52 protein-coding genes and 2 pseudogenes (1 of these 54 only partly in view) are annotated in these 56,598 nt (G+C 58.2%); 24 read left to right on the forward strand and 30 right to left on the reverse strand.

Features of this window, described 5'->3' with window-relative positions; all coding sequences use genetic code 11:
• The 3 genes and pseudogenes from murJ to MHK04_RS09380 all read right to left on the reverse strand — a co-directional run.
• Positions 1 to 1,350, reverse strand: a 1,350-nt coding sequence (gene murJ, locus MHK04_RS09370) for a murein biosynthesis integral membrane protein MurJ (RefSeq protein WP_275439027.1), incomplete at its 3' end; no start/stop codon positions are given.
• Between the two features lie 18 nt (positions 1,351 to 1,368).
• A complete protein-coding gene (locus MHK04_RS09375; protein WP_239207709.1) occupies positions 1,369 to 3,564 on the reverse strand; it encodes a DUF6049 family protein in 2,196 nt (731 codons plus the stop codon).
• A pseudogene (locus tag MHK04_RS09380) lies at positions 3,564 to 4,157 on the reverse strand (NUDIX hydrolase); the annotation flags it as partial. The pseudogene MHK04_RS09380 and the gene MHK04_RS09375, both read right to left, overlap by 1 nt.
• An 88-nt stretch (positions 4,158 to 4,245) precedes the next feature.
• Between MHK04_RS09380 and MHK04_RS09385 the strand changes: the two are divergent.
• Genes MHK04_RS09385 through MHK04_RS09400 form a run of 4 tightly spaced genes read left to right on the forward strand, consistent with a single transcriptional unit; the run spans position 4,246 to position 7,378 of the window.
• Complete coding sequence (locus tag MHK04_RS09385; RefSeq protein ID WP_239207708.1) at positions 4,246 to 5,682, forward strand: CCA tRNA nucleotidyltransferase; 1,437 nt, start codon at positions 4,246 to 4,248, stop codon at positions 5,680 to 5,682.
• Positions 5,682 to 6,278, forward strand: a complete 597-nt coding sequence (locus MHK04_RS09390; RefSeq protein WP_238801577.1) for a YqgE/AlgH family protein — start codon at positions 5,682 to 5,684, stop codon at positions 6,276 to 6,278. Before MHK04_RS09385 ends, MHK04_RS09390 begins: the two co-directional genes overlap by 1 nt.
• A gap of 39 nt (positions 6,279 to 6,317) precedes the next feature.
• Positions 6,318 to 7,046, forward strand: coding sequence for an AzlC family ABC transporter permease (locus tag MHK04_RS09395; protein ID WP_239207707.1), 729 nt, complete (start codon positions 6,318 to 6,320; stop codon positions 7,044 to 7,046).
• A complete protein-coding gene (locus MHK04_RS09400) occupies positions 7,046 to 7,378 on the forward strand; it encodes a branched-chain amino acid transport AzlD family protein (protein WP_239206872.1) in 333 nt (110 codons plus the stop codon). The genes MHK04_RS09395 and MHK04_RS09400 overlap by 1 nt, the downstream gene beginning before the upstream one ends.
• A gap of 16 nt (positions 7,379 to 7,394) precedes the next feature.
• Here MHK04_RS09400 and MHK04_RS09405 read toward each other — a convergent pair whose 3' ends face one another.
• The 5 genes from MHK04_RS09405 to MHK04_RS09425 form a co-directional block, all read right to left on the reverse strand.
• On the reverse strand, positions 7,395 to 7,703 hold the full coding sequence (locus MHK04_RS09405; RefSeq protein WP_239207706.1) for a hypothetical protein: 309 nt from the start codon (positions 7,701 to 7,703) through the stop codon (positions 7,395 to 7,397).
• Positions 7,704 to 7,718: 15 nt separating this feature from the next.
• Positions 7,719 to 8,684, reverse strand: coding sequence for a bile acid:sodium symporter family protein (locus MHK04_RS09410; RefSeq protein WP_239207705.1), 966 nt, complete (start codon positions 8,682 to 8,684; stop codon positions 7,719 to 7,721).
• A 102-nt stretch (positions 8,685 to 8,786) separates the two neighbouring features.
• Complete coding sequence (locus MHK04_RS09415) at positions 8,787 to 9,152, reverse strand: Rieske (2Fe-2S) protein (protein ID WP_239207704.1); 366 nt, start codon at positions 9,150 to 9,152, stop codon at positions 8,787 to 8,789.
• A gap of 85 nt (positions 9,153 to 9,237) precedes the next feature.
• The gene (locus tag MHK04_RS09420) at positions 9,238 to 9,459 is read right to left on the reverse strand and encodes a hypothetical protein (protein WP_239207703.1); all 222 of its coding nucleotides are present in this window, start codon (positions 9,457 to 9,459) and stop codon (positions 9,238 to 9,240) included.
• A gap of 338 nt (positions 9,460 to 9,797) precedes the next feature.
• The gene (locus MHK04_RS09425; protein ID WP_023020172.1) at positions 9,798 to 10,268 is read right to left on the reverse strand and encodes an SdpI family protein; all 471 of its coding nucleotides are present in this window, start codon (positions 10,266 to 10,268) and stop codon (positions 9,798 to 9,800) included.
• A gap of 192 nt (positions 10,269 to 10,460) precedes the next feature.
• Between MHK04_RS09425 and MHK04_RS09430 the strand changes: the two genes are divergently transcribed.
• Positions 10,461 to 11,672, forward strand: coding sequence for a dicarboxylate/amino acid:cation symporter (locus tag MHK04_RS09430; protein ID WP_239206435.1), 1,212 nt, complete (start codon positions 10,461 to 10,463; stop codon positions 11,670 to 11,672).
• A gap of 68 nt (positions 11,673 to 11,740) precedes the next feature.
• Here the strand turns inward: MHK04_RS09430 and trpA are convergent, their stop codons facing one another.
• From trpA to MHK04_RS09460, 6 genes and pseudogenes are all read right to left on the reverse strand, one after another.
• The gene (trpA, locus tag MHK04_RS09435) at positions 11,741 to 12,607 is read right to left on the reverse strand and encodes a tryptophan synthase subunit alpha (RefSeq protein WP_239207702.1); all 867 of its coding nucleotides are present in this window, start codon (positions 12,605 to 12,607) and stop codon (positions 11,741 to 11,743) included.
• Complete coding sequence (trpB, locus tag MHK04_RS09440) at positions 12,607 to 13,812, reverse strand: tryptophan synthase subunit beta (RefSeq protein WP_239207701.1); 1,206 nt, start codon at positions 13,810 to 13,812, stop codon at positions 12,607 to 12,609. The genes trpA and trpB overlap by 1 nt, the downstream gene beginning before the upstream one ends.
• 13 nt (positions 13,813 to 13,825) lie before the next feature.
• Positions 13,826 to 15,231, reverse strand: a pseudogene (gene trpCF / locus MHK04_RS09445) (bifunctional indole-3-glycerol-phosphate synthase TrpC/phosphoribosylanthranilate isomerase TrpF).
• Positions 15,231 to 16,265, reverse strand: coding sequence for an anthranilate phosphoribosyltransferase (gene trpD, locus MHK04_RS09450; protein WP_239207700.1), 1,035 nt, complete (start codon positions 16,263 to 16,265; stop codon positions 15,231 to 15,233). The pseudogene trpCF and the gene trpD overlap by 1 nt, the downstream one beginning before the upstream one ends.
• A gap of 1 nt (position 16,266) precedes the next feature.
• Positions 16,267 to 16,914 carry an anthranilate synthase component II gene (locus tag MHK04_RS09455; protein ID WP_239207699.1) on the reverse strand — a complete coding sequence of 216 codons (648 nt, stop codon included), beginning with the start codon at positions 16,912 to 16,914 and terminating at the stop codon, positions 16,267 to 16,269.
• Positions 16,911 to 18,428: an anthranilate synthase component 1 gene (locus MHK04_RS09460; protein WP_239207698.1), complete on the reverse strand. Its 1,518-nt coding sequence runs from the start codon at positions 18,426 to 18,428 to the stop codon at positions 16,911 to 16,913. Before MHK04_RS09460 ends, MHK04_RS09455 begins: the two co-directional genes overlap by 4 nt.
• A gap of 329 nt (positions 18,429 to 18,757) precedes the next feature.
• Between MHK04_RS09460 and MHK04_RS09465 the strand changes: the two genes are divergently transcribed.
• On the forward strand, positions 18,758 to 20,233 hold the full coding sequence (locus MHK04_RS09465) for an NAD-dependent succinate-semialdehyde dehydrogenase (protein WP_239207697.1): 1,476 nt from the start codon (positions 18,758 to 18,760) through the stop codon (positions 20,231 to 20,233).
• 328 nt (positions 20,234 to 20,561) lie between these two features.
• Positions 20,562 to 21,773: an MFS transporter gene (locus MHK04_RS09470; protein WP_239207696.1), complete on the forward strand. Its 1,212-nt coding sequence runs from the start codon at positions 20,562 to 20,564 to the stop codon at positions 21,771 to 21,773.
• Between the two features lie 168 nt (positions 21,774 to 21,941).
• Here MHK04_RS09470 and MHK04_RS09475 read toward each other — a convergent pair whose 3' ends face one another.
• Entirely contained in the window at positions 21,942 to 22,574 is a 633-nt protein-coding gene (locus MHK04_RS09475) for an MOSC domain-containing protein (protein WP_023020162.1), read from the reverse strand.
• Between the two features lie 10 nt (positions 22,575 to 22,584).
• Positions 22,585 to 25,158, reverse strand: a complete 2,574-nt coding sequence (locus MHK04_RS09480) for a hypothetical protein (RefSeq protein WP_239207695.1) — start codon at positions 25,156 to 25,158, stop codon at positions 22,585 to 22,587.
• Positions 25,159 to 25,331: 173 nt separating this feature from the next.
• Between MHK04_RS09480 and leuS the strand changes: the two genes are divergently transcribed.
• Positions 25,332 to 28,178 (forward strand): leucine--tRNA ligase, encoded by a 2,847-nt coding sequence (leuS, locus tag MHK04_RS09485; protein ID WP_239207694.1) that lies wholly within the window; start codon positions 25,332 to 25,334, stop codon positions 28,176 to 28,178.
• On the opposite strand, the gene MHK04_RS09490 is transcribed toward leuS, so the two are convergent.
• Positions 28,179 to 28,820, reverse strand: a complete 642-nt coding sequence (locus MHK04_RS09490; protein ID WP_232212566.1) for a hypothetical protein — start codon at positions 28,818 to 28,820, stop codon at positions 28,179 to 28,181. It lies immediately after the preceding gene.
• Between the two features lie 332 nt (positions 28,821 to 29,152).
• Here MHK04_RS09490 and MHK04_RS09495 point away from each other — a divergent pair, with 332 nt between their 5' ends.
• Complete coding sequence (locus MHK04_RS09495; protein ID WP_023020158.1) at positions 29,153 to 29,623, forward strand: MarR family winged helix-turn-helix transcriptional regulator; 471 nt, start codon at positions 29,153 to 29,155, stop codon at positions 29,621 to 29,623.
• 63 nt (positions 29,624 to 29,686) lie between these two features.
• Here MHK04_RS09495 and MHK04_RS09500 read toward each other — a convergent pair whose 3' ends face one another.
• The gene (locus MHK04_RS09500) at positions 29,687 to 30,661 is read right to left on the reverse strand and encodes an MDR family oxidoreductase (protein WP_034655607.1); all 975 of its coding nucleotides are present in this window, start codon (positions 30,659 to 30,661) and stop codon (positions 29,687 to 29,689) included.
• Positions 30,662 to 30,739: 78 nt separating this feature from the next.
• On the opposite strand from MHK04_RS09500, the gene MHK04_RS09505 reads away from it, so the two are divergent.
• Positions 30,740 to 31,330, forward strand: coding sequence for a VanZ family protein (locus tag MHK04_RS09505; protein WP_232212565.1), 591 nt, complete (start codon positions 30,740 to 30,742; stop codon positions 31,328 to 31,330).
• Here MHK04_RS09505 and MHK04_RS09510 read toward each other — a convergent pair.
• The 4 genes from MHK04_RS09510 to MHK04_RS09525 all read right to left on the reverse strand — a co-directional run bounded on the left by MHK04_RS09510 (position 31,327) and on the right by MHK04_RS09525 (position 34,891).
• On the reverse strand, positions 31,327 to 32,076 hold the full coding sequence (locus tag MHK04_RS09510) for a DUF364 domain-containing protein (protein ID WP_239207693.1): 750 nt from the start codon (positions 32,074 to 32,076) through the stop codon (positions 31,327 to 31,329). The genes MHK04_RS09505 and MHK04_RS09510 overlap by 4 nt on opposite strands.
• Positions 32,077 to 32,158: 82 nt before the next feature.
• Entirely contained in the window at positions 32,159 to 33,133 is a 975-nt protein-coding gene (locus MHK04_RS09515) for an NAD(P)-binding domain-containing protein (RefSeq protein WP_239206466.1), read from the reverse strand.
• A complete protein-coding gene (locus MHK04_RS09520) occupies positions 33,133 to 33,750 on the reverse strand; it encodes a response regulator (protein ID WP_239207692.1) in 618 nt (205 codons plus the stop codon). Before MHK04_RS09520 ends, MHK04_RS09515 begins: the two co-directional genes overlap by 1 nt.
• Entirely contained in the window at positions 33,743 to 34,891 is a 1,149-nt protein-coding gene (locus tag MHK04_RS09525) for a sensor histidine kinase (protein WP_239207691.1), read from the reverse strand. The genes MHK04_RS09520 and MHK04_RS09525 overlap by 8 nt, the downstream gene beginning before the upstream one ends.
• A 105-nt stretch (positions 34,892 to 34,996) precedes the next feature.
• Between MHK04_RS09525 and MHK04_RS09530 the strand changes: the two genes are divergently transcribed.
• Positions 34,997 to 35,980: an ABC transporter permease gene (locus tag MHK04_RS09530; RefSeq protein ID WP_239207690.1), complete on the forward strand. Its 984-nt coding sequence runs from the start codon at positions 34,997 to 34,999 to the stop codon at positions 35,978 to 35,980.
• Position 35,981: 1 nt separating this feature from the next.
• On the forward strand, positions 35,982 to 36,623 hold the full coding sequence (locus tag MHK04_RS09535; RefSeq protein WP_023020150.1) for an ABC transporter ATP-binding protein: 642 nt from the start codon (positions 35,982 to 35,984) through the stop codon (positions 36,621 to 36,623).
• Here the strand turns inward: MHK04_RS09535 and MHK04_RS09540 are convergent.
• Together MHK04_RS09540 and MHK04_RS09545 are read right to left on the reverse strand one after the other, a co-directional pair.
• Positions 36,620 to 38,197, reverse strand: a complete 1,578-nt coding sequence (locus tag MHK04_RS09540; RefSeq protein WP_239207689.1) for a bifunctional ADP-dependent NAD(P)H-hydrate dehydratase/NAD(P)H-hydrate epimerase — start codon at positions 38,195 to 38,197, stop codon at positions 36,620 to 36,622. The two genes, MHK04_RS09535 and MHK04_RS09540, sit on opposite strands and share 4 nt — an antisense overlap.
• An 18-nt stretch (positions 38,198 to 38,215) precedes the next feature.
• Positions 38,216 to 39,031: an Fpg/Nei family DNA glycosylase gene (locus tag MHK04_RS09545; RefSeq protein WP_239207688.1), complete on the reverse strand. Its 816-nt coding sequence runs from the start codon at positions 39,029 to 39,031 to the stop codon at positions 38,216 to 38,218.
• Positions 39,032 to 39,158: 127 nt separating this feature from the next.
• Here MHK04_RS09545 and MHK04_RS09550 point away from each other — a divergent pair, with 127 nt between their 5' ends.
• The 4 genes from MHK04_RS09550 (at position 39,159) to MHK04_RS09565 (ending at position 42,985) form a co-directional block, all read left to right on the forward strand.
• On the forward strand, positions 39,159 to 40,655 hold the full coding sequence (locus MHK04_RS09550; protein WP_023020147.1) for a DUF1846 domain-containing protein: 1,497 nt from the start codon (positions 39,159 to 39,161) through the stop codon (positions 40,653 to 40,655).
• A gap of 112 nt (positions 40,656 to 40,767) precedes the next feature.
• Positions 40,768 to 41,709 carry an oxygen-dependent tRNA uridine(34) hydroxylase TrhO gene (gene trhO / locus MHK04_RS09555; protein WP_023020146.1) on the forward strand — a complete coding sequence of 314 codons (942 nt, stop codon included), beginning with the start codon at positions 40,768 to 40,770 and terminating at the stop codon, positions 41,707 to 41,709.
• 370 nt (positions 41,710 to 42,079) lie between these two features.
• Positions 42,080 to 42,601, forward strand: coding sequence for a phospholipase A2 family protein (locus MHK04_RS09560; protein WP_152687310.1), 522 nt, complete (start codon positions 42,080 to 42,082; stop codon positions 42,599 to 42,601).
• 21 nt (positions 42,602 to 42,622) lie between these two features.
• The gene (locus tag MHK04_RS09565; protein ID WP_023020145.1) at positions 42,623 to 42,985 is read left to right on the forward strand and encodes a hypothetical protein; all 363 of its coding nucleotides are present in this window, start codon (positions 42,623 to 42,625) and stop codon (positions 42,983 to 42,985) included.
• Between the two features lie 191 nt (positions 42,986 to 43,176).
• Here the strand turns inward: MHK04_RS09565 and MHK04_RS09570 are convergent, their stop codons facing one another.
• The 6 genes from MHK04_RS09570 to MHK04_RS09595 form a co-directional block, all read right to left on the reverse strand.
• Entirely contained in the window at positions 43,177 to 43,929 is a 753-nt protein-coding gene (locus MHK04_RS09570; RefSeq protein WP_023020144.1) for an aminotransferase class IV, read from the reverse strand.
• On the reverse strand, positions 43,920 to 45,779 hold the full coding sequence (locus MHK04_RS09575; protein WP_023020143.1) for a chorismate-binding protein: 1,860 nt from the start codon (positions 45,777 to 45,779) through the stop codon (positions 43,920 to 43,922). The genes MHK04_RS09570 and MHK04_RS09575 overlap by 10 nt, the downstream gene beginning before the upstream one ends.
• A gap of 19 nt (positions 45,780 to 45,798) precedes the next feature.
• On the reverse strand, positions 45,799 to 46,281 hold the full coding sequence (locus MHK04_RS09580; protein ID WP_023020142.1) for a hypothetical protein: 483 nt from the start codon (positions 46,279 to 46,281) through the stop codon (positions 45,799 to 45,801).
• 9 nt (positions 46,282 to 46,290) lie between these two features.
• Positions 46,291 to 47,262 carry a universal stress protein gene (locus tag MHK04_RS09585; protein WP_023020141.1) on the reverse strand — a complete coding sequence of 324 codons (972 nt, stop codon included), beginning with the start codon at positions 47,260 to 47,262 and terminating at the stop codon, positions 46,291 to 46,293.
• Positions 47,263 to 47,351: 89 nt separating this feature from the next.
• Positions 47,352 to 47,852: a MarR family winged helix-turn-helix transcriptional regulator gene (locus MHK04_RS09590; protein WP_023020140.1), complete on the reverse strand. Its 501-nt coding sequence runs from the start codon at positions 47,850 to 47,852 to the stop codon at positions 47,352 to 47,354.
• 54 nt (positions 47,853 to 47,906) lie between these two features.
• Positions 47,907 to 48,995, reverse strand: a complete 1,089-nt coding sequence (locus MHK04_RS09595; RefSeq protein ID WP_023020139.1) for an inositol-3-phosphate synthase — start codon at positions 48,993 to 48,995, stop codon at positions 47,907 to 47,909.
• Between the two features lie 118 nt (positions 48,996 to 49,113).
• Between MHK04_RS09595 and MHK04_RS09600 the strand changes: the two genes are divergently transcribed.
• The 8 genes from MHK04_RS09600 to dnaB form a co-directional block, all read left to right on the forward strand.
• Positions 49,114 to 49,491, forward strand: a complete 378-nt coding sequence (locus MHK04_RS09600; protein ID WP_034655603.1) for a DUF5318 family protein — start codon at positions 49,114 to 49,116, stop codon at positions 49,489 to 49,491.
• A 75-nt stretch (positions 49,492 to 49,566) separates the two neighbouring features.
• On the forward strand, positions 49,567 to 51,819 hold the full coding sequence (locus tag MHK04_RS09605) for a transglycosylase domain-containing protein (RefSeq protein WP_239207687.1): 2,253 nt from the start codon (positions 49,567 to 49,569) through the stop codon (positions 51,817 to 51,819).
• A gap of 6 nt (positions 51,820 to 51,825) precedes the next feature.
• On the forward strand, positions 51,826 to 53,223 hold the full coding sequence (locus tag MHK04_RS09610; RefSeq protein WP_239206490.1) for a glycosyltransferase family 87 protein: 1,398 nt from the start codon (positions 51,826 to 51,828) through the stop codon (positions 53,221 to 53,223).
• The gene (locus tag MHK04_RS09615; RefSeq protein WP_023020135.1) at positions 53,220 to 53,408 is read left to right on the forward strand and encodes a hypothetical protein; all 189 of its coding nucleotides are present in this window, start codon (positions 53,220 to 53,222) and stop codon (positions 53,406 to 53,408) included. The genes MHK04_RS09610 and MHK04_RS09615 overlap by 4 nt, the downstream gene beginning before the upstream one ends.
• 122 nt (positions 53,409 to 53,530) lie before the next feature.
• Complete coding sequence (gene rpsF, locus MHK04_RS09620) at positions 53,531 to 53,821, forward strand: 30S ribosomal protein S6 (protein WP_023020134.1); 291 nt, start codon at positions 53,531 to 53,533, stop codon at positions 53,819 to 53,821.
• Between the two features lie 49 nt (positions 53,822 to 53,870).
• Entirely contained in the window at positions 53,871 to 54,419 is a 549-nt protein-coding gene (locus tag MHK04_RS09625) for a single-stranded DNA-binding protein (protein ID WP_023020133.1), read from the forward strand.
• Between the two features lie 48 nt (positions 54,420 to 54,467).
• Positions 54,468 to 54,920, forward strand: coding sequence for a 50S ribosomal protein L9 (gene rplI / locus MHK04_RS09630; protein ID WP_023020132.1), 453 nt, complete (start codon positions 54,468 to 54,470; stop codon positions 54,918 to 54,920).
• Between the two features lie 467 nt (positions 54,921 to 55,387).
• A protein-coding gene (dnaB, locus tag MHK04_RS09635; protein WP_023020131.1) for a replicative DNA helicase crosses the window boundary here: on the forward strand, positions 55,388 to 56,598 show its 5' portion. It continues 220 nt past the right edge of the window; only the first 1,211 of its 1,431 coding nucleotides appear in the window; its start codon is at positions 55,388 to 55,390; the stop codon falls past the right edge of the window.

The following is a 56,598-nucleotide window of genomic DNA, read 5'->3' on the forward strand; positions in this document are numbered from 1 at the left end:
CGGGATGAGCGTGAAGGCGGAGAAGCTGATGGTCAGGCCAAGCTGCTCGGCGCTCTCGGCGCCGTAGGCACCGTATTGGAAGAGGGCTCGGGCAATCGGTACACCAAAGCCGGTCATGAAAATGACGATGGGGATAAGCGCGATGAAGGTCAGCTTTGAGCCCAAGGTCAGATCGCGGACTACGGCATCAACATCGCCGTCGGCGGCGTTGCGGGACAGGCGCGGCATGATGGCCGTCAGCAGCGTCACGCCGATTACGCCATAGGGCACCTGCAGCATGAGCCAAGCATTCTGATAGACCAGTGGGGCGCCGGCATCCGCATAGGCGGCTACGCGGGAGGTGATCACGTAGCCCAACTGGGAGATAGCCACATAGGTGATGATGGCCAGAGCCATGCCACCGAATTGCTTGATGCGGGCATCCAAGCCCCACTTGGGGCGCAGGTTAATGCCGGCCTTTTTGAGGTACGGCAACAAGATGAGGCATTGCACCATCACCGCCGTGGTGGTGCCCAAGCCCAATAGCATGACGTGGGGATCGGCCACCGGGGTGGGCTCGTGCGGGTCGAGCTGGCCGGGCAGGAAGCGATAAGCCAGCAGCACGCTAATGGAGATGACGTTATTGACTACCGGCGCCCACGCACCTGGACCAAAGATATTCTTAGTATTAAGAACGGCCTGGAAGAGGGCGAAGAGGCCGTAGAAGAGGATCTGCGGCAGCAATAAGAAGGCCAAGGAGGTTGCCTGCACGGCATTGGCCTTGGAATCTTCCGGCAGCATCATCCTCGTTAAGAAGGGTGCGAGCACCACGGAAGCAATGGTGACTATGCCCAAGATGGAAAAGGCCAGGGTAAATAGCCGCCGGACAAAGGTCTCGCCTCGGTCCGTGTCTTCTTTTTCGGCGCGTACGAGAACGGGCACGACCAGAGAGGTCAGCACGGCACCCAATACGATCTCGGTGACGAGGTTGGGGATCTGGTTGGCGCTACTAAACGCGGTGCCCACCGTGGCACCGAGAGTGGCGCCGATGAGCATCTGGCGCAGGAAGCCGGTGACGCGGGATAGCAGCGTCGCGATGGCCATCGTGCCCGTCGCGCGGATGACGTCCTGATTGGATGATTCGTTTTCCGCGTTGCGTCCAGTGAGCGCGGACTTGTCCTCCTCGGGAGGAACGGTGGTGTCCTGCACCGCGGGCGTGGGGCGCTTTTCTGGCACCGGAGCGGGAGGAGAGGCGCGGACGATGCGGCCGCGGGCACCCGCTGGGGCGGGGTGCTCTGCCGGCACGGCGGCATCCTTCGGGTCAACTGACTTCTCCACGTGTTCGGCCTCGCGGCCAGTTTTATCAGTCATAGAGGATACAACTTCAACTTACTTTTTAAGCCTTTGTGATTTTTTGCGCCGATGGCGGCCTAGCCGGAAGAGAGTGGCGAGGACCAGCGCAAGAGCGCCGGCTATGCCGACGCCATACACGCTTACGATACCGGCACGCGTTTGCACAGCGATACTGATCGGCTCCGAGATGGTTTGCTTTTCTGGGGTGGCAAGCCACAGGCCAATGTCTGTGCGATCGACGTCCTTAGGCATATCGGCGGTCATGGATACAGTAATAGAGCCCTTGGCCGGAATACGGACACTCTTGGGCGTGTTGAGGCGCGCGCCATCGGGGGCATCGTATTGCAGCTTGGCCTCCACCGGTAGCGGAAGCCCATTTTCTGCCACGATGAGCAGCGGCGATGACTCGGATACGCGGGTATAAACATTGCCCGGTGGGATAAGCGCCACAGAAGATCGCAGATCGCGCAAAGTATTCGAATGCACATCCATCGTGTGGGTGAACCTTCGCCGCGCTTCAGCATTACTGCCCAAGCTATCGCGGTTGGTCAGCGAGAGCGCGGCCAGCAAATCCCGGCGCAAAGGCAGGACGAATTCATAGGGAGTCAGTGCGATATCTGGATCATCGACCATGATATTCATCAGCTCATCGGTATAGCGGGCCTGCTGCTCCACGCGGACGATATCGGATTCGGCGAAGGCGGCGGGATCACTAAAGGGGCTGCCAGGCAGTGACCCCGGATCGGCGGTTTCCTGCTTGAGGCTGCCGACGGTACGCGCATGGGACTGGCCGGAATCGATGAGCGCTTCGGCAGAGTCAAGCGCGTATTCGGCGGCGCTGGGATCCAAGTAATTGGGCAAACGCGCCACGGTGTCTTCGCTAGCGGCCAAACTCAACGCGGCGCCGCCGGTGATGGCGCGGGAAAGTTCGGAATCGAGCGAGTACTCGTAGCGTAGCTCCGGGTTGGAATAGCCCACCGTCTGTGGTTTGGAGCCGGTTTGGGCTAAAAGGGCGCCCAGGGAGGCGTCGAAAGTCACGGCGCGGCCAGGCCACGAAGTATTATCAGCCACCAGTGCGGGCAGGGGCAGTTGTTGATCCACATAGCCGGAGCCAACCGCGAGAACGGTAGTGGCCGGCTTGGTGCCGAGGATTCGCTCGATGGTGTGGTTGCCGCGCTGCAGCCCCTCGTAGGTAAGGAAGGGATTATTCGCCTTGGCCACGGATGAGGCATTAGCGTTTGCCCACGGCATAGACATAAAGCAATCGAGTTCCCGCAGGCGCTTGAGCCAGCGGGCGGCATCCTCTTTGCCAGTGCCGGGTTCGAGGTGCACATCGTCGTTGTTATTGAACCACGAATCACGCAGTCGCTTAGGACGCTCCGCCTGAGCCGGGCGGGCAGAGCCCACCTTATAGCCCTCCGCCATGCGGTTGACCGTGTCCAAGAGGGCGGGATCGATGGCTACGCAGCCTGCCCCGTGCAGATCGTGGTCCGCATAGGTGCTCACCAAGCGATCGAGCCGGCCGCCCTCAGCCAGCTCGGTGGCTAGCTCGTCGGAGGCGAGAATAAGGTCTTCTCCCCCAGCGCCGCCTGGTACCGAGTCGATATCGGCGCTAATGGGATAGACCACGGTGAGGTCGTGAGGTTTGGGCTCCGAGGGGGCATCGCCAAGCGCCTGCTTCTTTCCCTGCACCTGGCCTATTAGGCGTTCTTCCGCAAAGCTGACCGCTTCGCCGCCGACAGTGCCGGTGAGGGTAAATAGCAGCGGATAGGCGCCGGCGTCTTCGATGGCTAGGGTCTGCTCGCCGTGTAAGGAGGTGGGAACCTGGAAGGTAACCTCTCGGGTTTCGCCCGGTTGCAGGGGCGCGGTGGTGGTGCTGGGGCCGTAATACGGGAATTCGCCGGTGGCCAGCTGCGTGCGAGCCTGTGCGGTACTCTCCACGGCATCGCCACGGCGGCTGGTCAGCTGGAGGTCTTCCATGGCTTCATCAGTGGGATTGTGCACCTGGAAGTTAAGTTTCAGTTCCTTGCCCACGGTGAAGGGTTCGGCCGCGATGAGGTCGAGAGTGGCCCGCTCTGGTCCGCGCGCGCCCAACCATGCCTGGATATCCTGCTGTTTTCCCGCAGCCGAATCCATCTGCGCGGCGGCCTCTGGCAGCGGCAGGCACAATCCCCACCCCGCTACCGCCAGGCAGCCGCCCACGGCGGCCCAAGACTTCAGGCGTTGGCGCATTACCGTGGGGTCACTTTCCCCGCGGCGGCTTCCTTTCGTGCGAGATCGGGAAGGAGATCATGCGCGATGCGCGCCAATTTGCGCTCGTCGGCGTAGGCCAAATGCTCGATGAGTTCAGACACGGGAATCCATGAGACCTCGGTGACCTCCGGATCCTCATCGTTCATGATGCCGTCTACAAAGCGCAGCAAGTGATGGTGCACTGTCTTATGGATACGCACCCCATCAGAGACGAACCAATAATCAATCATGCCGAGGTCTGCAAAAACCTCACCGGAAATGCCGGTTTCCTCCCATACCTCGCGCTCAGCGGTGACTTCTTTGGCTTCGCCATTTTCTACGTGGCCTTTAGGCATGGACCACAGCAGGCGTCCGCGACGGTCGAGGCGGCCGATGAGCGCCACATAAAGCCGGGAAAGATCTACCTGGCCAGTGGCATCGACGCACTCCGCCAAACCAGAGACAACAAGGCCGCCGGCGGAGGTTTCATCGCGGGTTTCCATGGCCGTGGATTGGCCATTGCCACCGCGGTAGGGCCTGCGCTGCTGAGTGCTGCGGCGCGCGCGATTATCCGGCCGGCGGCGCCGCCTGCGCCGGGACCGGTTACGGTTGCGGCCGCCTCCCTTAGAGGGGCCCTGTTCTTGGTTAGTCATCCCTGCCAATCGTAGTAGACTCTCACCCGTGAATTTTCAGGACACTCAGCTAATTGGCGTTCTTGCCCGCGCGGAATCCACCGTCTCCTCCCTCAGTGACCTGCTGGGCGGTTTGGTGGAGAAATTTGCCGCCCGTGGTTATTCGCTCTACCTTGTGGGCGGCTCTGTGCGCGATGCGCTTTTGGGCCGCTTGGGAAATGACCTGGACTTTACCACTCCGGCCCGCCCGGACGTGGTTAAAGAGATCTTGGATGAGTGGGCCGAGACCGTGTGGGATACCGGCATCGACTTCGGTACCGTCTCCGCGGCCTATAAGGGTCAGCAGATTGAGATCACCACCTTCCGTTCCGATTCTTATGATGGCCAGTCCCGCAACCCTGAGGTGGTCTATGGTGACACCTTGGAAGGTGACCTAGTGCGGCGTGACTTTAAGGTCAATGCGATGGCCATCGAGCTGCTTGCCGACGCCTCTTTTACCTTCCACGATCCCCTCCACGGCCTCCAGGATGTGGCCGACCGGGTGCTCGATACCCCGGACAAGCCGGAAATCTCCTTCCACGATGATCCGCTCCGCATGCTGCGGGCGGCGCGTTTTGCGTCCCAGCTGGAATTTCGCGTGGCCGATCGGGTGGTAGATGCCATGCGGGATATGGCCGGCGAGATCCAGCGCATCACCGTAGAGCGCGTACAGGTGGAGCTGGATAAGCTTATCTGCGGCACTGCACCGTGGGACGGCATTGACCTGCTGGTTTCCACCGGAATTGCGGACTATATCTTTCCGGAGATCCCCGCACTGCGTATGACCGCGGATGAACACGCGCAGCACAAGGACGTTTATGCTCACTCGCTGAAGGTGCTAAGTCAGGCCATGGACCAAGAAGAAGATGGCCCAGACCTTGTCCTGCGCTGGGCGGCGCTTCTACACGATATTGGCAAACCGGATACCTTTGATAACACCGATGGCAAGGTCTCCTTTCACCACCACGAGGTGGTGGGCGCCAAGCTTGCCCGCAAGCGCCTGCGCAAGTTGAAGTACCCCAAGGCCACCACGGAGGCCATCGGCCAGCTGGTGTACCTGCACATGCGCTTCCACGGGTTCGGGGAAAATCAGTGGACCGATTCTGCCGTGCGCCGCTATGTTACTGACGCCGGCGACCTCCTCCCCCGTCTGCATAAGCTGGTGCGCGCCGATTGCACGACCCGCAATGCTAAAAAGGCCCGTCGACTCCAGCGCACCTATGATCAGCTTGAGGAGCGCATCGAAGAGATCGGCCGCAAGGAGGACCTGGCTCGCGTGCGCCCGGACCTTGACGGCAACGAGATTATGCAAATCCTCGGTCTTCAGCCCGGCCCTGAGGTGGGCCAGGCATGGTCTTATCTCAAGGAGCTGCGCCTAGAGCACGGCCCCCTCGAGCGCGAGGAAGCGATTGCGAAGTTGCGCGAGTGGTGGGATTCTAAACAGTGATGTTTGCCGATAGACTATTTAACGCCCTCGAGCGCAATGACCCCGCCCCCGGCCAGCTTCTTATCGCTGCTCCGGGCATGCTTTCGCCGGAATTCGCCCGCTCCGTCATCCTCGTCATTGAGCACAATGACATGATGACCTTCGGCGTGGATCTGACCAAGCGCTCTGAGGTAGCTATTTTCAATGTGCTGCCGGAATGGCTTCCCGTGGTGGCTAAACCGCAGGCGCTGTATATCGGCGGTCCGCTCAATCAACAATCCGTTGTTGGGCTCGCACAGACTAAACAGGGCGTCGATCCGGACAAACAAGATCGGCTCACCCGCCTCGCACCGCGCCTGGCACATGTGGATCTGCGCGCGGACCCAGAAGAGATCGAGCCACTAGTTTCTGGCATGCGCATGTTTGCTGGCTATGCCGAATGGGGCCCGGGCCAGCTGGAGGAGGAAATCGAGGCCGGCGAATGGTTCGTCTCCCCTGCCCTTGCCCAAGACGTTATTACTCCAGGCCCGGCCGATCTCTGGGCCGATGTTATGAAACGTCAACCCATGCCGCTGCCGCTCTATTCCACATATCCAGTCAACGTGGAAGATAATTAATTCCTATCGCGCTGCAGGCAATGGGCTAGACTAGCCCGCATGCGCGCGGATATTTCTCAAGGATTAAGAGATACCTGGGCCGCCGCGATCGGCCTTATTCCCCTCGGCCTAGCCTTCGGCTTACTCATGGTCCAATCCGGTTTCAGCTGGTGGTGGACGCCGATTTTCTCCCTCGTCATCTACGCCGGCTCTATGGAATTCTTGGCCATTTCCATGGTTACCGGTGGGGCTTCCGCCTTTGCTTCGTTGGTTACCGGATTCATGGTGAATTTCCGCCATATTTTCTATGGCCTCACCTTTCCCCGGCACCACATTCGTTCACGGGTGGGCCAGGCTTATTCCACATATGCGCTTACCGACGAAACCTATGCCATCGTCTCTTCCCTCCCCGCCGATGAGCGCCCGAGTGGGAACCGAATACTCACCATCCAAATCTTTTGTCAGGTCTTGTGGGTAGGCGGCGGCATCGTCGGTGCCCTCGCCGGCCGAGTGATTCCCTCTTCTGTGCAGGGAATGGAATTCGCTCTGGTTGCCCTTTTTGTCGTGCTGGCAATGGATTCCTTCCGCAATAACCAGGACTTTTCATCGCCGTTAAGTGCTGTGGTGGTGGGAATCCTTGCTGCAGTCTTCGCCCCAGGACAACTGCTCATGGTGGGGCTGAGTGCCTACTTCATTCTGCTTATTATCCGCTACGCATCTCCCCGCATCGATGCCGCTATTGGCTTGCGTAGCCGCGGCGAGTCTACGAGATTCCGGGAGGAACGCTAATGCCCGCTGGAGTTACGCTTGCTTCCATCGCCGCAGTGTTGGCCCCCGTCGGCCTTATTACCGTTGTGCTGCGCCAGCTTCCCTTTTCCTTTGTGAAATGGATGAAGGATAGCCAGTTCTTTTCATTGCTGGGCATGATGATGCCTGTAGGTGTGATGACCATTTTGGTGGTTTATACCGTCTACGGGCAGGCTGGTGCCCCTGGGGGCATCTGGGCGGCTCTCCTCGGCGTGGTAGTAACCTTCCTGCTCCACCTGTGGAAGCGTGAATCAGCGCTGTCCATCTTCGGAGGAACCGCCTTTTATATGTTTCTCGTTAACGTTGTCTTGTAGGCACCGTGTTTGAACCCTAAAGGCCGAACTTGGCGGTAGCTTCGGACCATAGGGCGTCGAAATGAGATTGGTCCACGTATTGGGCGCTAATGTCTGGAAACTCATCGTAGGTATCCGGGTGCGGGACAACCTCTTGCGGCTGATCTACGTTTCCCGTGGAACTGGTCGGGGTAGCCACACCAACTATGGCATCTGAGGGATCCAGGGAGATCATGCGGACCATTCGACAGCTGCGCGCATCTTGCTCCTCCATTTCCGCCATATGGATGGCCGAGCCTACGCCGGGCACGGTTAGTTCAGTTCGTACGTATAGGTAATTTGCCATAGGGCCTAAGTGTAGCTATGTGGTGGCACGCTGGGCGTAGCGGGATGCCAGCCACGAACACATCATTAACTGGACCTGGTGGTAAATCATCAACGGCAGGATCAGTAGACCAAGAGACGTTCCCCCAGAAGCAAAGATAACCGAGGCCATGGGTAGTCCCGTGGCTAGTGACTTCTTCGATCCACAGAACTCGATTGCGACTGTATCGGCGCGCTTGAATCCCAATTTTTCACTCACCTTCTTGGTGAGCCACAGCATGAAAGCAACGAAGATCGCTGCGAAGGCGACAAGGAAGGCCAACTCCCATATGGAGATGGAGGACCAAATTCCGTCTACTACGCCTTTGGAAAAGGCAGAATACACCACCATGGCAATGGAACCGCGGTCTACCACTTTGGTGGCCTTGCTTTGGGCGAATTTGCCAACCCAGCGCCGAGTCAGCTGACCCAGGATAAAGGGAGCCAGCAGCAAGAGCGCGATTTCTCCAAATACGGAAGTGTCGATGTGGACTCCTCCCCCGGTACCCATGAGGAGCATAACCAGCGAAGGGGTAATAAATACTCCGACCAAGTTAGAAGTAGATGCTGACACGATTGCGCCTGCAACGTTTCCCTTCGCAATGGAGGTAAAGGCAACCGAAGATTGCACGGTGGACGGTACCAGCGTGAGAAACAAGATCCCCAGGCACATATCGTGCGAAATGAAAGCGGTAAGCGGACGTAGCGCTATACCTATGAGCGGGTAGACCACAAAGGTGAAGGCCAGGATCGTTAGGTGTAGGCGCCAATGCTTAAGCCCATTGAGGGCCTCTTGAGTGGAGAGCCTAGCGCCGTACAAAAAGAAGAGGAAAGCGATCGCAACATTTGTTAGCTGGCCGAATGTCTCGGCAAAATCCTCACGGGCTGGTGCAATGACCGCAAGGATGACCGCCAAGATGATGAGCACTATGAGGGGGTCGGGCTTCTTTAAACTCTGCAGCATTCTAAAAGTTTAAACCCTACCGCTCCTTCTTCCCCGGAAATACTCGGGCCAAAAATATGTCCTCTGTGGTTTCACGTGAAACCACAGAGGGAGGAATGCACCCTAGGCTGTAGTGACATTAGAGGCGTCTTGCTTAACTTCGTATCCTTCCAAGGGGTCGCGGCCCGGTCCGGATATTACGCTTCCATCGCTGAGGTCATAGGAGGTGTTATGTGCGGTGCAGGTGGCCGTCATGCCATCGATCTCGGTGATCGGATTGTGCTGGTGCGGACAGGTCTGGGAATAGGCCTTGAACTCACCTTCTTTCGGCTGAGTAAAAATGACGCCATCTACAATCTTCGCGGATCCGACTGGAATTTCCGTAGCTGCGATTTCCGCGGACGGAGAAGAACCACAGGCTGTTAGGTAGGCACCTGCGAAAGTGGTAGCGGTACCGAGCAAGAAGATTCGGCGAGAGCACTTATTCATGCCCTTAGTCTAGCTGGTGATGATGGTGCTTTGTGACTCAGCCGTGTAGCTGAGCGAATTTAGAGTTTCACGTGAAACACAGAGGTTAACTAACCAGATAGCCCTCCCATGTTTCAGGGGAGCCAGTGGGTGTAGGAGTGAGTTCATAGGTGCCAGATTCAATGCCTAAATCATCGACGATGCTATGGGCCGACTGCTGCCCCTCCGCTACTGGTGTGGATGTCGGTTCTTTGTGGCCTTGCTCGTTATAAGCGCCAATGGCAAAGGTCGAAGCGGCGATGGCTGCGAGGGCGGTGCTTTTCTTCATATGTATCATTTTGCCCAGCGGAGGCCTCTGATGCTCTTTACTTTCTGGGTTCCCCGGAAGCTTTACGCAATCTCCATCGTTATTGGCAGTAAGGCGAAAAGTACGGTAATCCAATTATTAACGTAGCCTAGCGTTGAATTGACCAATATATTGAAAGAGTGACGGGATATCGTAAGTGACGGAACAAGAAGATGTAACGAGCCTGACCTATAACGTCACTGTGGCTGTCGGGAAACATCCAATGAGCTATTCAAGCGAGAGGAAATAGCTACAAAAATTCCCCCTCTGGATGAGGCGTAATTCTTATCCAGAGGGGGGCGGTTGTGCAGCAGGCGCTGCTATCTGTCAGATTCTCGTGCGGCGTGACGGAGTGCGTCGACATCGACCTGCGGTGCAGAAGCCGCGGCAGCCTCTTCCCCACCGCAACCGTCGGAGCCACAATTGCAGGAATCCCCACAACCTTCTTCACTAGCGTGTGCCTGTTCGTAGAGGAACGCGGCACGCGAGCCGAGGTTGGAACCTACAGATAGGGCGAGAACTGCCGCCACAAAGGTAAGAACCGGAAGGAGCCACATCCAGCCCTCAGCGCTAAGCGCGACGATTCCACCGAAAATTAGGCAGACACCGCTGAGGATCCAGAATGGACCAGCGATGCGATGGGCGTTATCCCACGCTTCGCGAGACTTGCGGATTTCTTGCAGTCGCAAGCCAATGTAGTTATTTCCGGGTAGGCGCTTGGTTGAGGCCATGGTACCTACAACGATGAGGAAGACGGCGAGGATGAAGAAGATGATTCCCACTGCGATCATGTATTCAGTTTAGCCTTGTAGTGCTGAGATAAAAATTGCGCCTAGGCCGAGTGCTCTGTCGCTGTGTGCGCTCAGGTAGTATGCATTTAAGGTCGAGTGATAGATATTGAATCGACCTTGGCCTCCGCACTGCGCTGTTTCGCCTCGGTCGTTTAGTCCTAGAGGTAGAGCACCCGATCTGATTGTAAGTATATGAATCTCAAGAAACTCTCGGAATCTTTGTTGTTCCGCATTATCGTTGCCATCATCCTTGGCGTGGTGGTCAGCCGATTCGCGCCAGAATGGTTTGGTCGCGTATTCGCCACCTTCAATGGACTATTTAGCAACTTCCTCAACTTCTTTATCCCGGTCCTTATTTTCGCGCTGATCGCTCCGTCCATTGCGGGTCTCGGGCGTGGTGCCGGTAAGTGGCTGGGGGTTACAGCGGGGATTTCCTATGGCTCCACTATTGTCGCCGGTCTTCTTGCCTATGTGCTTGCCCACTGGCTCTACCCCACCATGCTTAGTGGTCAGAATCTGATTACTAATGTCTCCGATATTGATGAGGGTGCACTCTCTCCCTACTTCGAGGTGGAGATGGCGCCGCCTTTTGAGGTTATGACTGCCCTCTTATTGTCGTTCTGCATTGGTGTAGCTATGACTACCGTGAAGTCCGATACTTTGTACGCTGTCACCAAGGAATTGGAGAACGTAGTAGTCAAGGTAATCTGGGGGTTTGTTGTGCCGATTTTGCCCTTCTATATCTTTGGCATGTTCTTGGGATTGGGCATGAATGGCAATCTGGGCTCGGTACTTTCGGCCTTTGCCAAGGTTTTGGTTTTGGCAGTTGTTATGACCCTAGTCTACCTAGTCTTGCAATACATCATTGCTGGTGCGATTACCGGGAAGAATCCCTTCAAGGCGCTTCGCAATATGCTGCCGGCTTATTTCACGGCTTTGGGAACCTCCTCTTCTGCCGCGACTATCCCGGTGTCCTTGGAGTCTACGCTTAAGAATGGCATTTCAAAGCCGGTGGCAAGCTTTGTTATCCCGCTGTGCGCGACCATCCACTTGTCCGGTTCGATGATTAAGCTGACGCTCTATGCCTTTGCGATCGTGTATATGGCAAACCTTGATATTAGTACCGGTACCGGACTTGGCTTCATCTTCTTGTTGGGAATCATGATGATTGCTGCTCCGGGCGTTCCGGGCGGTGCCGTCATGGTGGCGGCCGGCCTTCTGGCAGACATGATGGGCTTTGATGATGGCATGGTGGCGCTCATGATCGCCGCCTACATCGCCATCGACTCGGTCGGCACTGCCGCCAATGTCACCGGCGACGGTGCTATTGCGATGATCGTGGACAAATTCGCAGGCGACAAGAAAGACCCCTCCGAAGAGGAATCTGCAGAAGCAACCGCGTAGAGGCTCACCAAAACCACACCCCTCGTTCAGCTGTCGAGAGCTGACGAGGGGTTTAATGCGTTGTGGGGCTATTTTCGGGTCGCCGCCTTCATGCGGGTGACAAATTCAGCGAGTTCTTTGTGCAGCGCGGGGTCCACGCGAGCGCGGCCTGAGGTCCCTTCGATCTGGGTCCGCTCTGCAGCGGTTTCACGTGAAACGTGGCGATCAATGATTTTAGTAATGGCCGAGCCAGTAATAGCCCCCTCCGCTCCGGCTGCCACGGCATCGCGCACATGCTCGGGTGCTGAAATGCCGAAGCCGAGCAGTACCGGCGGGCCATCGAATCTTTTGATGTTTGCTACGACTTCTTCAAGCCCGATGGTTTTAGATTCTCTTTCGGTACCTGTCACGCCGTCACGGGAAATGGCATAGATATAACCCCGCGAGCTGTGAGCGACGCCTTCGAGGGTGCTCGCGGTGGCACGAGCCGGGGCGATGAAGATCGGATCTATACCGGCCTTTTCTGCTGCAGCGATGAATGGAGCGCCTTCGCGTACGGGGACGTCGGGAAGCAAGATGCTATCCGCGCCTGCCTTAGCGAATTCGGAATAGAAGTGCTCGAAGCCGCGCGTGAAAGCCACATTGCCGTAGATCAACATGCCAATGGGAAGCTCAGGGAATTCTGAGCGAATCGTCCGCACCTGTTCTAGGGCGGAATCTACGGTGGCGCCAGCCGCTAGCGCTCTAAGGTGAGACGCCTGAATGGTCGGTCCATCGGCCACTGGATCAGAAAATGGGACGCCCAGTTCTAGTGCATCAGCACCGGCCGCGACAACGGTTCGTACAATGTCCAGCGTGTCCTCCGGGGTAGGATCGCCCAACATGAGGAAGGGGACGAACGCGCCCTCTCCCCTTTCGCGCAGTGCTCGGAATAGGTTCTCGTATCGATTGCTCATTAGTGCTTCTCCTGCAGTTTAAATTCTGGGTGGGCCTCAAGTGTGCGGCGAACATGGTCGATATCTTTATCGCCGCGACCAGACAAAGAGACCACAATGGTGATGTCCTCATCCTTCCGTTTCAAGGCATAAGCAAGAGCATGGGAAGACTCAAGGGCGGGAATGATCCCTTCCCGCTGGGATAGCAGTTGGAACGCTTCCAATGCCTCGGCGTCTGTAATGCCAACGTATTGTGCTCGGCCGCTGGAGTGAAGGTAAGCATGCTGTGGACCGACTCCCGGGTAGTCGAGTCCGGCGGAAATGGAGTATGACTCTTCCACTTGGCCGTCTGCGTTCCGCATGAGGTAGCTGCGTGCGCCGTGGAGTATTCCTACGGTCCCGTTGTTGATGGTGGCACCGTGCTTGCCGGAGTCCAGTCCTTCACCGCCCGGTTCAGTGCCGACGAGTTCCACTTTTTCCTCCGCAACGAAGTCTGCGAACATACCGATTGCATTGGAACCGCCTCCGACACAGGCGACGACTACATCCGGCAGGCCGCCAGTGCGCTCAAGCATCTGCTGCTTAGCTTCTTCGGAAATGACCTTATGGAACTCCCGGACGATAGTCGGGAAAGGGTGTGGCCCAGCCGCAGTGCCGAGGAGATAGTGGGATTCATGGAACGTAGCGGTCCAATCGCGGAGCGCTTCATTCACCGCGTCCTTAAGCGTTCCGGACCCGGTATCAACGGCTACGACTTTCGCGTTCATTAGCTCCATACGGAAGACATTGGGCTGCTGCCGCGCGACGTCTTTTGCCCCCATATAGACCACACACTCGAGCCCTAAGAGTGCGCAAGCCAGTGCGGTGGCGGTGCCGTGCTGGCCCGCTCCCGTTTCTGCAATGATGCGAGTCTTTCCCATACGTTTGGCGAGGAGGGCCTGTCCGAGGACTTGGTTCGTCTTGTGCGCGCCACCGTGTACGAGGTCCTCACGTTTGAGGAAGATCCTCGCCTTACCGCCTAAATTTTTTGCCTCTGTCAGTGGCGTGGGCCGGCCAAGGTAGTCACGCAGAAGGCCGCTGAGCTCTTCGCGAAAGGACGGGTCATTCTGTGCTTCTACAAAAGCCTTCTCAAGTTGGTCGAGGGCGGGGATAAGGGATTCTGGGACGAACTGTCCACCGAATTCACCAAAGTATGCTGGAAGGAGTGTTTCACGTGAAACGGTCATGATCGTGTCCTTTCTATGGGTGTGTATAGCGTCGGATGATGTGGAAGGCTTGGGACACAAGCGAGGAATCCTTGCGGCCGGGTGCGTACTCTAGACCCGAATTGAGATCGAGCCCCATCGTGCCGATCGACAGAGCCTCTTCGAGGTTGTCTAACCGGAGACCACCGGCGAGGAAGGATTTATCCTTAACTTCAGGGGGGATAGTGCTCCACTCGAATGAGCTTCCTGACCCGCCGCTTCCGGAGTCCAGGACTAGCGCTTCTACTTCTGGGACAAGGTCAGTTGCCAGTCCTGCGAAATCGGGGCTGAGCATATCGACGGCACGCCAGACGGATAATCCGCCCGCGACGCTGCGTACTTGGCGTAGGAATTCTCTTTCCGCTTCCCCACTTCCTTGGAATGGGGTGTGGAGCTGAAGTGCCTTGAGTCCTGGGAGCTCAGAAAGTCTCTGTAGCTCTTCGATATCCGAAGAACGTGTCACGGCCACGTAGTCCAGACCCGGCTCTGCGGAGATGATGTCACGCGTGGTTTCACGTGAAACACTGCGCGGCGATTCCCGTACGAAGATAAGTCCTCCGTAGCGGGCCCCTGCAGCACGCGCCGCTTGCGCAGCGGAGGCAGAGTTAAGCCCGCATACTTTATTGCCACCGTAGACAAGATCGCGAGCGGCGCGATCGATATCCTCTTGGCGGCTGAGTTGTGAGCCTACAAGGAATGCGTGCACGTGAGAGCCCAGCCGGCGGACGGTGGCATTGTCGCGGATTCCGGATTCCGAGACGATCGTTTTTCCTTTAGGGATATGGCTAGCGAGGCGCTCGGTTCGTTCTAGGTCGATGCTGAGATCGTGGAGGTTGCGGTTATTGATACCGATGATGTCGCCACCTAATTGCAGCGCTCGTTCCACCTCTTCCTCGGTGATGGCTTCAGTCAGGACGTCTAACCCCAGTTCATCAGCCAGCACCTTGAGTTTAACGTAGGTGTCATCTCCACGATGGACATCATGAGCAAGATGGCATCGGCTCCGTAGTGTCGCGCGGCGTAAACCTGAATGGGGTCAACAAAGAAGTCTTTGCACAGCACCGGCAGGTGGGTAGATTGGGCGACGGTTTGCAGATGGTCATAGTCGCCGCCAAAGCGCGCAGGCTCGCACAGCACCGAAATGGCGGAGGCATAGCGTGAGTAGATGCGAGCGATATCGCCCGGACGGTAGTCCGCGCGAATCAACCCCAGGGATGGCGAGGCAGACTTACATTCCATGATGAAGCGATTGGTGCCATCGAGGGCTTCGACAAGCGAACGCTCCGAAGGCGGTACGCTAGCGAGGTCCACGTAGGACAACCTGTCGCGAATGGCCGGCAGATGAGTGCGGCGCTGGGCGACGATCTCTTGTAGCACGGTTGGCAATTCCTTCGCCGTCATTAGTTCTTCTCCCCTACCGCATAGTTGGCGCTTTCGTGGATATGGAGCCACTTTTCGACAGCGCCGCTATTAATAAGATCCTTAGCGTGAGAGACTCCTGCTGGGATACTCCTCGTGGTCCCGTTGAGGTAAAACATGGCTCCGGCGGTGGCAGCGATGGCGTCCACGTGTGCGGGCTTACCTCGGCCGGCAAATACCGCGCGGAGGGCTAAGGCATTTGCAGCGCCATCCCCACCGGCAAGCTCCGCGAGCTCGTGGCGCTCGATACCGAGCTCTTCAGGGGTGAGCTGGTAGGTGATAATGTCGCCGTTCCTGAGCTCCCAAGCCTGCGTGGTGCCATGAGTGGCAATCTCATCCGTGCCGGCTCCATGGACGACTAAGGCGCGCTCGCGGCCAAGTTCTCGAAAGACCTCTGCAATGAGTTGGCCTTGATCTGGGTTTGCAATGCCCATGATTTGGAGTGATGGGTGTCCTGGGGACAAGAGCGGGCCGAGGGTATTAAATATGGTTGAGATGCCCAGTGCCTTGCGCACCGGTTGGACGTGGGCGATGGCTGGGTTGTAGGCGGGGGCGAATAGAAACGTAAAGTTCGAGGCCTCAAATTGGCGGACCGCTCGGGCGGCGTCTAAGTCGAGCGGGATATTAAGAGCCTCGAGTACATCCGCAGATCCGGACTTGGAAGAGACCGAGCGGTTGCCGTGCTTGATCAAATTCACTCCCCCGGCAGCGGCGACGAGCGAGGCCCCCGTCGTGATATTGATGGTATTTGCGCCATCGCCCCCAGTGCCGGCCGAATCCATAAGGCCTTTTCCGGTGATGGGGAAGGGATAGCCCACCTTTAAGAAAGCCTTGGCGGCGCCGGCAACGTCCGCGAAAGTCTCGCCCCGAGCCCGGATATGAGCGAGCAATGCCGCGATATGGATATCGTCGTAGGCGCCCACGGCCAAGGGGGTAAATACCTCCGTGGCTTCTTCGATGGTGGGTTGTGGATTGCTTAGATAGGCCTGAAAGGTCCGCAGTGGTGTTCGGCTCATTTTAGTTTTCCTTCTCCATAGTGGTGTGGGTAGATAGTTGGTGAATGCAGCGTTGGAGCATTACGGGTCCAGTGGGTGTGAGGACGGATTCTGGGTGGAATTGCAGACCTAGCCCCATACCGTCTTTTGTCTCCGCGGCCATCACTACTTCGCCGATATCTGAGGAAGTGTGTGCTAGGCAGCGCATCTCGTGCGGGATATCCGTACAGCCGAGCGAGTGGTAGCGTGCCACCGGAATCTGTGTGCCGAGACTATTTGGTTGATCAGGTTCGGTATCGGTGGCAAGCCCTTGGAGTACGGGATGCTGAACCCCGGCTGGCGTGAGAGTCATCGGAACGGATTTCCCGTGTACCGGGCCGCAGGGCGCAACTGCCCCACCGTGGTATTCAAGAAGCGCTTGGAAGCCGAGGCAGACGCCGAGAATGGGAGTGGTGCCCAGGGTGGCGTCGATAAGCTCCATCATGCAGCCGGCCGACCGTGGATGGCCGGGGCCGGGGGAAAGCACAATTATGTCGGGCCGCGCCCCCAATACTTCATCGACCGCAACGGTATTACGAAATACTGTGGTATCGAACCCAGCTAGGGCATCGACGAGGTTATAGACAAAAGAATCGTGGTTATCCAGAAGGACAATGTGTGGCGAACTCATCGCTGCACCTCCAAGTCGGCACCGTGTGCTACGGCAATGGCATTGAGCACGGCGTAGGCCTTATGCACCGTTTCATCGGCCTCGGCCTGTGGGACGGAATCTTTGACAACACCGGCACCTGCTTGCACTACTGCGGTGCCGTCTTGGACGTAGGCGGAGCGGATGACAATGCAGTTATCCATGGCGCCATCGCCGCGCAGGTACCCCACCGCCCCGCCGTAGGATCCGCGGCGTGTCCCTTCCGTTTGCCGCACCAGCTCGGTGGCACGAAGCTTGGGCGCGCCCGTCAGGGTGCCCATGTTCATACAGGCCCGATAGGCATCGAGCGCATCGAAATCTGAGTGGAGCGTTGCCGTGACTCGAGAGACCAAGTGCATCACACGGGAGTAGCGGTCCACCTGCAATAGCTCTGCCACCTGGCGGCTACGAGGAACGGCCACCCGCGCGAGATCATTGCGTGCTAGGTCTACCAGCATCGTGTGTTCCGCAATCTCTTTGTGGTCAGTACGCATCTCTAATTCATTGCGGATATCAAGCTCATGGCTGATGCTCCCATCCGGGCGCAGCCCGCGCGGCCGAGTGCCAGCGATGGGATAGAGCTGCACTCCCCTATCTTCCGGCGTGAACCTGAGATTGGATTCTGGCGACGCGCCAAATAGCTCATAGCCGTCGCCACGAACGTAAAACATATAGGGCGAAGGGTTAGTGTCTCGTAACGTCCGGTAGGCCGCGAGGGCGCTTGGACATTCCAGCGCGAAGGAACGCGCGGGCACTACTTGGTAGATATCGCCGGCGTGAATCTTGCGTTGGAGCTTTTCCACGTCTGCGCGAAACGTTGCGTCATCCGCATCAGCCACCGCACGGATCTTGCTTCTCTGTGGTGCCGTGGGGCGTGGGGTCTCCGGCCGCGTGGCTAGGGAATCAAGTTCCGCTTTAAGGTGGTCTTCGTCGATATCCCAGCCCTCTAGGCGCGCAGTTCTTTGCAGGTGGTCTACCTCCAGGACCGTTTGAGCCACCAAGAACTCATAGTCTGGGTAGGAATTCGGCCCCGGTTTAACCTCGGGGAGATCTTCGAAGGTGGCCAGGTAGTCATAAGCGAACCCGCCCCCTAGAAATGGTAGTAGCGGAGAGGAATAGGTGGCCTCTAATTGGAAGAATCGCAGAATGTCAGCGGTTGATTCAGCAAGGAGTCGCTGCCACTCGTCGGGTTCGGCAGAAGGCGGGAATTCTAATACAGCGGTAGTAGTTTCACGTGAAACTAGGCGGTGGCGGAACCGGTCTCGGAGAGGAGGAAGGAGCACCTCCCCCGCGTTGGTGAGGGCCCGCACCTCCACCCTGTGGCCATGGCACGTGACTCTGAGTGCTGCCTTGAGGATGGCGAGACAGTTGAGGTTTTTCTTAGTCTCGATGTCTGCGCTTTCGAGCAACAGGGAGTCGTGCGGTTGCGCGAGCGCGTCAAATGTGGCGGCCGCATCGCTGTCGTAGGGTATGTCGCGGGTAGCCGTGTATGGCATTGCAGTGCCCTTTCGGAGAGGGTGGGTATGGGAAACGAAAATTAAGCTTCCACGAGCACAGGCACAAAAACGCCAAAAGGCCCGCAGAATGCGAGCCTGAAAATAGGTTGCGAAAGATGGCCCGCGGGTTACGCGCGCCACCACCAAGCAGTAGTCATGTTCTTCATGGCAGCTACTTTAACCCAAATTTCTATAACTCGGAAGATATTGCCGATAAATATTCTCACAGCCCGAGCTGGCTTTCTCGCAGAAGAAGCCGTATTCGGGACTTTAAAGAAACGAGTGGGGTACTGTTGGGTGCATTAACAAAGGGAAGAAAGGTGATGTAAATGACTATGAGCCCTAATGAGGTAGTGGCAAAGGTTCCTACCCAACTTTTGATTGGAGGCGAGTGGCGAAAGGCATCTTCCGGCGAGACTTTCACGGTGGAAAATCCCGCCACCGGAGAGACTATTGCTACGCTCGATTCTGCTAATTCCGCTGATGCGGTAGCCGCTCTAGATGCTGCTTGTGCGGTGCAAGATGAGTGGGCACGAACCACTCCGCGCGAGCGGGCGAATATCCTCCGCCGGGCCTTCGAGCTGGTACACGAGCGCGCCGATGAGTTCGCGACGCTGATGACACTTGAAATGGGAAAGCCTTTTGCCGAGTCTCAAGGTGAGGTCACCTATGGTGCTGAGTACCTGCGCTGGTTTAGCGAAGAGGCAACGCGCGATTATGGCCGCTATTCCCCCGTTCCGGAGGGCACTTTGCGTATGGTCACACGCCGCAAGCCGGTCGGGCCATGCCTGCTAATTACCCCATGGAACTTTCCCCTCGCGATGGCCACGCGCAAGGTGGCGCCTGCTGTTGCGGCAGGCTGCACCATGGTTCTGAAACCGGCCAAGCTCACCCCACTGACTACGCAGTACTTTGCGCAAACCATGCTCGATGCCGGCCTGCCCAAGGGCGTGCTCAATGTGGTTTCCGGAAGCTCTGCCTCAGCCATTTCGGAGCCTTTGCTTGCCGACGATCGCCTGCGCAAGCTTTCCTTCACCGGCTCCACCCCAGTGGGCAAGACTCTACTGAAGGGTGCCGCGGATAATGTGCTGCGCACCTCCATGGAGCTGGGCGGCAATGCTCCGTTCATCGTCTTTGAGGATGCGGATATCGATCAGGCCGTAGCAGGGGCCATGGGTGCGAAGATGCGCAATATTGGTGAGGCCTGCACTGCGGCCAACCGTTTCATAGTGCACGAGTCCGTGGCTGAAGAGTTTACGCAGAAGTTGGCGGCGGAGTTTAACAAGCTCGTCGTGGGCAATGGCCTGGACGAAGGCGTTACCTGCGGTCCCCTCATTGAGGCCAAGGCGCTCGACAATATTGCCGCCTTAGTGGATGACGCAGTGGGAAAGGGCGCCACCGTTGTTACCGGTGGCAAGCGTGGCGAAGGTGAGGGTCACTTTTATGCCCCCACGATCTTGAGCAATGTTTCACGTGAAACCCGCGTGGCCCAGGAGGAAATTTTCGGCCCGGTTGCACCTATCTTTACCTTCAGCGAGGAGGCGGAAGCCCTAGAGTTAGCAAACGAGACGGAATATGGTCTTGCGTCCTATGTTTTTACGGAAAACTCAGACCGCCTGTGGCGCGTGGCCGATGGTCTCGAATTTGGCCTGATGGGATTCAATGCCGGTGTCATCTCCAACGCCGCTGCCCCATTCGGCGGCGTCAAGCAATCCGGTTTGGGCCGCGAAGGTGGCGCCGAAGGTATTGAGGAATATACCTCAGTTCAATACCTGGGCATCCGTGACCCTTATGTCAATGTTTAGAAACGCAAGCGTCTGAAAAGACACACAGGCCAGCCGGGCTCCCTTTCGGGGCCCGGCTGCGGCTTAATAATGTAAACATTCATTAAAAATGAGCCCGTTTTCCCGAACTAAAGCATTTATCCTGCTCAAATCGTCAATATTGTTTGCATTGGGCTGCAAAAAGTGAGGCCGAACAAGACCAAGAGAGCCTTTTGATTAACCATTGAAGCTTGAGGGGCGTATAGTTCCTCTCCGTATAATTTAATTCGTATTTCCTTCGACTGCGCAGCGTGGCCTCATGGCCTGCTCGTGGAGAGGGAATTTTCTTTTTGTTATTTGGAGTGAGTATATGACGTCTACTGAATCTGCAGCGGCTAAGCCGCAGCTGATTACACCCACGTTCGTTCTCGCGTGGGTGGCTAATTTCTGTCAGTTTTTGGTCTTCTACCTGTCCGTGACCACCATGGCCCTCTACGCGGTAGAGAGCTTCGGGGCATCGGATACCGTGGGTGGTTTTGCCTCCAGCGCCTTTGTTCTGGGCGCGACGTGTATGCGCGTATTCTCGGGCTGGCTCGTGGACCGCGTAGGCCACAAGAAGGCCGCCCTGACCTCTCTAGTCTTCGTCACAGTTGTTGCTGTGGCGTATTTTTTTGCACAGAACGTCGCCGTTCTTATCATTGTCCGTTTCCTGCACGGCACGGGTTACGCTTTGACCTCCACCGCGCTTATGGCGGTGGCACAGTCCGTCATTCCGCACGAGCGCCGCGCGGAGGGTACTGGCTACTTCGCCCTCGGTACTACCTTGGCAACGGCCTTCGGCCCAGCACTCGGCCTCTTCTTGGCTAATAACATTGGCTACAACACGCTCTTTGCTGTAGCGCTAGGCGCTAATGTCGTGTCTTTGGTCCTGGCCTTGGTGCTGCGCTACCCAGCTGAAGTTTCCGCCGAGAAGCCGGCCTTTACGCTGCGCAATGCCGTGCACCCCAACGTGGTTCCCATCGGCCTGTTTATGTTGTTGGTCGGAATCGCCTACTCCGGTGTGGTTACTTATCTCAACGCTTATGCGCGCAAGGAAGACCTTGTGACTGGCGCAGGCCTATTCTTTATTGGTTATGCGGTAACCATGCTTATCATGCGCTTTGTTTTGGGCCGCATCCAAGACCATAAGGGCGATAACGCCGTTATGTACCTCGGCCTTGCATCCTTTATTATCGCTCTGCTCCTCATGGGCTTCCCCACCAACGACGTCATGCTGGTGGTTGCAGGCGCCTGCACCGGCCTAGGTTTCGGTACCCTCAGCCCCGCCTGCCAGGCTATCTCTGTGCGCTCGGTACCCGCCGCACAGATGGGCGCGGGCATCTCCACCATGTTCCTCCTGATGGACCTAGGCATTGGCCTGGCTCCGTTCGGCCTAGGCCCCATTGTTGGGGCAACCGGCTTTGACACCATGTACCTCATCCTTGCGGCCCTCGTAGTCATCGCAGCCATCTACTACTTCTTTGTGCACGGTCGCTTCCCCAAGGCCAAGGGGCACCATCTACACTTCGACGAAGGTAAGTAACACGGCACTCCCCTGTTAGCCTGAAGCATTAAAAGCACACCAGCCACCGAGGTTGGTGTGCTTTCGCTTTAGGTAGACCGTGCGGTTGTAGTTTGAGGGTCCGGAGGCTGGGGGTCGCGCGCAGCGCAGGAACGGAAAACTCGCCGAATAAGAGTGCAGGGTGTAGGGCTAGGCGCGCAGACTGTTGTTCTGGTGAGGGGGCAAGCAGCCAGCCTCGATTACGCGCTGGGCAAGGGTACGGTTGCCCATTTTGGCGGCAAAGGCGATGCGCATAGTGATGTCATGGTTGGGTGGCGCATCCATTGTGATGCAGTCGCCGGGTTGGATGCGGCCGGGAGAAATAATGCGCAGATAAGTACCGCAATCGCCACGGGCGGTCCAACGCTTGAGCCACCCGCGCTCCCCTAGCCAGCCGGCAAAGGTGGAACAGGGTTGGCGGGGAACGGATACCTCAAGTACAGCGGTGCCGATTCTTAGGCGTTGGTTAATGAGTAGAGCGGACAGATCGACGCCTTGGGTGGTGAGGTTTTCACCAAAGCAGCCAGACGCCAGCGGGCGGGAAAGCTCGGATTGCCAGTAGTCCAACTCTTCGCGGGCGTAGGCGTAGATGGCTTTATCATTGCCGCCATGATGTTGGGTATCACCAATTATATCGCCGCGCACGCCGGAACCGTCGCCATAATGGGGGCCGGGCGCAGCCACATCGATGAAGGATTGCGGCTGCTTATCGATGCCCGAAAACTCGTGCCGCCCGCTCGGGTCTGGCCGGCGGACGGCGACATTGGTGGAAATGACCTGCATGCCTGCCACACTAGCTGAGCGTGAGCGCCTCCGCGGTGAGAATATCGCGGTAAAACAGCTGCGGAGCGAGGGAGACGGCCTCGGCTAGCTGCGGGAGGGCGCCGTCAAGCGCGGCGGCGAAAGCGGGATCAGCCAGCTTGCCATTGGCCACGCCGCGCGCCGTGATGGCAAAGACGTAGGAGATAAACGGCATCCAGGCGGAATCGCCGAGCTCCGAATTGCCATCACCAAAGGCATCGAGCGCGAGCAAGGTGTGCAGTACGGACTTATCCACACCTAGCTGCTGCAGCGTTACCCGCAGCTGCAGGGCGGTGCTGCGCAGGTTGGAGATGGTGCCCAGGCGGGTGAGCGCGAGGTCGTTGGCAAAGCATTCGCGCAGTGCAGCGATTCGGTGAGCATCGTCGCAGAGCTGATCGTTGGCCGTCGATGGTGTGGGCGCCTCACCTGTGGCGCTCATCAGCAGCATTGGGCGGGTGACATCGTCGACGCCGGTGGACGGCACGCGCGCGAGCGCGGCGGAGCCGTGGGCTTCGATGTAGTCATGGGCGGCGTCGGCAAGCGCGGCCAGCAGTGAGGAAGGCTTTTCGGCCGGCTCCTCGCGGCGGAAATTGCGGGAGACCAAGCCGGTGCGGACAAAGGCGCGCATGCGCTGGCCCGGCTCAAAATCCGCCGCCATGAGGGCATCCATGCTGGCACGCGGATCGGCCTCAATCTCCTTGATGATCGCCTCGAAAGTTTCCTTGGCCTTGGGCGCTAGGCGGCGCATAGCCGCGTAGGTGGGCCACAACCCTTCGGTGTTTGCGGTTTCACCGTCCTGGAAGATGATAAGCGCGCTCGCCGGCGGGTACTGCGGCGCGGCCAAGTCGCTGGCCGGTTCGTCCTCCCGGAAATCCACGATGAGGTGGCCGGCATCCAGCAGCTCCTCGGGCAGCTCGAAGCCTTCCTCGGTGGGGTCCAGTGGCATCGGCTCGCCTGCGGGATTGCCCAGTGGCCAAGCCCATGCCAGCAGCTCCACCTCTTCCTCGTGTGGCTGCTCGGGGACGAGGATGCCATCCTCGATGGTGGCGCGGGAGACCAACGGAGCTTTGCGCACGGTGGCGATGGCGGCATAGATGAGGTCGCTGGCCGCCGTGGCTTCATATTCCATAACGCGCCGGTCAAAGCTGCGCTTTTGGTGCGCTGCGCGCTCCTTTTCCGGCAGGCCCTCGAGATACTCCTCATAGGAGAGCGTGGACCACAAGAGATAAAGCTCCAGCGAGGTCTTTTTCGTCAGTGCAGATTTCAGCGCGCGATTCGGCACGGATAGGCTGGTAGCCGCCTCCGTAGAGCCATTGGCGGTGACGAGGTCCCTGATCTTTTGGTTTTTATCAATGACCACGAATTTTGCCAGCGGTAATGGCTCCGGCGAGTGGATGGTAAAGAGGGCATCGGCATCGAGCTGATCTGCCAGGATGACTTGTTTATCGAGGTAATCGACTGGTTCGGCCGCGGTGCGCTTGACCCGGGTACGAATCGTCGCCGGTTCCACCTGGAAGGTCAGCTCATAGCCGGCTTCGCTGCCGATGGTCTCCTCGCGCACGCTCTCGTCCTCACCAAAGACGCGCTGGCCTTTTTCCATCTGGATGGGCTTGCTCGGCGCAGAAGCCAAGGCATAGCTAAACGGTGAAAGATTGCCCAGGGCGTCGATGAAGCGGAAGTTAGTGCCGCGCGGGCCCTCGTTTTTGGCGCGCATATGCAGTGTTTCCGCGAAGTTAAGGTACTGGATATCCACCAGTTCCTCATCCTTGTACAAGCTAAAGCGGTAACGACCTACCCAGGGATCTTCGAAGGCATCTGCCGGGAGCACCTCGTGGATGCCCTCCGGTAGCTCATCCTCCAGCACGGCCTCTTCTTCCCCACCGATGGGGACATAGGTCAATTCCATGCTGAGCTCAGTGTTCGCGATGACGCGAGGTGACTGGGTATAGACCAGCTCGCCATCCAGCCCGTGGGCATTGGGCAGCGACTTGACGGCCATATCCCAGGCAAAGTCAGGGCTGCCAGACACCTTGATGGTGGCGGGCTCTTGTTGCGGTGCTTCCACCGTGAAGGACTGGCTCACCTCTAGTGGGAAGATGGACCAACCTTCCCAGGCGCCGTGTGAGCGAGCCTCGCCGGCCTTAGCCTTGGTGAATTCCGTGCCAGCAGGGGCGATGAAGGTATATGAGCCCTTAGGTATCGCTGCGGTGGTATCGAGCGGCCGATGGGTGGAATCCAGCACTAAGCCGCCATTGGCCACACCAGCGAATTCCAAGGTGTGCTCCTCAAAGGAGACGCTCAGGTGGCTAAAGGGGTGGGGCATGCTGATCCACAGCCCGGGCTCCTCGCCCTCCACGTAGTAGAACTTACGAGTGTCCTCGCTGTCATTGAGCAGCTGAGCGGACACGGTCCACTGGGGATCCTCTGGCTCATAACCTGCGGTTAAGGCTGGTAGGTACAGCTCCAAAGTGTGGGTGGCTGGGGAGAGGCGCAGGTGCGGAATCCCCTGAAATACCGCTGCGTCTGCAAAAGATGAAAGCTGGCTGCGAAACTTCTCCTGGCTCATTTACCCCAGCCTAGATCATTTTCATGCAGATCTGCATTTTGGCTGCGAGCGGGGGAAATGACCCGAAAGCCGGGGGTGAGTCCAGCGGAGAATTTGGGAGCGCGTGCCCAGCAGGTCGCGGAATGCGCAGCGAACTACACCGCACCGGCACGCGGCTATTACACTGTGTGATTATGAATACCCAGAGCGATTCCACCTCGTACCGCTATACCCCGGAGCTGGCGAACCAGATCGAGAAGACCTGGCAGCAGTACTGGAAAGACAATGGCACTTTCAACGCCCCGAACCCGGTAGGCGAGCTCGCCACCGATGCGGGCGAGCTGCCTAAGGAAAAGCTCAATGTGCAGGATATGTTCCCCTACCCCTCCGGTGCGGGCCTGCACGTGGGACACCCGCTGGGCTATATCGCTACCGATACCTATGCTCGCTATAACCGCATGCTGGGCAAGAACGTGCTGCACACTTTGGGCTACGATGCCTTCGGCCTGCCGGCCGAGCAGTACGCCATCCAGACCGGTACCCACCCGCGCACCACCACCGAGGCGAATATTGAAAACATGCGCCGCCAGTTGGGCATGTTGGGACTCGGCCACGATCCGCGCCGCTCCGTAGAATCTACGGATCCGGAGTTTTTCAAGTGGACGCAGTGGATTTTCCTGCAGATTTATAACTCCTGGTTCGATGAGGAGCAGCAAAAGGCTCGCCCCATTGCGGAGCTCATCAAAGAACTAGAAGCCAATAAGCGCACCACTAAGGACGGCCGCTATTACGAGGACCTCACCGAAGAGGAAAAGGCCGCAGCAATTGATGAATTCCGCCTAGTTTACCTGTCTAATTCCACGGTGAACTGGTGCCCAGGCTTGGGTACCGTGCTGGCAAACGAGGAGGTCACCGCAGAGGGCAAGTCCGAGCGCGGCAACTTCCCCGTATTTCGCAAGAATTTGTCCCAGTGGATGATGCGCATTACCGCCTATTCCGATCGTCTGCTCGATGATCTAGAGCTTTTGGATTGGCCGGAGAAGGTCAAGTCTATGCAGCGCAATTGGATTGGGCGTTCCCGCGGCGCGGAGGTTTCCTTCCCCGCTGAGGGCTACGAGATCGAGGTCTTTACCACCCGCCCGGATACGCTCTTCGGCGCCGAGTACGTGGTGCTGGCCCCAGAGCATGAGCTTGTCGACGCCCTCCTCTCCCCCATCCCTTATGACGATGACGTAGACGAGCGTTGGACCTACGGTCACGATGATCCCAAGGAGGCCGTGGAGTCCTACCGCACCGATATTGCCGCCAAATCTGATCTAGAGCGGCAGGAAAACAAGGAAAAGACCGGCGTCTTCCTTGGCACCTATGCCACCAACCCGGTCTCTGGGAAAAAGGTCCCGATCTTTATCGCGGACTACGTGCTGACCGGCTACGGCACCGGCGCCATCATGGCAGTTCCAGCGCACGATACCCGTGACTACGAGTTTGCCAAGACCTTCGGCCTGCCCGTTACGGAGGTTGTTTCTGGCGGCAACGTGGACGAAGAAGCCTGGACCGAGGACGGTACCCTGGTTAATTCTGCCAATGACAAGGGCCTAGATCTCAACGGCCTGAATAAGGCCGAGGCTATTGCCAAGGCCATTGAATGGCTGGAAAAGGACGGCTCTGGCCGGGAAAAGGTGCAGTATAAGCTGCGGGATTGGCTCTTCGCCCGCCAGCGCTACTGGGGCGAACCCTTCCCCATCGTCTATGACAAGGATGGCTTTGCCCACGCCCTGCCAGAATCCATGCTGCCAGTGGAGCTTCCAGAGGTAGAAGATTATAAGCCGGTTTCTTTTGATCCAGAGGATAAGGATTCCGAACCACAACCCCCGCTAGCTAAGGTGCGCGACTGGGTCGAGGTAGAACTTGACTTGGGTGACGGCCCGCAGACCTACTTCCGCGATACCAACGTAATGCCGCAGTGGGCAGGTTCTTCCTGGTACCAACTGCGCTACATCGATCCCCGCAACGATGAGGCATTCTGCGATATTGAAAACGAGCGTTATTGGACGGGCCCGCGACCGGACCAGCATGGCCCACAGGATCCGGGCGGTGTCGACCTCTATGTCGGCGGTGTCGAGCATGCCGTACTGCACCTGCTTTACTCCCGCTTCTGGCATAAGGTGCTCTTTGACCTGGGATTTGTCAGCTCTCAAGAGCCCTACCGTCGCCTGTACAACCAGGGATATATCCAGGCCTATGCCTACACCGATTCCCGCGGCGTGTACGTGCCAGCTGCTGAGGTAGAAGAAAAGGACGGCAAGTTCTACTACAACGGAGAAGAGGTCAACCAGGAATACGGCAAGATGGGCAAGTCCCTGAAGAATGCTGTAGCTCCGGACGATATCTGCCGCGACTTTGGTGCCGATACCCTGCGTGTGTACGAAATGTCCATGGGACCGTTGGACACCTCCCGCCCGTGGGCTACCAAGGACGTCGTCGGCTCCCAGCGCTTCCTGCAGCGCCTGTGGCGCCTTGCCGTCAATGAGGACACCGGAGAGCTGGCCACTACCGACGCCAATTTGAGCGAGGGTGATCTCAAGCAGCTGCACCGCACCATCGCAGGCGTGCGCGATGATTATGAGAACCTGCGGCTCAATACCGTGGTGGCCAAGCTCATCGAGTACGTCAACTACCTGACCAAAACCTATCGCACCGAGGCACCGCGCGCCGCCGTCGAACCAATCGCCCAGTTGGTCTCCCCCATCGCCCCGCATATCGCGGAAGAACTGTGGCAGCGCTTTGGCCACGACGAGACCATTACCTATCAGCCCTTCCCCACCTTTGAGGAAAAGTACCTGGTAGATGATGAAATCGAGGTGCCCGTACAGATCAACGGCAAGGTCAAAGCCCGCATCAACGTGGCTGCCGATGCGGACCAGGAGGCGGTCTTCGAGGTTGTTCTGGCCGATGCCAAGATCGCCGAACTGACTAGTGGAAAGAACGTAGTGAAGAAGATCTACGTGCCGGGCCGCATGGTCAACCTCGTCGTCAAGTAGTCACTCCTCCCAAAACTCCGTGGCGCACAGCGCTATGCCGTGTGCCCGGATTCCCTGGCCGACCTCCAGTTTCTCGTTCACAATGAGCGGCAGGCCGTCGAGGTCGCATACCCAAAACTCCCCCATGCCCAGCTCATTGCTGTGCTTGGCGATGTGCCCGATGGTTCCCGCCACCTCTACCTGCGGGTTGAGCATGCTGGGCTTTAAGTTCCGATAAAAGCGCTCGGTAGCAGGAGAATTCAAAGAAAATTCCTCCGGCTCCCCCACCTCGTACCGCAAGGCCACAACCGCCGGCTGGACCTGTCCCTCTAGCTTTTCGCCTCCGACGGGGTTTCCCGCTGGCAGGGCAAAGGGTGCATCCGCCAGTGCTGCGAACCGTAAATCCCCCGTCTCCACAATGCCGATATAGGGCGTTGCGCGATAAATCGTTCCTAGGGCCTGTTCCCCTCCCCGATACGAAGGAACTGCGGCCCACTCCCCTTCGTACTCCATCGCGGTGACCGCCATATCGGACGGATCTGCGTGAAAAAGGACTCGATCAAATCCAGGTGCATCCCATATTTCGCGGCTTGTGGGTAGCTCTGCGATGAGCTCTTCTATATCCATTAGATCAAAACCACATGTGCTAAATAGCTTATCCATGCTCGCCATTTTAAACACTTCGGTCGCTTCTCCCGAGACGCCGTTTGTTCCAGCGGACGGATCGCTACTAAGACTTTTTGTTTAACTATTTAATTTTTGCGGCAATAACATAACGGATTAAATATTTGGATAACCCGGCCAATAGTGTTCCAAAAGCAAAGCAATTATGACTTTGGCCCTAAAGATGTAGGGGCATTAAATTGTTGACATGCTATACGCCCGCCGTATTAAAGTAGTAGGAGTTGTTGTATCAACTCCCGATCGCCTAATGGGTTGCTAGATCAACTGCGCTGTTTAAGCTGTTAAATAACGGCAATCGAAGGAGGATAGCCATGCGTGTGGAGCAGAGTGCGGCATGGGGAGATTTTGTCACTATGCAAGAGGTGCTGCATGCGCGACTTTCTGCACAGTTGCAGAGAGACTCTAGTCTAAGCGAAGCGGACTATGCGGTCTTGGCGGTGTTGCATCGCCGCCGCAAAATTCATACCCGTCCGCACGAATTGGGGACGGAACTACGATGGGAAAAATCGCGCCTGCATCGACAGCTGGTGCGCATGGAATCACGAAAATTAGTCTCCAGGCGGGAAGCACCGGAACTTGGGCCTCGAGCCATTGAAGTCACTGTGACGGAAAAGGGAAGTGCCGCCTTCGGTGCGGCAATAGCGCGCCACACCGCCGCAGTTGATGAAATCGTGGTGAGCACCCTTAGTGACGAAGACCTACAAACTTTGGGGGAAATTTCTCGGAAGTTGTTGCGTGGGATTGATGAGCAGGGCGCTGGAGAGTTCGCTTCTGAAGCCTAACCGCGTATGCAAAAGGCACCCGCCATGACGGCGGGTGCCGGGGAATTTTACCTAGGGCGCGGCCTAGGAAATCTTGAGGACGGTGCGTCCGTGGTGGGTGCCCTCTAGAAGAGACTTGGATTCCTCGACCACGTCCGAAAGTGGAATCGTTGTGGTCAGGGACTCAAGAATGGAACGGTCTAGCTTGCGGGCCAAGAGCTGCCAAGCGTTCTGGCGGTAGTGCAGTGGGGCGTCTACGGAATTGACGCCTGCCAAGTGCACATTGCGCAGAATGAATGGCAGCACGGTGGTGGGAAGATCCGGGCCGGCGGCCATACCGGTGGAGGCGACGGTACCGCCCCAAACCGTGCGAGCCAATACATTGGCCAAGACATGGGAACCGGAGGTATCGACAGCACCGGCATAGGTAGCCTTCTGCAAGGGTTTTCCGGCCTCGGCGAACTCGGCGCGGTCCACAATGGTGTGGGCACCGAGCTCGTGAAGATACTGGGAATAGTCATCTGGACGGCCGGTCATGGCGTGGACCTCGTACCCGGCATTGGACAGGAGGTTCACGGCGATGGAGCCGACACCGCCAGTTGCGCCGGTGACCAAAACGGGGCCATCGGGAAGCCCGCGCAAAGAGTTGACGCACAGTGCAGCGGTATAACCCGCGGTGCCGACAGCAGCTGCCTGTTCTGCGGTGAAGTCTGCGGGGAGCGCGACGGTGGCCTGGGAGTTAACGCGCTGCTTCGGGGTGTAGCCGCCGTGGCGGAACTCGCCAAGGCCATCACCGAAGGAGGCGACCAAGGTACCCACCGGTAGACGCTCTACGCTGGACTCGGCAACGGTGCCGACCACGTCGATGCCTGGAACCAAGGGGCTGGTGCGCATCACACCGCGGTCGCCCGCGATTGCCATGGCGTCCTTGTAATTCAGGGAAGAATAAGAAACATCAACGGTAAGGTCACCCTCGCTGAGGAACTCTCCCTCTTCAAAGGAGGTCGTGACGGTTTTGTCTTCGTTGCGAGTTACTAGTAGCGTGCTCATGCTCACCATCGTACGTTAAATGTGATGCAGGGATTCGACAGCGAATCTCCCGGGAATTTTTCAGACAGGCTTGTTAACTTGGGCATTATGACGACGACCACTGGATCCACCCGCACTTCGCACCAGGTAAGGGCGCAAGGCGCGCCTTCCAAGCGCACGTTGTGGCGCAGTGCTGGCGTTGCCTGCGTGGTCGTTGTGGTGGCTATTGCCGTAGCTACAGTGGGCAAGCCGTTTATTGATATTCCCGGCGTGCTCGATGCCTCTGCACATGCCCGCCGCAGCCTGGATCTGCAAATGTTCAACGGCTTTAATAACCCTCATCCGTGGTGGGGGCCGTGGACCAATACCTTGGGCAATATAGCGCTCTTTTTCCCACTTGGCGCGTGCTTGGTAGTGATGGGGCAAAATTCGCGCCACGTCCGCTTTGGCCGTGGCGGAACCATCCTTCTAGCGATGGCGCTCAGCTTGGGCATCGAAACTACCCAATATGTATTCTCACTGGGCTTTAGCGATGTCGACGATGTGGTTTTCAATACCCTTGGAGCGTCCTTGGGCGCGTTCCTAGTTAGCCGCAAGAGCGCACAGGCGCAGCTGCGAGCCGTCCGCGCTATCGGCTGGATGGCTGCATTGGGCTTGGGTGCCCTCGCCGCTGCGATTGTGGCCGGAGTAATTGTCTAAGTACCCAGGCTGACGCGGTGCCCGAAATTAAACATATCGAGGGAATCTCCCTCTTCGAGGCACTCAAACATACCGGCGGCGTCGGTGGGAACTATGCCGGTTACCTGTGATACCCCGTAGTCCTGAAGGAGAATAGGGGCCAGAGGCGTTGAGGGCCCCAAGATTACATTGATGGACTCGCGGGAGAGCTCGAGCAGGCGGGGCGCGGTCTTATTAACAAAGGCGGAGCCGGTAATGAAGACATAATCGCACTCGGGCAGTATGTACTCGGCGGCGGAATCGGGGTAGTCGCCCTCATTGAGCGAACGCTCTAGCATATAAAAATCCGCCGCCTGGTTGAGCGCCTTAGGCGCAAAAGGGAAGTGGCCAATTACGGCGACCTTCTTACCCGCGACGGCTTCGCGGAAGGGATCGAAGATTTGGGGCCAGGGGGCGTCGGCAAGCGCAAAGCCATGTTCATCAGCCACGGAAGGCGTGGCGTAATAGGAATTGAGCGCAGCCATGCCGAAGGACGCCTCTGAGAAATTCCAACTCTTGGCCAGCTGTGCGATGGCACGTAAGGGAACGCCGGAGTACTCAGCGCTCATCTGGGCGGGGCGGGAGGTTGCTGACATGGTCATGGCCACGCCGCAGCTAGGACTTTCGGTGTAAACGCGGGTCCACCGCGGGTTTTGGGCAGCGCGGGAGACCACTATGTCACGGGGAATGGCATCGATGAGGTCATCGTAGAGATCCCAGGCGGACATGAATAAACCAGCTTTTCCTTATTGTTTGGCACTGCTTGTGAGGAGGCAGTTTAGTCGAATAGGTGGGGAGCACCCTATAGCTTTAGTCACATATATTCGCAACGGCTTGCGCAGTCTGTTTAGCAAAGGGGCTTACCCCAGTAATGGTGGCGGAGCCGGGTCCGGTCCAGGTGCCGTAGCCTACGAGGAAGAGACCGTCGACGGTGGGGGAGGTACCATCAAGGAGCCCGCGGATAGGCCGGAGGGCAGGCCGGAAGCCGGTACACCAGATGAGGTGGTCTGTGTTGACCTCATCGAGGGATGAAAACATTGGAGTGGCCTGCAAGAGCCCGGAATCCCGCGCCCGCAAGACAGGTGGGACCATCACGATATCGCCCAGGTTCGAATCCGCGCCGGGGTCTGGTTCGCCGCGCAGCATTGCGTTGAGGCGGGCGCGATTGCGCTGAAACAGGACTCGACCATCAACATCATCGGGCATCCACCGCGGGGAGCTGCGGGTGTACCAGGTTGTCTCTACGCCGGAGAGTAGGAGCTCGGCCGCGATTTGGGCACCGGAATTGGCCGCGCCCACGACCGCCACGGTAGATTCGGCAAAGTCCGCGGGGCCTGGATAGAAGGCGGAATGCCATTGCCTTCCGCCAAAGTTGCCGGGGTAGTAGGGGATAAAAGGTGCGGACCACGTGCCCGTTGCCGCTACGACCGTGCGCGAGGTGAGTTTCTCTTCCCCCGCATAAACGTGGAAGTACGCGCCGTCATGGGTCACCTCATCCACTGTGACTGGCCGACGAATGGGCAGTTCATAACGCTGCTCATAGCGTGCAAAATAATCAATAACGTGGCTGGCCGGTGGAAAGCCCTCGTAGTGGGGCATGGGCCATCCCGGCAGGTTGGAAGAGGCCGCATTGCTAAAAAGCGTCAGGGAGGGCCAGGTATGGCGCCAGGCTGCGCCAGGACCGGATTCTGCATCCAGAAGGACAAAATCTAGGCCCTTCTTGCGCAGGTAATAACCCACCGCGAGGCCTGCCTGGCCGGCACCAATGACTATGCAGTCCAGCATCAAATGAGCTTTCTCTCTCGTGCCACGGTCACCGCGGCGGTGCGGGTTTCCACGCCCAACTTTTGGAAAATATGGATGAGGTGGGTCTTGACCGTGGCCTCGGAAATGAACAGCTGCTTGGCTAGCTCCTTATTAGAGGAACCGCTAGATAACGCCCGCAAGATTTCCAGCTCGCGGGTGGACAGTGATTCTTGCGGTCGGCCTACACGCTGGGCGAGGAGATCCACAACCTCCGGCGCTAGGGTGCGGCGGTGCGCCGTGGTATTGAGGACGGCTTCGTGCAACGCCTGCTCGGGGGAGTCCTTGAGCAGGTAGCCCATCGCGCCGGCTTCCACGGCGGCGAGGATATCGGCCTGCGTGTCATAGGTGGTCAAGATGAGCACGGGCGGGCCGCCGGCGTCTACTACGCGCTTGGTGGCTGCGATGCCATCCACGTCGGGCATCTGGATATCGCAGACTACAGCGTCTACCTGCGGGGCATCTGCAGTAAAAAGCTTATCCACATCCGCGCCGGTGGAGCCCTCCATTACTACCTCGACATCGGAGAAGGTATTGAGGATGGCGCGCAGGCCGGCGCGGACCACTGGGTGATCATCAATAAGCATGACATTAACCATTGCTTCGCTCCTTCAGCGGGATACGGACGGCCAGGGCGGTGCCTTCGCCCGATTCTAGGTTCATAGTGCCGCCCACGCTCTCCACGCGGTCGCGCAGGCCGGTAAGCCCGAAGCCATGATCCTTATTATCCCTGCTAGGGGAGGCGGTTACGCCGCCTCCATTATCAACAACGTCCAGGGTGACAGCATCTTCGAAAAGTCCGAGCGTGACCACCGCGCGCGAGGCGTGGGCGTGTTTGATGACGTTATTGAGACCCTCCTGCGCGGCCCGCACAATGACCTTTTTGATTTGGGCAGGCACCTTGCCGCTGCCGGAGACCACCAGTTCAAAGGTGGTATCTTCGCCCAAGGCTTTCACGCGGCTGCGCATTTGGGATAGCAGGGAATTGAGCTGGGTTTCCAGCCGCTCATCGGGGCCGGCGAGCTCTCGGACAAAGCGGCGGGCCTCGGCGAGATTCTCGCTGGCGACTTCCTCGATAATTTCCAGCTGTTCTTCTTTGGTTGCTGGATCAGTGGTGCCGCGGGCCGCACGGGAGAGCAGCAGAATAGAACTAAGACCTTGTGCGACGGTGTCATGAATCTCGCGAGAGAGCCGCTCGCGCTCCTCCAGCCGGCCGGCTTGGTGCTCGCTTGCGGCTAGCTCGGCCTGGGTTTCGCGCAGCTGCCTAGCGATGTCCCTGTGGTGCGCCGCCTCCGCCTGCAGTCGCCGCTGGATGAAAAAGACCGTGGCCGCAAAGGCGGTACCGATAAGCGGTCCTACCGCCGCAGCGATGGACCAGCCCTCAGGATGTAGCCAGGCGGGGATGAAAGCGGCAGCCGCCCACAATATGGCGATGGATACCAACCCAGGAACGGTGGGCAAGGCGCGCAGAAAGACAAAAATAAGCGGGAATTCCAGCCACATGAAATCCTGCGCATGGACCATCAAGCCCAGCCAGAGGAGGCAAAGTCCACCCAGCCAAAGCCACGTGGGCAACCAGCGTTGTGCGGCATACACCACGGCGAGTGCGATGGATAGGCCAATAACGCGGGCATCGAGCCGGCCGTCCACGTAGGCACGCGCTACGCCGAAGACCAGCATAAACGCGAACATGGCGTGCAAACCATAGACCCATAATTTCTGTCCTTTAAACACAACCACCCAGGATATCCGCGCAAGGGTGGACAGTGAATCAACCACTTGGTTGACTAGAGGTTCAGCGAGCTGGCCGATTACTTCTGACCTGCATAAAGCGAATATAGAAGTATGTTCCTAGCAATCAGAGAAATCACCACAGCGCGCGGCCGCTTCGCGCTTATCGGCGGCACGGTTGCGCTCATCACCCTTTTGCTGGTGATGCTCTCCGGCCTAACGGAGGGCCTTTCCAAGCAAAATACTTCCGCTTTGGAGTCCCTGGAAAAGGAGTACCCGTATATTTCCTTCTCTACCGAGGACCCCTCCTTCAGCGAGTCCGCGATGCATGCCGGCGATATCGCCAGCGACGGTATTCCCCTCGGCGCGGCGCAGACCAAGCTGGAGGGTCACGGCGGCGTTGCCGTCCTCAGCTTGCCAGCCGGCACCCAGGTTCCGGGCACCGATAAGACCATCCCAGAGCAGGGCGTGCTCCTGCCAGATTCCATCGATGCGGCCGAAACCGTCACCCTAGGCGGCACCGATTTCTCGGTGGAGGGCACTGTTCCGGAGACCATGTACTCCCACTCTGCGGTGGTATGGGCTTCCACCGAGTCTTGGCAGCAGATTAGCCACGCCCCGAAGGGCGTGGTGAGCACCGCCGCACTGTATAAGCATGAGGTTCCCGGCTCCGTCAAGGTTTCTAAGTCCTTCACCGGTCTGGCGGGCTATCAGTCTGAACGCGGCTCGCTGCTTACCATGCAGGGCTTCTTGTACGGCATCTCCGCGCTAGTCACCGTCGCTTTCTTGACCGTATGGACCATTCAGCGCACCCGAGACCTGTCCATTTTGCGCGCGCTGGGCGCCACCGTGCGCTACCTGCTGCGCGATGCCCTGGCACAAGCCGCCATCATCTTGGCTGCCGGCACCATCCTGGGCGCTGTCGTTGGGTGGGCGCTCGGCGCGCTCGCCTCCGGCACCGTTCCTTTCGATGTCTCTTTGCGCAGCATTGCCGTTCCTGCGGTTGGTATTTGGGTCCTCGGTATGGCCGGCGCTCTCGTCGCTACCCGCCGCGTAGCTAAAGCCAACCCACTCGATGCACTTGGAGGAAACGCTTAACATGTCCACCATTCTTGATATTCGCAATGCCACCGTGACCTACCAGGACGGCGAGACAACCACTACTGCGCTTGCCGACGCCTCCCTCAAGGCCGAATCCAATAGCCTGACCGCCATCGTGGGCGAGTCTGGCTCCGGCAAGTCCACTCTGTTATCCGTAGCCGCTGGGCTTATTACCCCGGATTCTGGTTTCGTACAGGTAGATGGCACCCGGTCCATCATCTTTCAGCAGGCCAACTTGCTGTCCTCGCTCAATGTGCGCGACCAACTATTGATTATGGATCACATCGCTGGCCGCAAGCTGCGCCCACAGCGTGCCGATGAGCTATTGGACTTTGTGGGCCTGGCAGGTATGGGAAACCGCCGCATGGGCCAGATGTCTGGCGGCCAGCGCCAGCGCGTCAATATCGCTCGTGCGCTCATGGAGCAGCCAGACCTGCTGCTGGCGGATGAGCCTACCTCTGCGCTCGATTCTCACCTTTCCCAGGAGATCATCCGCCTTTTGCGCGATGTCACCCAGGAGATGAAGACCGCTACCGTGCTGGTGACCCACGACCGCTCCCTGCTGACCTTCGCTGACCGCGTGGTCGAGGTCAAAGACGGCCACGTTTCTGAGCAGGAGAAGGTTTCCGCGCTCAGCTAGCGTCGCATCACTAGCAACCGTGCGATTGCTTGGGGCACCGCCGCGGCAATCTGGGAGGCGGAGCAAATTCCGAAGCCGTCTGGGGTATGGGCGGCAATAGCGGCAGCGTGTTGGTGTATGGCTGCGGCGTGCAAGATCTCCGCAATGATCCCCTTCGCATCCACCTCAGCGATATTCAGCTGGGCTAGCGTGGCGCCAAGGATGCCAGAAAGCACGTCACCGGATCCGGCGGTAGCTGCATAGGAGTGTCCCGCGTTCATGCCATAAATTTCCTGACCGGGGGCCGTGACCGTGGTGATCCGGCCTTTGTGCAGGATAAAGCAGTCGAGCGCTAAGGCAAGCTCCTGTAGGCGTACGCCTAAACCCTCCGAAAGATCGAGTGCGCGGCCAAGCGTAGCCGTATAGAGCCGCTCAAATTCCCCGGCATGCGGGGTCAGAATGGCGCAGGGATGATCGCGCACAAGTTTGCGCAGATCCTCATTTGTTGCGAGCACCGTGAGCGCATCCGCATCGATAATTGTAGGCAGCTTGCGTGCCAGCACAGCCTGTAATTCCGCTGCCGCTTTCGGCCCGGTGCCTCGCCCTGGGCCTACCACCCAGGCTTGAGCATGGACCTTTTCTTCGGCGCATGCATGGGGCACTACCTCCGGCAGGCTTGCGACTACAGAGTCATTTCCTACGACGCGGACCATGGAGGGGGTGGCCCGCACCGCGCCCGTGGCGGCGAGTATGCCCGCGCCGGGAAAGGTAGTGCTGCCAGCGCATACCGCGGTAACCCCACCGGTGTACTTGGTGCTTTTCGCCCCCGGCGTCGGATCCAGAATTGGCCCCGTGCAGCCCACCGGCTTTGGGGCGGTAACCAGGCCTTGGTCACCCGTGAGTACCGGCTCGGTTGGCCACTGATAGGGCAAGGGGATGGTGGGTTCATTGGCGATATGGCCCACCGGTTCTGCGGTGGCAGACAGCTCTTCTGCAAAAGAGCGCGGCGCGCCTGGCAAGAGGAGATCGCAGAGCACCACCGCGCCGCATTCTGGGGCACAGAAGTGTCCGGCGCGGGCCCAGCCAAAGCTAATGGTCACGTCCGCTTCCACCGCATCGGTCGCAGCCACACCGGTATCGGCGTTAATCCCGGAGGGAATATCCACCGCTAGGACTGGAACGCCACGCTTTTTGGCTTCGGCATAGGCGCTGAGCGGGGCACCGGAAAGGCCGCGGGTGGAGGAGAGGCCGGCGACGGCGTCGATAAGCAGATCGGCATCCCCCAGACTGTGCACAATGGTCCCGCCGGCTGCGGTAAACGCCTGCAGTGCGGGTTCGTGGGCGCTATTCGCCGCGAGGATGGCCTCGACTGAATAACCATCCTCCGCCAGGAAAGCGCCAGCGTAGAGGCCATCGCCGCCATTGCCGCCTGGGCCGACGAGGATACTCACTCGCCGCCCAGGGCCGAGCATGGCTGCGGCCGTGGCTGCTACGCCGCGCGCGGCCAAGCGCATGAGCTCATCGGCAAAGTTTTGCTGGGCTAGAAGGGAATCCTCCGCCGCACGGACGGCAGCAACGCTATAGGCATATCGCATGCCCGCCAGGATAGGCCTTTAAGGAGCCGGCTGGCAGGTCGGACACCAGAATAGGTTGCGTCCCTCCATGACTCTTTCCGCCACTGGGGTGCCGCACACATAGCAGGGCAAACCGGCGCGGCGATAGACATATACCTCCCCGCCATGGTCGTCTTTACGCGGTTCGCGCCCCATGGCTTCGGGAGAATGCTCGGGCTGAACCGTATCGATGCGGCCGTGCTCCACCCCGTACTCCATTAGCTGCACTAGGTCGGCCCACGTGGCGTCAAAGGTTTCACGGGAAACGTCGCGGCCAGGCAGGAAAGGGGAGAGGCCATGGCGAAAGAGGGTTTCTGCGCGGTAAATATTGCCCACGCCGGCATAGAGGTGCTGGTCCATCATCAGCGAGCCAATGCTGCGTCGCGATTTGTGCACCTTGGCCCATAAGGCCTCCACATCGGCGTCTGGGCGCAGCGGATCCTGGCCTACCTTGGCCAGTTGTGCGCGGTACTCCTCTTCTGTAAGCAAGCGGCAAAACTGTGGTCCGCGCAGGTTGGCGGCCTCGGTGCCATTATCAATGCGCACCCGAATCTGTCCGCCGGTCTCCTCGCGGGGCTCGAAGCGCAGCTTGCCGATGAGCCCTAAGTGAATATAGAGGATATGGCGCGGATCCGGAGCGGTGAAGTGTACAAAAAGATGCTTACCGTAGGTCTCGGCCAGCTCGATGCGCTCGCCATCGAGAATCTCCGCCTCCGCCGCGAAGCGCCCCTGCGGGCTGGTCACGCGCAGCGGCATACCGCGATAATCCGCGTTGAATTTATTGGCTAGGCGGTGGATGACGTGACCTTCAGGCATAGAAGCCAGTCTAATCGGGAAGAATTTTCGGCCAAACCTGCCGCTAACCAGCCCACTTATTTGGGAGGTGACAATAGCGTAAACTCGAAATGCGGAATGATTTAACTCAGGGGAAGGCTTTCAAATCATGACGCACAAAATCGGCTTTGACCGCGAGAAATATATCGAGCTGCAGTCAAAGCACATTCACGCCCGCCGCGAGGAAATCGGCGGCAAACTCTATTTGGAGATGGGCGGCAAACTTTTTGACGATATGCACGCCTCCCGCGTGCTGCCGGGTTTCACCCCGGACAATAAAATCGCGATGCTGGAGCGCATCAAAGAGGACGTAGAAATCCTCATTTGCATCAATGCCAAGGACATCTCCCGCCAGAAGGTGCGCGCCGACCTAGGCATCCTCTACGAAGATGACCTGCTGCGCCTTGTAGATGTATTCCGCAGCCGCGGATTCTTGGTGGAAAACATCGTCATGACCCAGCTGGAGGAGGGAAACTCCCAAGCCGAGGCCTTCATCGAAAAGGCAGAGCGCCTTGGCCTCAAGGTGGCCCGACACCGCGTTATCCCTGGGTACCCCACCAATACGGACCTAATCGTGTCCGAAGAGGGTTTTGGCCGCAATGAGTTTGCGGAAACCTCCCGCGATCTTGTCGTTGTCACCGCGCCGGGCCCTGGCTCCGGCAAGCTGGCCACTGCGCTCTCGCAGGTTTACCACGAGCACCAGCGCGGCAATAATGCTGGCTACGCTAAGTTTGAAACTTTCCCTATCTGGAATCTCCCCCTTGAACACCCCGTGAACTTGGCCTATGAGGCCGCCACGGTGGACCTCAACGATTCCAATATTATTGACCACTTCCATCTGTCCGCCCACGGTGAATCCACCGTGAACTATAACCGTGATGTGGAAGCATTCCCGCTGCTGCGCACCTTGTTGGAAAAGCTCACCGGCACCACCCCGTATGAGTCTCCCACGGACATGGGCGTGAACATGGCTGGGTTCTGCATTACTGATGACGCCGTGTGCCGCGCCGCCGCCCAGCAAGAAATCATCCGCCGCTACTTTAAGGCTCAGGTGGAAGAGGCCCGCGCTGGCTTGGGTACCGAACAATCTGAGCGTGCCGCGGTCATCATGGCTAAGGCCGGCATCAAGGTAGAAGATCGCCCCGTGGTGGCGCCCGCGCGCCAACGTGCGGAAGAAACCGGCGAGCCTGCCTCTGCTATGCAGCTGCACGACGGCACCATGATCACCGGCCGTACCGCGCCTCTGCTGGGCTGCTCGGCCGCGATGCTGCTCAACGCCCTGAAGCACCTGGCCGGCATCGATGACGATATCCATCTGCTTTCGCCCGAATCCATCGAGCCGATTCAAACGCTTAAGACCAAGCACCTGGGTTCCAAGAATCCACGCCTGCATACCGACGAGGTGCTCATCGCCCTGTCCGTGTCTGCAGCTAAGGATGACAATGCCCGAAAGGCGCTGGAACAGATCAAGGAGCTTGCCGGGTGCGACGTTCACACCACCACCATCCTGGGTTCGGTGGATGAGGGAATCTTCCGCAATTTGGGCGTGCTCGTGACCTCTGATCCCGTCTTTGCCCGCAAGAAAGCGCTGTACCAGAAGCGCTAGGTTCTGCGTAGTAGAGGGTCGGCCCTTTCAGCCCGTGCTGGAGGGGCCGCAGTCTTATAAAGAACAACTACAAGATTGGGGATCTACCCAGCTGCGGGCCTAAGATTGGGGCGTGACTATTGGCAAAGTTCTCCTGTATTACTGCTTTACCCCCATCGAAGATCCCACCGCAATCATGCTGTGGCAGCGCACCCTGTGCGAGTCCCTGGGTCTCAAGGGCCGCATCCTCATCTCTGAGCACGGCATCAACGGCACCGTAGGTGGCGATATGGAAGCCTGCAAGCGCTACGTCCGCCAGACCAAGGAATACCCAGGCTTTAAGCGCATGCAGTTCAAGTGGTCCGAGGGCGGAGCGGATGACTTCCCGCGCCTTTCGGTCAAGGTGCGCGATGAAATCGTGGCCTTTGGCGCGCCGGGCGAGCTGAAGGTGGATGAAAACGGCGTCGTCGGGGGCGGCGTGCACCTCAAGCCAGAAGAGGTTAATAAACTAGTAGAAGAACGTGGCGAGGAAGTCGTCTTCTTTGATGGGCGCAACGCCATGGAGGCAGAGATTGGCAAGTTTAAAAATGCCGTCGTGCCCGATGTGAAAACCACGCATGACTTCATCGAAGAAATTGAGTCCGGCAAGTACGACTGGATGAAAGATAAGCCGGTGGTGTCCTATTGCACCGGCGGTATTCGCTGCGAGATCCTGTCTTCGTTGATGAAGAATCGTGGTTTCAAAGAGGTCTACCAGATCGATGGTGGCATCGTGCGCTATGGCGAAAAGTACGGCAATGATGGCCTGTGGGAAGGCTCAATGTACGTCTTTGATAAGCGCATGCACCATGAGTTTGGCCAAGGACTCCAGGACCCAGGCTTTATCCAGCTGGGCCATTGCGTGCACTGTGGCAAAGGCACGAATACCTTCCACAATTGCATCAATGAAGATACCTGCCGCCAGCAGGTGCTTATATGTGATGACTGCATCCAGCACGTAGAAACCCAACACTGCGGCCGGCCAGATTGCGCCGAGGTAGCAGCAAAATTCGTCGACCAAGATTCCAAGGCTTGATTAGAAATTGCTAGGTACTTTAAAACAGGCGCGAGATCGCTAGATGCAGCGCCCAGCAGATGCTTTGCTTCGTCTTTGCGTGGGCTGAGTGTTAACCAAAGTATTAATAAGATTTTACTGCCATTTTACTTGCTGCATAGTATTTTCAAGTATGTTGATTTTTATAGGTCCAGCTTTGGCCGTTGCGCTGCAAAGATCGTACGCATCGGTGGCAGGCGGGCCTAAGGTTTTCACATTTGACTTGAGGAGTTTAGTTTATGCCCAATTTTAAGATGAAGGGGGGCGCGTTGCCGCGGCTGCACTCGTTGCCCTAGGTGCGATTTCTGTTGCAGTTCCGTCCGCCGTTGCGGCTGAACAAACTGATGAGACGGTGAACGCGGTTAATGATGCTGTTGGAAAAGAATTGCCTCCCGAGGTTGCTAAGCAATTGGATGAGTGGGCAGCATCTCAGAATCTTGATCTCGATGCCGAATTTGAAGAGGAACCTGTAACTACATCTACCGAGACTCAAAAGGCTCTTGCTGATAAGCACATTGTAATGTTCAACCGAGCAGGGGTTGAACCCCCACCGGGTTATGTGTATGACCCTTCAAAGGGAAATCTGAATGACTATTGTACGAATTCTCCCGATCAGTTCCCCGCTCCTGGCGACAATGCTGATTTCTCTGGCGCATGCGCAAAGCACGACATGTGCTACGGAGCCCATCAGGATCCCGGTGAGCGTGTGGGCTGCAATATTCAACTAAATAAGGACATGGTTCATATTTGCAAGAGCGTTTATCCAAATGCTGCCGATCCGCGTAGGGGAGGCTGTCTTTCTACTGCAGGAACCTATTTTGCTTTTGTGACTGCAGTTCATCCTAGCCAGTGGAACCCTACGATTTCGGGATAAGAGAAGCAAAGGAGAGTAACTATGGCAAGTGGAAACCTCCGTCCGCTTTGGCCTGAATTGGTGGCGGCCGTCTTAGGGGTGGCTCTCGTTCTTATGGCCCCAGTCAGAATCGGTTGGATCGGCACTGTGGTCATTATTCTATCTGCGGTTTCCGCAATTACCACGTTAATTCTCTCGAAACAGTCCGCGAAAGTTCAGTTGACAGGAATGATCATCGGCATCATTGCCATTGCAGTCGGTCTGTTAATCGGTTTAAAAAATGATGGGCAAACTGCGATCTTCTCGCCGGCCCTTGTTTGGGTATTTGGTGCGGGACTAGTGATGTCGACCCTTTGTACCTTGATAGCTCGAAAGTTGAAAGTTAATTCAAAGCAAACAGCTTAGGATTTTGAGTCTTTTCTCCGGCGGCCTCGTCTACCTATCGAACATAGTAGGCGGGGCCGCTCTCGTGCTTACTGACTGGGTGGTTAGGTGTTTGTAGAGGACAGTCGACTTAGAGAGTCAGTACCCATGACTGGTTACGGTCAACATGCAGTGCAAACGCAGTTGGCAGCCCAGCTAGCCAAGCAGGAGAGCTAGTCGCGCGCCGTTTCCTTGTGGAAGGAGTCCCACCACCACTGTTGCCAGGTGGCGGTGTGCTGGTTGCAGGGCGGATAGATGATGCCGGTAGGTGTGTATAGTTCGGTCACCGGGCTGATTCCGTGCAGCGAGTTGAGGAACCACAGGGGGCATTCGGTGGCGAGCTCCGGGGTGAGCGGGCGTGTTTCGGTCCGTATGCCTAGGGCCGCGGCGCGCTGGGTGACCTGGTGCAGCGTGATGCTGGGCAGCGCCGTCCCGGTGGAGAGAATAAGCGTCTCCTCCTCCCAGGCGACGAGCGCGCCGGTGGTGGTCTCCACCATGGCACCGGAGGAATCCACAATGACGGTGTCATCGGCACCGTCGTCCTGGTATTCGGCGCGGTAGCGTGCCAGTGCCGGGAAATCGGGGCCCTTGACAAAAGGCTGCGAGCGCGGGTCGGGTGCCTGCGCATAGGTTAGCCGGGTGACTGGGCGTGCAGGGGGTGCGGGGCGAATATCGAGGCGCAGTTGTCCTGCGGCTAGCGAGATGCGGGGAAAAAGATCGCCGGGGGCGAAGCGCTGTAGCATCGCAGGCACGAACCCAGCGGGAAGCGGCCCCGCCACCGACTCGAAGCGCCGGAGGTGAAGGCGAAGGGCGCTTGAGTGGGCGTCGCCAAGCATCCGCCAAGAATCCGCAACGTCAAAGGGACCGGGATGGGGTTGGCTGGGAATAAAGCCGCCCTCGTGCCAGAGATAGGTACTCACTGCCATGCCCCTAATACGGACTGCGCCTTAAGGTTGCGCTCTTCTAGCTCGGCGGCCGGATCCGAATCCAAAACGATGGCCCCGCCGGACCCGATAGTGACCTCACCGCTCGCGCGTACGGCCGTGCGGATGACCACGCTGAGATCGGCTTGCCCATCGAAGCCCAAGTAGCCCACCACGCCGGAGTAGACCCCGCGCGGGCCGGTCTCGAGCTGATCGATGATTTCGCAGGTGCGCAGCTTTGGCGCGCCCGTCATCGAGCCGGGAGGAAAGGTGGCGCGGAGGGCATCGACCGCAGTGGCATTGGCGCGCAGCGCTCCGGTAATGGTGGACACCAATTGATGAACCGTGGCATAGCTTTCTACCTGCATCAACTTCGGTACGCGCACGCTGCCGGGCTCGCATACCCGGGAAAGGTCATTGCGCAGCAGGTCGACGATCATGAGGTTTTCGGCGCGCGTCTTCGGGTCCGTGGTCAGCAACGTCGGATCCTGGTCGGCGGAGATAGTGCCCTTAATCGGCTTGGCTTCCACCTCACGGCCGCGCACGGTGAGGAAGCGCTCAGGCGAGGTGCTGCAGACTTCCACGCCATCGAAGACGAGGTGCGCGGCATAGGGAGCGGGATTGTGTGAGCGCAGTTGGGAATAAAGCTCCCCCTCGGCCCCGGCCGAGTAGGTATCGGTCAGGCAGACTTCGTAGCTCTCCCCGGCGTGCAGGAACTCCTGAGCGCGCTTAATCCGCTCCAGGTAGCCGGGGCTGCGCCAGGCGCCTGCGCTTAGCGACGCCCCGCTGCCCTCCCCAGTCTCCTGTGGTTCATCCGCACTCAAGGCGGCTTCTAATCGGTCCAGCAGTTGCTCGGCGCCGTCGCCAGCCAGGCAGCACAGATGCGCTGTTTCTTCCCGGTGGTCATAGACCATAAAAGACTGCGGCCGCACAAAATAAGCATCTGGGTAAGGGGAGCGGTGGCTTGACTCAATGGGCAGGGTGAGCTGGGCGCACTCATAGCCTAGGTAGCCGATGAGCCCGCCGGTGAAAGGAAGTTCTGGGGCGTTGGCGACGCGGGTAGCGAGCTCGCGGTCCAAGAGGGCAAGGATATCGGGGGCGTCACCAAGCCGATAGCGGAAAGAACGACTCAACGTGCCGGCAGTATCTCCGAGGATGGAGTAGCGCCCGCGCGGATCCGCGGAGTCGAGGAAGAAGGCATCTTTTCCTTCGGCGCGCAGGGTAGCAAAGACCCGCGGGCAGTCCACCGCGCCGGGCACCTCGCGGTGGATCAGGCGGAACCCACCCAGGAAGTTGCGCATAATATCCCGGCCGTGCTGGGTAAGCACCGACTCCGGGTGGAATTGCACGCCCCAGTGAGGCAAACCATCGACCTTGAGCGCTTGAATGACGCCATCCTCGCTACGGGCATGAACGGTGATACCGGGGACCTCGTCAATCTGCAAGGAGTGGTAGCGCACTACCTCGAAATTTTGCGGGATTCCGGCAAAGATGCCCTCGCCCGAGTGGCTAATAGTGGAGACAAAACCGTGGCGCGGTTGTGGCGCACGAGAAACCTGAGCGCCGGCCAACAGGCCCAGCCCTTGGTGGCCGAGGCATACGCCCAGCACCGGAATCTCGGCCGCTGCTGCGGCGGTGATGATGGCTCGGGCAGCACCGAAGTCCTCCTCCCGCTCAGGCGTGCCCGGACCAGGAGAAATCACCACATGAGAAAATTCGCCGGCACGGACGCGCTCGGCCAGACCTTCCGCCTCGCCGGCAGCAATAACGAGTGGGTGACGGCCGTCTACCTCTGCAATGAGGTGAGCCAGGTTGAAGGTATAAGAATCGTAATTATCAAGCAGGAGGATCATCGGGAGGGGGGGAAGTTTTCTAGGCGGCAGCCGAGTCCATGAGAAATAGCTGGATATCGGTAATGGTCCAGAGCATGAAATTGCAGGCCATCACCCAGAAAATGGCCATCCAACTCCGCCAGCGCAGATAGCGGTGTAGCTTGCGCACCATGATGATGGCGCAGCCAATCATGCCGAAGAAGGGAATGATCGGGGTGGTCAGGCTAAAGAAGGTGCGCTGCCCATCGGTGCAGAGCCACGTAGCGGTGCCATCTTCGCATAAAGGACCGCCCAAAAGCCTAGCGGCGAGCGCGACCGCGAAGCCATAGAGCGCGGAGATGACAAGGACTGCGAGCATGTACCAGACGGCTTGCCGGGTAGAGCGGCGGTTAGCAGCGGCAATCTCTAAAGGATCCGGCTCATCGGCCAGCTCATCGAAACTCTGCGGTTCTGGGCGGCGCAGATTGGCATAGTCAGCATCGGATGTCAGATCGTTTTCGGGATGCTCTGGTCGCTGGCTCATACCCCAATCCTAACCGCAGGCTGGGTGGACCAAGATGGGCACCCGAATATGCGGCAGCAGCTCCGTGGCAGTAGAACCCAAGAAAACGCGGGCGATGGGGCCTTGCGGGGTGGAGGCCATAAGCATGAGATCGCCCTTTTTCCACTTGAGCGAATCCACTGCGCCGCCCCAGCCGGCACCGGAACCAATTTCAGAGGTGACATCCAGCTCTGGGAATTTCTCCTGGATGCAATCGCGGGCGCGATCCAGCATGGCAAGGGAATCCTCGAGCCACTCCGCCGCCAGCTCGAGCGCCATATCGTGCTTATCCTTCGACGGGGTACTGAGCAAGCCCTTTGCCGAGAAAGCCAGCAGGCGCAGCGGCAGGTTCCAGCGATTGGCAAGCTCGGCTGCGGCGAGCATCTCATGATCTTCGCGCGGGCTGCGTTCAGTAATGGCAAAGTTAAAGCGGGTGACGCCGTGCTTGGATAGCTTTACCTTGCGAGGCACCAAGCCCAATGGTTGAGGAGAATAATGCAGCAAGGTATCGGCCGTAGAGCCGGCGAAGAAACGCCCCTTGGGCGCGGCCTGGTTGGGCCCCAAAATGATGAGGTCTGCCTCGAACTTCTTGGCCATTTCCGTCAGCAGCTGGGGGCGCGAAGGGCCGTCGACCAATAGGGAGGGTTTCTCATCCCAGCAGCTACGCGGCACGCCGGCCTCATCGAGGGCGGCACGGGTAGCGGCGGCACAAGCCTCCTTTTGTTCTTTAAACCATTTTTTATATTTTCCGCCTAGTTTGCTGAGGGAAGTAGTAGTCCACGGCTGGAATACGGTAGAGATGACGCGTACCTGGATATCAGCGGTACGGGAAAGCCACGCGGCACACTCGAGTGCCTCGGTGCCGGAGGAAGCGGGGCTCCAAGAAATAAGGATGCGAAGTGGCTTTTCGGCCGAGCCTTTGCTCAAGGCTGGGAGATGCCCATCGGAAATATCAGTTGCCATACGATATGAACTAGTGAACGATTACGGTTATTTCGCTTCCCTCAATTATCACGTTAAGCCGGAGAAAAATGAAATCACCGCGGGCAAAACTAGCGCTGTTCGCCGTTCATTGTGGGGCGATAGACATCTGCAAGCTTGGAGATGACAGTGGCTACTTCATTCGCGGTATCCAAATCTTCAGGCTCTAGCCACCGCATGATTTCTGCCAAGGCCGAGGCGCGCTGCTGTGAAACGATGGCGAGTTCAGATTCGCCCAATTGCGTCAGCGCTACCAGGACACCGCGGCGGTCTTCCTCATCGCGGTGGCGTTCTACGTAGCCGTGGCGCTCTAGCTGATAGAGCGCGTTAGAGGCGGTGGGCATGCGGATAAGCTCTGCCTGCGCGATGGTGGATACGCGTGATGGACCCCGCATACGCAGCTGGTTCATGATGGATACCTGGGAGGTGGTCAAAGAAGAGCCCTCTGCCGTGCGCTGGAAAATAAGGATGAGCTTATTGAGCGCCGGTTGGATGGAACGCGCGACCTCGACGGCATCCTCGTATGTAGACGGGGATTGAGCGGGGCCCTTCTCCTCATGTTGCTGCGTCATAGAAAACGATTGTATAGCTCGTTTTCTCTGCGCGGTAGTTTGGAAGTTAAAAAGTTAGCTTCCGGCAATAAAATCTTCCAGCTCGGCGCGTGCCACGTCATCGGCCTTTTGCACCGGCGGGGACTTCATCAGGTAGGACGAGGCAGGCAGTACTGGGCCGGCAACCCCGCGGTCGAGGGCAATCTTGGCGGCGCGCACAGCATCAATGATGATGCCGGCAGAGTTAGGTGAGTCCCAGACCTCCAGCTTGTACTCCAAGTTCAGCGGGACTTCGCCGAAGGCAGATCCTTCCAAACGGACATAGGCCCATTTGCGGTCATCGAGCCATTCCACATAATCCGAAGGGCCGATGTGAACATTGCGGTCCTCGCGCTTGCCGGCGATAGGCGAGTTGTGCAGGTTAGAGGTGACGGCCTGCGTTTTGGAAATCTTCTTTGATTCGAGGCGCTCGCGTTCGAGCATATTCTTAAAGTCCATATTGCCGCCCACATTGAGCTGCATGGTGCGCTCCAAGCGCACGCCGCGGTCCTCGAAGAGTTTTGCCATGACGCGGTGCGTAATGGTGGCACCTACCTGGGATTTAATATCATCGCCCACAATGGGCAGCCCGGCGTCTTCAAACTTCTTCGCCCATTCTGGATCAGAGGCAATAAAGACCGGCAGGGCATTGACGAAGGCGCAACCGGCATCGATGGCCGCTTGCGCGTAGAACTTATCCGCATCTTCGGAGCCCACCGGCAGGTAGGAAACTACGACGTCGGCGCCGGATTCGCGAAGGACAGCGGGGACGTCGGCAAGCGGGGCTTCTGATTCCGCAATGGACTCTTGGTAGTAACGGCCCAAGCCATCCAGGGTAGGCCCGCGCTGCACGGTAACGCCCAGGTTCGGGACGTCGGTAATAGAAATGGTGCAATTGCGGGAGCTGCGCGTGGCCTCCGCAAGGTCCTTGCCCACTTTGTCCGCATCCACGTCGAAAGCGGCAACAAATTCCACGTCGCCGACGTGATACGGGCCAAACTGGGTGTGCATCAAACCGGGAATATCTGCATCGGCAGCGGCGTTGCGATAAAACTCCACGCCTTCAATGAGGGACGTGGCGCAATTGCCGACGCCCACGATGGCGACCTTTACCTTCTCGGACAAGGTTTACTCCTTTTATATCCATGAATTGTGGTTGTCAGTGACTGCGCAAGACTAAGCCGAAAATTATGCCCTGCGGTGGCATAACACCATGTGGATCGATCAAGAAGAGGTAATTAGGATGATCCGGGTGAATTCCGTTGCCTATAAGCATGTGCTCTCCCACGAGTGGGAACGCGCCCACCATCTGCGCGAATTTCGCGCTGGGCAGCTCACACGGGAAGAGGTATGCGATGCCGATTTTCTGCTGCGCGCCGCAGCTGAGCACCACGGGCGCACCATGGATAAAGAATGCCCAGTGTGCGGCGAGCCTTTGCGGCTTACCCGCTGGGTCTATGGAGAGAACCTCGGCCGGCGTGCTGGGAGCGCCCGTAGTGATAAAGAAATAGCGGAATTTGTAGCCGAGGGCTTGGAGTTTACGGTGCACGAGGTGGAGGTATGTCGCCAGTGCCGGTGGAACCACTTGTTGCGTTCTGCTACTGCTTTTAACGCGTGTTAGTTTCCGGCGCACCGCCTTAGGCAGTAAGCTGCAATTATTTAGTTTGTGATCAGGGATGAATGAGGACACGAATCAGTGACCGAGAAGGAATCTACCGGCAAGTCCACTAAGGTGGCTCGCCCCAGCAAAAAGCAGGCGAAGAAGAAACGCCGCATCTGGCCGTGGGTCGTTTTGGCGTTCCTACTGGTCTTTGTGGCATTGCCCGCAGGACTTTTTGCCTATGCGTACTCGCAATACACCGTTCCGGAGCCCAAGGACCTGGCCAATAACCAAGTCTCCACCATTTACGCGGGCGATAACCAGACCCAGCTCGCCCGTTTGGTGCCGCCGGAAGGCAACCGTACCCACGTAAACCTGGATGAGATCCCGGACTATGTGCAGGACTCCGTGCTTGCCGCGGAGGACCGCGATTTCTGGGATAACTCCGGCTTCTCCTTCACCGGCCTCGGCCGCGCCGTGGTGGGTAAGGTAACCGGCAACGCTGATGCTGGTGGCGGTTCCACCATTACCCAGCAGTATGTGAAGAACACGCTGGTGGGTAATGAGTACTCCTATGTGCGCAAGATTCGCGAGCTTATCTACTCGGTGAAAATGACCAATGAGTGGGAAAAGAAGGATATTCTCAACGCCTACCTCAACACCGTGTACTTCGGACGCAATGCCTACGGCATTCAGGCCGCATCCAACGCCTACTTTAATAAGGACGCCAAGGACCTCACCCCGGAGGAAGGCGCCATGCTCGCCGGCCTCATCCAGTCCCCGTCCGGACTCGACCCCCGCGTGAACCAAGAGGGCTCCGAGGACCGCTGGAACTACGTCCTAGATGGCCTCGTGGGCATGGGTGACCTCACCCAAGAACAGCGCGATGGGATGACTTTCCCGGAGACCCGCGACCCAACCGAGTACTCGGCTTATACTGAGGCCCCGGGCGCCAACGGTCACATCAAAGATCAGGTCATCCGTGAGCTGGAAGAGGTAGGCATCACCGAAAACGAGGTGTCCACCGGTGGTCTGCGCATTACCACCACCATTGATATGAACGTGCAGAACAACACCATCCAGGCAGTCGATGAGCAGATGGCTCCCCTGCAGGAAGATGCACGTGCGGCTTCCGTCACCATCGACCCAAAGACCGGTGCGGTCCGCGGGTACTTCGGTGGCCACGATTCCAATGGTTGGGATTACGCCAACTCCCCGCTGCAGACCGGTTCGACTTTCAAGATCATGGCCCTAGCAGCTGCCCTGCAGCAGGGAATTAGCCTGGATACTAATTACTCTTCTGCTCCTTATCAGCTGCCGGGATCCGATGTGGTTACCAACGTGGGCGGTGGCTGCGGCGTATGCAACCTGCGCGAGGCTACCAAGCAGTCCCTGAATACCTCCTTCCTGCGCCTGCAGGCGGACCTGAAGAACGGTACGCAGGACACCGCGGATATGGCGCATGCCCTGGGTGTGGCTAAGTCCCTGCCGGGCATTGAGAAGACGCTGACGGAAAAGGGCAAGCAGCCATTCGAGGGCATCGTCCTGGGTCAGTACCAGTCCCGCCCGCTCGATATGGCTACCGCGATGTCCACCCTGGCTAACCAGGGTGTGTGGCATAATCCCCACTTTGTGCAGCGCGTAGAAAACGCCGCCGGCGAAGTGCTGTACGAGCACCCTGAAGATGAAGGCGAGCGCCGCGTATCGTCCAATGTGGCCAATAACGTCCTCGAGGCCATGGAGCCGGTAGCCGCGTGGTCCAATGGCGCCCTTGCGGGCGGCCGCGCTTCTGCCTCTAAGACCGGTACGACCCAGATGGGCAATACCGGAAATAACAAGGATGCCTGGATGGTTGGTGCCACCCCGCAGCTGGCCACTGCCGTGTGGGTAGGTACCGCAGATAACACCTCCGCCATTTTCGATCAGTACGGTGGCATCATGTACGGCGCGGGCGCGCCGACCAAGATTTGGAAGGCCGTGCTGGATAACTCCCTGGCCAACTCCGAATTCCAAAACTTCCCGGCCGCCTATCCACTGGGATTCGGCAATATGGGCGCCGGAACGGCCGCCCCGGCCTATGACCCGAGCTGGGATAGCGGCGCTGGCGATACGCAAAACTACGAGGCTCCAGAGCAGCAGGCTGCGCCGGAAGAAGAGACCAAGCCGGTCCAGCCACAAGAGAAGCCGGAGAGCCCGAAGCCAGCGCCAAGTCCACAGCGTGGCAACCGTGGCAACAATGGCAACAATGGCAACAATGGCAACAACAACCAAGCACCGGCCCAGCAAGAGGCTCCGTCCTTAGATGACCTCATTGGTCCGAATAGCGACCTGGCAGACCTTCTAGGGTAGGCGGCAGTGACAGTGAATTCGCACCAGCGCATTCCCGTCTCCTCAGAGCCGTTGGCCCGCGGAGTAATTGAATTCCTCGGCGGGCCAATGGGCCGTTTTGCCGGCGTTCGCCCCACTCAATGGTGGACCCCGCTGCGCGCCATCATCGCCGTCGGTTGGGTATTTCTGGCTTGCGGATTCCTCTCCAAAGCCAATTGTGCCGGCGGTACCCGCGGTGATGACGGGGTTATTAGTTTGAATTGGGCAGCAAACCGCCAGTACACCTCTTTCTGCTATAACGACATCATCCCGCTCTACGGCGGCCGTGGCCTCGATGAAGGCGGCTTCCCCTATGCCTATTCTTGGCAGGAGGGCGACCTGACCCGCTATATGGAATACCCGGTCCTCGCGGGCTTATTCCAAGGAATGATGGGGTGGATCGCCCGCAATACCTATTCCCTTGTGGAGTGGGCCGGAATCCCGGAGGCCGGTTGGTACTTCGGCCTCACCGCCCTGGTCATGTCCTGTATCTGGGTCGGCGTGCTTTATATGGTCTACCTGTTGGTAGGCAATCGCACGTGGGACACCATCCTCGTAGCGGCCAGCCCCCTTATCATCATTCACGCCTTTAGCAACTGGGATATCCCCTCCATCGCCTTTGCCGTAGGCGCGCTTCTGGCCGCCGCGCGCAAGCGGCCGGTGGTAGCAGGTGTCCTTATCGGCCTTGGCGCCTCTTTCAAGCTATGGCCGGTCTTCATCTTGGGGGCATTCTTGGTCTTGGCGGTGCGCAACCGCCGTTGGTCGCAATTTTTCCTAGCCTTACTTGGCGCGTCCGTAGCTTGGATTGCGGTCAACGCGCCGGTGGCAATGAAATACCCGGATGCGTGGCGAGAATTTTTCCGCCTCAACCAAGAGCGCGGTGCGGAGTGGACCACCATCTACTCAGTGCTCAGCCGCAATACCGGCATGAGTTTTAGCCCAGAGTTTCTCAATACCTTCAGCTTGGTGGCTTTTTTGGCTCTTTGCGCAGCAATTGCGGTGCTGGGTCTGCGCAGCGCGCGAACCCCGCGCATGGCAGAGCTGGTCTACCTCATCGTGGCTGCCTTTTTATTGGTCAACAAGGTGTGGTCGCCGCAGTATTCGCTGTGGCTGGTGGTCCCCGCAGCTCTGGCGTTGCCGCGCTGGCGTCTGGTCTTTAGCTGGGCGCTTGTCGACGCCCTGGTATGGCCGCTATTGATGTGGCACATGCTGGGCACGGACAATAAGGGCATTCCGCACGAGCTTCTCGACGTCGCCGTTATTTCCCGCGATGCCCTCATTATCGCCATGGCTGTATTTATCATTCGCCAGATGTGTGGGAAGGTCACGGATAAGGTGCGCGATGCGCATGGTGGCAGTGATCCTTTGGCAGGAGCATTCGCATGATTGTTACCTATATCGGGATGGCCTCCATCTTCTTAGGCTTTCTCTGCGTGATGGGTGCCTTTTGGCTGTTTCATAACCGCGAGGATCGGCGCGGGCCCATCGTTTTAGGGATCTTGGCTATCCTTTTCCTCACCATCATTCCGGCGACAGCCGCTGTGTTTTTCGCCGCAACTACCACCGGTTAGATTTCTTTTCGCCGGTCACTTGCGGTACTGTAGTGGGGTTGCTTGACGCAACGTACCCTCCTGCTGCATCCGCAAAGGTGATGCAGCCGAAAACTACTAGACCATAGGAGGTGATGAGGTCCGTGCGTCACTACGAAGTCATGATCATTCTGGATCCTAATCAGGATGAGCGCACCGTAACCCCGTCCCTGGATAAGTTCCTCGAAATCGTCCGCCAGGATGGCGGCAAGGTTGAGAACCTTGATGTATGGGGCAAGCGTCGTCTTGCATACCCCATCAACAAGAAGGAAGAGGGCATTTATGCCGTCGTCAACCTGGAGTGCGAGCACACTTCGGTTGCCGAGCTCGACCGCCGTCTGAACCTGAACGACACCATCCTGCGTACCAAGGTTCTGCGCACCGACAGCAAGTAACGGATACTGGGATCAAGCACAATCCACGTAACCGATAAGGAGTAAAGACATGGCACAGGGAGATACCAATATCACGGTGGTAGGCAACATCGTTGCTGACCCCGAGCTGCGCTTCACCCCGGCGGGTGCGGCAGTAGCTAACTTCCGCGTCGCCTCCACCCCTCGTCGCTATAACTCGCAGACGAACCAGTGGGAAGACGGCGAAGCTATGTTCCTGACCTGCAACGTATGGCGTCAGGCGGCAGAAAACGTCGCCGAAACCCTGTCTAAGGGCATGCGCGTCATCGTTACCGGACGCTTGAAGCAGCGTTCCTTTCAGACCCGCGAGGGTGAAAACCGCACCGTATTCGAGATTGACGTCGACGAAGTCGGCCCGTCTCTGCGCTACGCCACCGCACAGGTAAACCGCAATCCACGTGAGGGCGGCAATAACTTTAGCGGCGGCCAGCAGCGCTCGAATAACAATAATCAGGGCGGTTTTGGAGGCGGCCAGCAACAGCAGCCGCAGCAGCAGAACCAGGCTCCTTCTGAGGATCCGTGGAACTCCGCGCCACCAGCTGGTGGTTTCGGAGGCGCTGATTCTGAACCTCCGTTCTAAGTCTGTCACCCGCAACTATTCAACTAACTCAATTGAAAGGCAGGGATCATGAAGCTGATCCTCACCGCTGCCGTTGAGAACCTCGGCGCCGCTGGCGAAATTGTTGAGGTTAAGGACGGCTACGGACGTAACTACCTGCTTCCTCGCGGCCTGGCTATCGTGGCTACCCGCGGCGCAGAGAAGCAGATTGAGGGCATCAAGCGCGCCCAGGAAGCTCGCGAGATTCGCGACCTGGATCACGCACGTGAGGTCCGCAACCAGCTCGAGCAGCTGACGGATGTCAAGGTAGAGGTTAAGACCTCCGAATCCGGTAAGCTCTTCGGTTCCGTTAAAGCAGAAGACATTGTCAACGCCGTCTCCAAGGCCGGTGGCCCAAAGCTGGATAAGCGCATTGTTGTGCTTCCAAAGGGCCTGGTCAAGAAGACCGGCAATTACCAGGTCGAGCTGAAGCTGCACGCTGATGTTATCGGCAAGGTGAACTTCTCGGTCGTTGCTGCCTAACTAGGCGCACGACGGTCCATATAGACCCAAAGACAACAGCAACGCTTTAGGCCTCAAGTTCCTGCTATGTGAGGTGGCAGGTTCTTGGGGCCTTTAGCGCGTTTTCACCGGCTTGTGGATAACTGTGGAAATCTGTGGATAACTCTCCAGCTCATTAACTTTGCGTTTACACCTCGGTTGCTTTATTAACCCGCAGGTCAGGGCCCTTATCCACTGTTAATGTGCCACTTTTCACATCTGCGAAAACCCGTCGTGAGCAGGGGATATGATGTGTGCAGGTCACGGAGGTTTTGAGTTATCCACAAGCATATGCAGGGCAATTGCGGCCCGAGTATGCCGCGACCAGCAATTTCCACACCATCCTGTGGATAACTTCCGGCTTTATACCCAGGGGGTAGTGTCCCGGCGCTAGACTAAACTGAAATTCCGTTACGCTCGCTCGCTCGAATAGCTACAAGGGGGAAGACATGACCAACGCCAGCTTTGACGATGAACACCTGCCGCCGGAGCCGCCGCCCGAGGAGGAACCGGCCCCACGCCGTCGCTTTCAGCAGGAAGAGCCAAAGCGCTATGGAGAATTCCGCCAGCCCCCCGCAGACCGGGAGGCGGAGCAGGGCGTCCTAGGCGCAATGCTGCTGAGTCCCCATACGGTGATGGAAGTCATTGAGGAACTGGAACCGGAGGACTTTTACTATCCGGCCCATACCCTGATCTACCGCGCCATGCTGGACCTTTATTCTGAGGGTAAAGACGTCGATGCTGTCATTTTGGCCTCTCAGCTGGATCGCTTTAATAACCTCGAACGCGTTGGGGGCGCCCCCTATCTGCACACGCTGCTGGCCACGGTGCCGACGGCGGCAAATGCCCGCTATTACGCAGAGATCGTGGCGGAGAAGGCCGTGTTGCGCAAGCTGGTTGATGCCGGCACCCGCGTAGTACAGCTAGGATTTTCCGGCACCGAGGATGCAGAGATCGAGTCCGTCCTGGACCGCGCCCAGCAGGAAGTCTTCGCCGTCGCCCAGCGCAAAACTGCGGAAGATTATCGAGTCTTGGGTGACCTCATTGACCCCACCATTGATGAGCTGGCAGCACTGCAGCAAGCCGGCGGTGTGGAACTAGGCGTGCCAACTGGTTTTATCGATTTAGATAAGCTGACTAACGGTCTCCACGCAGGCCAGATGGTCATCGTCGCTGCTCGTCCCGGTGTGGGTAAATCGACCCTAGCCATGGATTTCATGCGGTCCTGCTCCTTGCAGCATGGTAAGTCCTCGGTAATCTTCTCCCTCGAGATGTCAGCCTCGGAGATTGTCATGCGCCTGCTCTCGGCGGAATCAGAAGTCAAGCTGGCCGATATGCGCGGCGGCCGTGTCTCCACCGAGGACTGGGCGAAAATTGATGAGACCCTCAACCGAGTGCAAGACGCCCCGCTGTTTATTGATGACTCTCCAAACCTGACGATGATGGAGATTCGTTCCAAGGCTCGCCGCCTAAAGCAGCAGCACGGGCTGGATTTGATCGTCTTGGACTACCTGCAGCTGATGTCTTCGGGTAAAAAGGTTGAGTCCCGCCAGCAAGAGGTTTCCGAATTCTCCCGCCAGCTCAAGCTTTTGGCCAAGGAGCTAGAGGTTCCTCTCATCGCAATTTCGCAGCTGAACCGTGGACCCGAGGCGCGTACTGA

The organism is Corynebacterium nasorum, assembly GCF_022345765.1.
GTDB classification, from domain to species: domain Bacteria; phylum Actinomycetota; class Actinomycetes; order Mycobacteriales; family Mycobacteriaceae; genus Corynebacterium; species Corynebacterium kefirresidentii.

What these genes read in the sequence shown, in the direction of transcription:
- MHK04_RS09375 (WP_239207709.1), bottom strand. Translation starts at nt 3,564, where the DNA reads ATGCGCCAACGCCTGAAGTCTTGGGCCGCCGTGGGCGGCTGCCTGGCG.
- MHK04_RS09390 (WP_238801577.1), top strand. Translation starts at nt 5,682, where the DNA reads ATGTTTGCCGATAGACTATTTAACGCCCTCGAGCGCAATGACCCCGCC.
- MHK04_RS09395 (WP_239207707.1), top strand. Translation starts at nt 6,318, where the DNA reads ATGCGCGCGGATATTTCTCAAGGATTAAGAGATACCTGGGCCGCCGCG.
- MHK04_RS09400 (WP_239206872.1), top strand. Translation starts at nt 7,046, where the DNA reads ATGCCCGCTGGAGTTACGCTTGCTTCCATCGCCGCAGTGTTGGCCCCC.
- MHK04_RS09405 (WP_239207706.1), bottom strand. Translation starts at nt 7,703, where the DNA reads ATGGCAAATTACCTATACGTACGAACTGAACTAACCGTGCCCGGCGTA.
- MHK04_RS09410 (WP_239207705.1), bottom strand. Translation starts at nt 8,684, where the DNA reads ATGCTGCAGAGTTTAAAGAAGCCCGACCCCCTCATAGTGCTCATCATC.
- MHK04_RS09415 (WP_239207704.1), bottom strand. Translation starts at nt 9,152, where the DNA reads ATGAATAAGTGCTCTCGCCGAATCTTCTTGCTCGGTACCGCTACCACT.
- MHK04_RS09420 (WP_239207703.1), bottom strand. Translation starts at nt 9,459, where the DNA reads ATGAAGAAAAGCACCGCCCTCGCAGCCATCGCCGCTTCGACCTTTGCC.
- MHK04_RS09425 (WP_023020172.1), bottom strand. Translation starts at nt 10,268, where the DNA reads ATGATCGCAGTGGGAATCATCTTCTTCATCCTCGCCGTCTTCCTCATC.
- MHK04_RS09430 (WP_239206435.1), top strand. Translation starts at nt 10,461, where the DNA reads ATGAATCTCAAGAAACTCTCGGAATCTTTGTTGTTCCGCATTATCGTT.
- trpA (WP_239207702.1), bottom strand. Translation starts at nt 12,607, where the DNA reads ATGAGCAATCGATACGAGAACCTATTCCGAGCACTGCGCGAAAGGGGA.
- trpB (WP_239207701.1), bottom strand. Translation starts at nt 13,812, where the DNA reads ATGACCGTTTCACGTGAAACACTCCTTCCAGCATACTTTGGTGAATTC.
- trpD (WP_239207700.1), bottom strand. Translation starts at nt 16,265, where the DNA reads ATGAGCCGAACACCACTGCGGACCTTTCAGGCCTATCTAAGCAATCCA.
- MHK04_RS09455 (WP_239207699.1), bottom strand. Translation starts at nt 16,914, where the DNA reads ATGAGTTCGCCACACATTGTCCTTCTGGATAACCACGATTCTTTTGTC.
- MHK04_RS09460 (WP_239207698.1), bottom strand. Translation starts at nt 18,428, where the DNA reads ATGCCATACACGGCTACCCGCGACATACCCTACGACAGCGATGCGGCC.
- MHK04_RS09465 (WP_239207697.1), top strand. Translation starts at nt 18,758, where the DNA reads ATGACTATGAGCCCTAATGAGGTAGTGGCAAAGGTTCCTACCCAACTT.
- MHK04_RS09470 (WP_239207696.1), top strand. Translation starts at nt 20,562, where the DNA reads ATGACGTCTACTGAATCTGCAGCGGCTAAGCCGCAGCTGATTACACCC.
- MHK04_RS09475 (WP_023020162.1), bottom strand. Translation starts at nt 22,574, where the DNA reads ATGCAGGTCATTTCCACCAATGTCGCCGTCCGCCGGCCAGACCCGAGC.
- MHK04_RS09480 (WP_239207695.1), bottom strand. Translation starts at nt 25,158, where the DNA reads ATGAGCCAGGAGAAGTTTCGCAGCCAGCTTTCATCTTTTGCAGACGCA.
- leuS (WP_239207694.1), top strand. Translation starts at nt 25,332, where the DNA reads ATGAATACCCAGAGCGATTCCACCTCGTACCGCTATACCCCGGAGCTG.
- MHK04_RS09490 (WP_232212566.1), bottom strand. Translation starts at nt 28,820, where the DNA reads ATGGATAAGCTATTTAGCACATGTGGTTTTGATCTAATGGATATAGAA.
- MHK04_RS09495 (WP_023020158.1), top strand. Translation starts at nt 29,153, where the DNA reads ATGCGTGTGGAGCAGAGTGCGGCATGGGGAGATTTTGTCACTATGCAA.
- MHK04_RS09500 (WP_034655607.1), bottom strand. Translation starts at nt 30,661, where the DNA reads ATGGTGAGCATGAGCACGCTACTAGTAACTCGCAACGAAGACAAAACC.
- MHK04_RS09505 (WP_232212565.1), top strand. Translation starts at nt 30,740, where the DNA reads ATGACGACGACCACTGGATCCACCCGCACTTCGCACCAGGTAAGGGCG.
- MHK04_RS09510 (WP_239207693.1), bottom strand. Translation starts at nt 32,076, where the DNA reads ATGTCCGCCTGGGATCTCTACGATGACCTCATCGATGCCATTCCCCGT.
- MHK04_RS09515 (WP_239206466.1), bottom strand. Translation starts at nt 33,133, where the DNA reads ATGCTGGACTGCATAGTCATTGGTGCCGGCCAGGCAGGCCTCGCGGTG.
- MHK04_RS09520 (WP_239207692.1), bottom strand. Translation starts at nt 33,750, where the DNA reads ATGGTTAATGTCATGCTTATTGATGATCACCCAGTGGTCCGCGCCGGC.
- MHK04_RS09530 (WP_239207690.1), top strand. Translation starts at nt 34,997, where the DNA reads ATGTTCCTAGCAATCAGAGAAATCACCACAGCGCGCGGCCGCTTCGCG.
- MHK04_RS09535 (WP_023020150.1), top strand. Translation starts at nt 35,982, where the DNA reads ATGTCCACCATTCTTGATATTCGCAATGCCACCGTGACCTACCAGGAC.
- MHK04_RS09540 (WP_239207689.1), bottom strand. Translation starts at nt 38,197, where the DNA reads ATGCGATATGCCTATAGCGTTGCTGCCGTCCGTGCGGCGGAGGATTCC.
- MHK04_RS09545 (WP_239207688.1), bottom strand. Translation starts at nt 39,031, where the DNA reads ATGCCTGAAGGTCACGTCATCCACCGCCTAGCCAATAAATTCAACGCG.
- MHK04_RS09550 (WP_023020147.1), top strand. Translation starts at nt 39,159, where the DNA reads ATGACGCACAAAATCGGCTTTGACCGCGAGAAATATATCGAGCTGCAG.
- MHK04_RS09565 (WP_023020145.1), top strand. Translation starts at nt 42,623, where the DNA reads ATGGCAAGTGGAAACCTCCGTCCGCTTTGGCCTGAATTGGTGGCGGCC.
- MHK04_RS09570 (WP_023020144.1), bottom strand. Translation starts at nt 43,929, where the DNA reads ATGGCAGTGAGTACCTATCTCTGGCACGAGGGCGGCTTTATTCCCAGC.
- MHK04_RS09575 (WP_023020143.1), bottom strand. Translation starts at nt 45,779, where the DNA reads ATGATCCTCCTGCTTGATAATTACGATTCTTATACCTTCAACCTGGCT.
- MHK04_RS09580 (WP_023020142.1), bottom strand. Translation starts at nt 46,281, where the DNA reads ATGAGCCAGCGACCAGAGCATCCCGAAAACGATCTGACATCCGATGCT.
- MHK04_RS09585 (WP_023020141.1), bottom strand. Translation starts at nt 47,262, where the DNA reads ATGGCAACTGATATTTCCGATGGGCATCTCCCAGCCTTGAGCAAAGGC.
- MHK04_RS09590 (WP_023020140.1), bottom strand. Translation starts at nt 47,852, where the DNA reads ATGACGCAGCAACATGAGGAGAAGGGCCCCGCTCAATCCCCGTCTACA.
- MHK04_RS09600 (WP_034655603.1), top strand. Translation starts at nt 49,114, where the DNA reads ATGATCCGGGTGAATTCCGTTGCCTATAAGCATGTGCTCTCCCACGAG.
- MHK04_RS09615 (WP_023020135.1), top strand. Translation starts at nt 53,220, where the DNA reads ATGATTGTTACCTATATCGGGATGGCCTCCATCTTCTTAGGCTTTCTC.
- MHK04_RS09625 (WP_023020133.1), top strand. Translation starts at nt 53,871, where the DNA reads ATGGCACAGGGAGATACCAATATCACGGTGGTAGGCAACATCGTTGCT.
- rplI (WP_023020132.1), top strand. Translation starts at nt 54,468, where the DNA reads ATGAAGCTGATCCTCACCGCTGCCGTTGAGAACCTCGGCGCCGCTGGC.